Genomic DNA, 57,001 nt, shown 5'->3' on the forward strand with positions numbered 1-57,001 from the left:
TCATTCTGATCTTCTGCATAAAGTAATGGCCCAAGCTTTTCACTCAAACCCCACTGAGTAACCATTTTACGCGCAATATCAGTTGCCCTTTCAATATCGTTACTCGCACCTGTGGTTACTTTATCTTCACCGTAGATAAGTGCTTCTGCAATACGTCCACCATAAAGGCTTGAAATCATTGACTCAAGCAACTCTTTTGAATGACTAACACGGTCTTGCTCTGGTAAGTACATAGTTACACCAAGGGCGCGGCCACGAGGAATAATAGACACTTTATACACAGGGTCATGCTCTGGCACTAACCGACCAACAATTGCGTGGCCCGCTTCATGGTAGGCTGTCATTTCTTTTTCTTGCTCACTCATCACCATGGTCTTGCGCTCAGCACCCATCATGATTTTATCTTTAGCAGCATCAAACTCAGCCATGCTAACTACACGCTTATTACCACGAGCAGCGTATAAAGCAGCTTCGTTGACAAGGTTTGCTAAGTCGGCACCTGAGAAACCTGGCGTGCCGCGGGCAATAACAGCCGCTTCTACGTTGTCGCCTAAAGGCACTTTACGCATATGAACTTTTAATATTTGCTCACGACCACGAATATCAGGTAAACCAACCACAACTTGACGGTCAAAACGACCAGGACGAAGTAATGCTGGATCAAGTACATCAGGGCGGTTCGTTGCGGCGATAACGATAATACCTTCGTTGCCTTCAAAACCATCCATTTCTACTAACATTTGGTTTAGAGTTTGTTCACGCTCATCGTGACCGCCGCCCATACCTGCACCACGCTTACGACCAACTGCATCAATCTCATCGATGAAAATGATACATGGCGCTGCTTTTTTAGCTTGTTCAAACATGTCACGAACACGTGACGCACCAACACCAACAAACATTTCTACAAAGTCAGAACCTGAAATAGTAAAAAACGGTACTTTTGCTTCACCGGCAACCGCTTTGGCAAGCAATGTTTTACCCGTTCCAGGAGGACCTACCATCAGTACCCCTTTAGGAATACTACCACCTAACTTTTGGAACTTAGACGGATCACGTAAGAAATCCACTAATTCGGTCACATCATCTTTCGCTTCGTCACACCCAGCAACATCCGCGAAGGTTGTTTTAACTTGGTCTTCGCTCATCAAGCGTGCTTTGCTCTTACCGAACGACATAGCACCTTTACCGCCACCGCCTTGCATTTGACGCATGAAGAAAATCCACACACCAATGAGGAGCAGCATCGGGAACCATGAAATAAGTATGCTTGCTAAGAACGACTGTTCTTCAGGTTTAACACCTTTAACATTCACATCACTTTTTAATAAGTCATTTAAAATGTCTTTGTCATAAATAGGCATAATGGTTTGAAAGCGCTCACCATTACTTTTAGTCCCAGTGATTGTGCCACTGGTACTCTCAATTGCCACTTCTTGTATAGCGCCATTTCGGGCGTCTTTAACAAATTGACTGTAACTAGTTTGACGATCGATTTGATCGCCACCATTAAAGCTCTGAAAGACTGACATTAGCACAACTGCAATTACCAGCCAGAGTATTAGATTTTTCGCCATATCGCTCAAGGGGTTAACCTCTTGTATCCAATTAATTTAAATTCAACTACACGCCTGACAACTGTACTACAGTTTGTAGCCTGTCGCTACTATATATACTTCACGAGAACGAGCACGCGAGGCGTCGGGTTTGCGTATCTTCACTGTTTTAAAGCTATTACGTACATCTTGTAAATATTGATCAAAACCTTCACCTTGGAAAACTTTAACAATAAATGCACCATTTTTCTTCAACACTTGGTGACACATGTCCAGCGCTAGTTCCACCAGATACATACTGCCTGCTTGGTCAACAGAGCTATTGCCACTCATATTCGGTGCCATGTCGGAAAGCACCACATCTACGTTTTTACCCCCAATACGATTTAATAGCGCATCGAGTACAGCCTCTTCTCGAAAATCTCCTTGTAAAAAATCAACACCTGCCAGTGAATCCATAGGTAATATATCACATGCAACAACTTGGCCTTTAGCGCCAACTTTTTCTGCTAAATACTGGGACCAACTACCGGGTGCTGCACCTAAATCTACCACGGTCATTGCTGGGCGTAGTAATTTATCTTTATTTTGAATTTCATCAAGTTTAAAAATCGCACGAGAGCGCCAACCTTTCTTTTGGGCTTCGTGAACGTAAGGATCATCAAAATGTTCCTTCAACCAACGCTGTGAACTGGCTGAATGTTTTTTATTTGTCATAAATTAACACGCAACTAATTAGTAATATTCTTTAGATGGCGTTAGAATACCCTTAATTCAAGCCATATTCAGCAAAATTTGTAACAACATGAAATTATCGAACAAACAAAAGCAGTTTTTAAAAGGTCAAGCACACTCTCTAAAACCAGTTGTCTTACTTGGTTCAAACGGTTTAACCGAAGGTGTTGTGGTTGAAATACAAAGTGCATTAGAGATTCACGAACTTATTAAAGTTAAAGTACCCACTGACGATCGTGAAACTAAAGCCTTGATATTTGAGGCAATTGTGCGTGAAACTGGTGCAGAAAAACTGCAAACAATCGGCCACACGATTGTACTTTACCGCCAAAGTGAAGAGAAAAAGATTCAGTTGCCGCGCAATTAATTTTTTTAGCTTCCTAAAAAAAACCAGCGAAAGCTGGTTTTTTTATAATTAAATTTTACGGTGAAGAAAAATGTAAAAGAATGTGCAATCGACTAAAAATTCATTCGTAAATCACTAAGATGATAATTTTTCCCTTTGCGCTGTAGTAAGAAGTAACGTGAAAATTCTGATTCAAGCATTTTACTAACCGTTAATTCAGAAATTAAAGCCGCTAGTTCAACACTCGTATTGCTATGACCAATGACTATCACTGTGCCCTGTTGTTGCAAAATCTGCTCTTTAAACGCCACCAAATCTCGCGGATCATAAATATTAATCTCAACAGCAAAGTGCTTAGCTAATTCACTTGCACTCTCAACGGTACGATTATAATTAGTGCTGTATAACGTAACCGTTTCAGTTTGGTGAATTAAAGTAGGTAATTGCAGCGCCCTTTGCTTTCCAGCGGTTGTTAAATGCGGGTTCTTGCCTTCGCTTTTTTCACTATGACGAAATAAGAAAATATTTTCAGGTATAGCATAAACCGCGCCAGTGTAAAAAATAATTAAAAAACTCAGTAAGTACTTCATTAATGATCCTAGCGTTATTTCTGCTGACGTTTATAAGCAAGGACTCGGTCAATAAACTCTGTGGTAAGCTCATTGATCAAACCAGTTTCCGCATTTAAAATCAAACTAAAACCAATGTTTAAATGCGGCATAATAACGATATCACTACGATAGCCTTGCACCCAGCCACTGTGGTAATAAAGAGTTTCATTATCATAATTATAAACCCGCCAACCTAAACCATAATAAGCCTCTTTAAGGTGTTTTTTCCACACCCTACGACGTAGCTCTTTTTTAGTATGCGTATAAGGACGAGTTTGATCTGCTAGTACTTCAGGCGACAACACACTTGGGTAGTAACCCAATTGTGCTTTAAGCCATATAGCCATATCACTGGCACTGGCGTTAACACCCGCAGCGGGAAGCACTTTATAGTAATTTTGTTTTAATCTTGCTGTATGCCAACGCTTACGCCCTCTTACATGAGGGTGAGCATAATTGCTATCGGTTATCATTTTTTCATAACCTAAACTTGCATCATTCATTTGCAAAGGTGCAAAAACAAATTCATTTAGCCAGCGGGAATAGTCCATTTTGGTACTGGTTTTAATCACCTCATCAACCAAACTAAACATCACGTTTTGATAACCATAACACTGACCTGGCTTACAAATGGGTTCAACACTTAAAAGCTTAGCGACAATATCAGGGTAACTCATTCTCGACTCGATTAAGTTGTCATACGCATTGGGCACTAAACCACCTGAATGACTCAATAAGTGATAAACCTTCAAGTTGTTTTTATAACTCGTATTACTGAATTTAGGAATAAATTTACTAACAGGATCTTCGAGAGAAAAGCGCCCTTCATTGGCGAGTTTTGCCGTCAGTGAGCCTGCAAATGTTTTCGATACTGAGGCTAAGCGAAAGCGGGTATGGGTATCAATTTTGCGCCCCTTAACAAACTTTGTAACACCGACTCCTTTTGCAAAAAGATTATCCGGGCCGTTTACTATAGACAGTGCACCACCAGGGATCCCTTTGCTTTTTAATTTTGCAACTAGATGCTTTTCATAATCACTGACAAGTGATTGCCACTGTTTATTAGTTGCGTGACCAAACCAAGAAAAAAACAACAGAGTAAGGAGGAAAAAGGTATAAACCCAGGGCACAAAATACTTCATTTTTTATTATTTTTATCTACATTGAGAATATTCTGAGTCCATAATACCATGAACTTTTATTAAGACTAACGTACAATGTCTAGATTCATGAATTTTTAAAGGGTTTATTGTGATTATTCGTATTCTTATTATTGCTGTTTTTATCTTAACAACTACAGCGTGTGTTACCGCCCCACCGCCAATAGCAGCACCATTAGCAATGCCAGCAAAGCCATCTTTGAAAAGCCAAAGCTACCAAGTTGAATACGCAACTAAACATGCTTCCCCTAAAGTGAAGTCGGTGCAGCTACCAGCCCATAAAGTAAGCCGTAATCAAACTGTTAGAATCGTCGCAGATAAAGCCAGTGTTACAGATACATTATTCAAGCAAATAAGTGATGCAATAACTGCAATTAATTTGCGTGTTGTTGAACAAGGTGTTACTGATTACACTCTCTCAATTCATCAACTGGAGCTTAACTTTATTGACGACAGCAAATATCAAATACAAGTTCCTAGTGAAACAACAACTACATTTGAAAAAGTCGCGATGCTTTACCCCACACAACAATGTGCGACCATCAACGCACAAGTAAGCATGCGCTTAACCCACAGAGCCTCAGGTGATGTTGTGTGGTTTGGAAAATCATCTATTGATAGTGCCAGTTTTCACAGAGAGCCGTTGGTATATAGCTTTGTACAAGAACAATTAATCAGCAATGAATTAGAAATTGCATCTTTTATTCACGAACAAAATACAGAGCAAGCGCGTATGGCTCGCGCAAATCAGGACGTGAGTATTCCAGAGTATAAAACCATTAGCAAAATGAGTAACTTAAGTAAATTACAAGGGCCATGTAATCGCACTGAAATAAGTGCTTTGACTCCAATGATGCAGTATTATTTAACCAGTATTCTGATTGATAAAATTAAAGTGTTATAAAATTAAATACCATTTCATACATTTTTTTACAGATAAAAGGTACTCTTTAACAATATAATACACATACTTACTCTATTTACGCTGCCGGAAAACAGATGCTGCACAATCAATTAACACCATATTTGAAACTTACCCTTCTCAGTATGTGTTTGTGGATCAACACCAGTGCAGCAAGCAATCGCTACTATGCAGATAACACTCTTGAGCCCACTAGCGGGTTTGCGTGGGATTGGAGTGCGGGAGCGGGTTATTATATTGAAGACTCCTTTTTGGTTGGAATGGACTCATACAATGATGGCTTAGAGCTTGACCTAAATCTCGCGCTATCTTACGACCGTTTTTACCTCGATATAGATCACAGTCAGCTCAGTGGTGGCGTCATCGTTGGCTATAGTATAATTGAACAGTTTAATTGGGAACTGGATATAATTGGTGCTAATGTTCAAGCAGGCTTTGATGATACTGGCCTCGACTTTTATAACACCGGTACCATAGAAGAACTTGCCGGTATTAATACTCGAAAATATGACTTTAATACTGGTTTACGCTTAGCCCGTCGTTTTGAAAACTCACAAATATCATTTGAATACCTCCACGATATATCAAACGCCCATAATGGCTGGGTGATGAATTCGTTTTTTAGTCATATTCTACCTTGGCGGAATTGGGAATTTCGCACCGGCGTAGGGATCAGTGCATATTCAGCTGATTTTACTAATTACTACTTTGGTATCGCAGCAGATGAAGCCACGCCAACTAGACCCATATACAGCACAGGCACATCAGGTAGCTTAATCTTTGAATTTCATGCCGAGTATCCACTTAATCAACATTGGGTATTTTTAAGCGGCTGGCTATCAACGTGGTTTTCCGACGAAATAGCTGATAGCCCCATTGTCTCACAAAGCTATCAACATAAAGCCATGGTAGGCGTGCGATATGTATTCTAAAACTCTTACTATAATTTTTTGTTTACTGGGGTCTAAATCGCTTTTAGTCCACGGCGAGCAAGCACAAGAGAATAACCTTCTCGCTGTACCAGATACCTGTGTTGCGCTTCGCGAAGGACGTAACTGCTATGCTGATATTGCACTGAATTGGCAACAGCCTGAGGTTGGCAATTACTGCCTACGCGATGCGACTTCAAAACATATAATGCAATGCTGGTTAAGGCAGCAGTCTGGCCAATTCAATTACGCTTTTGATTCTGTTGAAACAATTGCTTTTGAGCTAATCAATAGTGATAACGGTAAAATAATCGCAACGACTCAAGTACAACTACAATGGGTTTATCAAAACCGCCAAAAGAAACGTCGCTGGCGACTTTTTTAAAGAGAATTCTATGGATAATTACGGCACCATTTTACTAGTAGAAGATGACAGCTCCCTTGCACAATGGGTAGCTGAGTATTTAACTGAGCAAGGTTATACCGCACAGATATGCGCTCGTGGCGATCAAGTTGTTACGCAAGTAAAACAATTAAACCCAGATTTAATTTTACTTGATGTCATGTTGCCTGGCCAAGATGGTATTAGTGTATGCAGAGAACTTCGCCAATTCTATCAACGCCCTATAATTATGCTGACCGCACGCGATGATGAAATGGATGAAGTGATCGGCTTAGAAGTAGGCGCAAGTGACTACATAATGAAACCAGTCAGACCCAGAGCATTACTTGCACGTATAAAAGCTGCGCTGCGTTTAAATAATGATACTTCAGATAACAGGCAAGACGACACTATTATCGAAGTTGGCTCATTAAAAATTGATACTCAAGCTCGAAATGTGTTTATTAATAATGTAGAGCAACCCATTTCGAGTGCGGAATACTTGTTGCTACAATATTTGGCAGCTAATGCAGGGCAAGTTGTTTCGCGCGATGCGGTATTTAAAGCAACCAAAGGACGCGAATATGATGGCCTAGACCGTAGCGTAGATGTGCTTATTTCTGCACTGCGTAAAAAGTTTAATGATGACTCACAACACCCAGAAAAAATAAAAACGATTTGGGGCCGAGGCTACCTACTTGTTGCCAGTGCATGGTAAATGTAAAAACGAGCCGAGGTTATAGCAAGCAATGAAAAAGTTTTATATTTCATTACTAGCCAGTGCCCTACTTTCAATCGTGGTACTGGGTTGGCTTATCGATGCATTTAGCCAGCAAACTTACAGTAGTAAAGATGAGTTTGAATTACAAAGTAAGTTACTTATGGGGTTTAGCCAACAAGTAAGTGCAGTTGCGATGGAGCAAAGAGCCTCTTTTACCCAGCAACTGGCAACCCAGTTTTCTTTACCTTTAACATACAGAGCTACTCAAGCACTCGCTTTACCGACTTCATTAGTCAATGAAATGAATAAACAAGGTGGCCTTATCCTCGAAGATCAACTGGGGTTTTACTTGCTCTACAGTAACAGTCAGCTTGCACCTTTTCATTTAAAGCTACGATTAGAAAAGCGCCAAGAACTTACCCAGCAAAATGATATGTTGCTCACTTTGCTCTTTTATGCGGGTTTATGTGTCTTTATGGGCTTTATTATTGCGCCGCTTGCTAAACGCTTGAGTGTAGTGAATGAAGCTGCTAAACAGTTCGCCAGTGGTAATTTACAAGCACGGATCGGGGTCTCCCATTTTACTTATATTAAAGACGTCGAGATGACATTTAATCGCATGGCTAGCCAGATTGAAAAGCTGCTTGATGAAAACAAACTCATGGCGTCTAGTTTATCACATGATATTCGCACACCAATCGCATGCTTACGCTTTGGTTTAGACGCAGCACTCGATTGTACAGACGAACAAAAAAGAAAAAATTACTTATCAAGAATGGAGTCAGATTTAGATCAAATGGAGTCAATGCTTAAAAGCTACTTAGCATTTGCCACTTTAGAGCAAAAAGCGACACAACTGACTTATACACGAACCCAGTTAAATGCATATTTAACCACTGTAGTACAACAGCTTGAGCCTAAGATTATTAAGCAGCAGCTCGACTTGGAACTAAATTGTAGCGATATTAGTATTTGTGCCGACTTACATTGGCTTGCGAGGGCAATCAGTAACTTACTCAGTAATGCATGTGATTTTGCTAACGAAAAAATTATTCTATCTGCTTACAAGCAAAGCCAAATGGTTGTTTTCACCGTCGAGGATGATGGCCCGGGTATTGATGAAACTAATTGGCGTAAGGTATTTAGCCCCTTTTTCCAAGAACAGAGTCACCGTAACCGTGGTGATCAGAGCTATGGTTTAGGTTTAGCAATTGTTGCCAAAGTTGCTGATTGGCATCATGGTTCAGTTATTGTAGGGCGAAGTAAACGACTACCTGGCGCCTGTTTTACTCTAAAAATACACGACACCACTTAAATGTAACCATTATGTTACAGTTTACATCAAGTGTTTCATTGAAATGTTAAACTATACAATCACTTAGCAACCACCGAAATGTAAACGTACGCTAGCAATGATTCAAAATCAAGCAAACACGCTTATATGAAAAAATAAGTGCTTTTTATTTTTTAGCATTTACAGTAGATTGTCACCGCCGTCACACAATAGAGAAGTAATAATAATGAGCGCAATTAGAGGGGAGTTCAGCTCCCGATTTGGATTCATCATGGCCGCAGCTGGCTCAGCGGTGGGTCTGGGAAATATTTGGGGATTCCCCACCCAAACAGCTAGTAATGGCGGTGCAGCATTTTTGGTTGCCTATCTTATCCTCGCTTTTTGTTTAGCTTATCCTGCATTAATGGCTGAGCTGACAATTGGCCGTCATGGGCAAGCAAATGCAGTTTCCTCTTTACGTAAAATCTCGAATTCTGACGCACAGAAGCGTTTTGCCTTTGTTGTTGGCTTTGGTGGGATAATTTGTGCAGGACTGATTTTAAGTTTTTATGCCATAGTGGCTGGTTGGATGATAAGTGCAACTTTTGCTCCAATAGCAACACTTAGTGGTAGCGACAGTACCGCCAGTTGGTTAAGTGAACAATCACTATCAAGAAACCTACTATTTACTGCAGGCTTCATAGTTTTAACCGTTGCAATCATTAGTCGTGGCGTTGAGAATGGCATTGAAAAATGGTCAAAACGCTTAATGCCTGCACTACTATCTATTTTATTTGCGCTGATTATTTATGTAATGATGCAAGAAGGTGCAATGACAGGGCTTAAAGCATACTTAGTGCCTGATTTTAGCTCAATTCTAAACCCAGAATTATTAGTTAATGCTTTGGGCCAAGCATTCTTTTCATTGTCACTTGGCACCAGTGTGATGATCATTTATGGCTCTTATATCAGTAAAAAAGAAAATCTTGTGTCACTGGGTGCTTATGTAACCCTTATTGATGTATTCATCGCCTTTGTTGCGGGATTACTGATTATCCCGGCCATGTATGTAGCGCAAGCACAAGGCGTTGAGATTTTCAGTGACACTGGTAAATTGCTATCAGAGGACACGCTAGTGTTTCAGGTATTACCGGCGCTATTTGATGGTATGGGTACAATAGGTCTATTTGTAGGTTTTGCTTTTTTTGCTTTAATGAGTATAGCTGCACTCACCTCTTCAATTTCTATGCTTGAAGCTCCTGTATCATATGCTGTTGAGCGCTTTTCACTAGAAAGGGTAAAAGCAACCTGGCTAATCGGTGCAATAATTACCTTGGTAAGTTCAATCATTGTAATTAACTTTGGCGCTTTATTTGGTTTAGTAATCACCATAACCACCAAATTTGGCCAGCCGCTACTGGGCTTGATGTGTTGCCTGTTTGTTGGTTGGATTTGGTATAGAAACTCACTACTGAACGAAATAAAACAAGGCTGCCCAGATGTAGCTCACAGTTTATTTTGGAAAGTATGGCCTTGGTACATAAAGTTTATTTGCCCAATTGCAATCGGACTTGTATTCATTAACTCTATATTTGGTTAATAATTAAATCCATCAGCTAAGCTGATGGATTTTTTAAAATCATATCTTGATGTTCAATACCGTCTTCTAAATAGGGTTGTGCAATGGCTGTAAATCCAAAACCCCGGTAAAAATCGAGTAAGTAGGTTTGCGCACCTATATATACATCTTTGCTAGGCCATTGCTCAACACATACAGCGATAGCCTGCTTCACTAGCTTTTTTGCAAACCCACTACCACGCTGTGATTCATTGATAAGTACACGTCCAATAGCACTGTACTGTTCATTCTTAACATAGCAACGGGCATATGCGCCAAGCTGCTCTTGTTGTGTCAACCAATACACGTGCCGTGTTGCACTGTGACAATCTACTTCATCTAACTCTGGGTATGCACATGCTTGTTCAACTACGAATACATCAACTCGACCTTTTGCAATAATAAATAACTCATTGGTTGTAAGAGCTGAAAATGGCTTCACCGTTAAATTCATAAAAAACCCTGATAAAAAAGCCCAGACGATACTGGGCTGTAATTAATGTGTTCATTTTAACGTTAAGCAAATAAGCGCTCAAGTTGGTCGCACAATTGCGAAAGGTTGACATGATCATGCTCTATAGTAAGGTCAACATAACCGTCACCACGAAATGCCCTGTCTAACTCAATTAAAACATGAGTTTTATGCGCTTCAGGCACAAAAGATAGCTCTACTTCTTGCAGACCAAACAAGCTACGACTGTTAGGCTTATATTCTAGCTCTTGATAACAACCTGACACTGAGCTAAATGTTGAAGCACGTAAGAAACCTTTTTCAACATCCGCTTTAACCAAACTAAAACCCAGTTTATCCATTGCTTGCATAAATGTATTAACAGCGTCGTTTGGATAAATATGTAGGTGATCTTTATCACTTGGGTCAAGCGCTAAATCAATATCTAACCCCGTTTCAAGCCAAACATGGGATTGATTATAGCCAGCGTTAATTTCTGTAATAGGTGTTTCTGAATGCAAGCGTGCTTCAAATGGAATATGCTTTTCTTGGCCTGGCTCTATTGTACCAATGTCTGTAATACGCCATTTGTCGATAACGTGATTAGTAAAATAGCTGCCATCCTCACCCTCTACTTTGACACGAGTCATAAGAGCAAGATCAAGGCCTGAAATTTCTTGGCTAACATCGCCTGCGGTTATGACGATTTGAGCATTAAACTTTTGTCCTGGTTGCAGGTGTTCAGTTTCTAAAATGGTATCAACTTTTGCTGCACCAATACCGACTGATGCAAGAATCTTTTTAAACATCTATTTCTCCTTAAGTACAACTTATCCACGACTAAAATTGCACTTAAAATCCTTTGTTAATGCATCTTAACCACATTTAAAAGCTGATGTCAGTGAAAAAATAGTGATTTCTTTAGATTTTCAGCTAAAAAATGTGAAAGAGAGTATTTTTCATACAAAGCGAACCTGATTTATGTTGTTTTCATCATCTCTTTACATACTATTTAATTTCAAAAATGTGGATCTTTCGATACACTGTAATAACAAATGAAGTCACGTTAAGTATTATGGAACTATTATATTTTGCAGCAGCTTTTGTCTGCGGTTTTGTCGTTTATCAACTTAAGCTCCCGCCATTAGTTGGCTTTTTAGTTGCAGGTTTTGCGTTAAATTTAGCAGGATTTAAAACCACTGAGTTGCTCAATACTATTGCTGATCTCGGTGTAACCTTATTGCTATTTAGCATTGGCTTAAAACTGAGAGTTGCAAACTTAATTAAGCCGCAAGTGTGGGCTCCAGCTTCATTACACATTATTATTAGTAGCTTGCTTTTTTGTGGCTTGATGCTTGTACTTGGATCACTTGCTCTGCCCTTATTTAAAGAACTGAGCTGGCAAAGCGCCTTACTAGTAGGATTTGCCTTTAGCTTTTCTAGTACCGTATTTGCTGTAAAAGTGCTTGAAGAGCGCGGTGAAATGGCCAGTCTACATGGTAAAATTGCTATTGGTATTTTAGTTATGCAAGATATCTTTGCTGTGATTTTTTTAGCCATTAGTACTGGGAAAATACCTAACGGTTGGGCAATTGCATTGTTTGTATTATTGCCTTTGCTACGCCCTGTGATGTTTTGGATATTGAATCGCTCTAAACATGGTGAGCTCTTACCCTTGTTTGGCTTCTTTTTTGCTCTAGTAATTGGCTATCATGCTTTTGAGTTTGCAGGCCTAAAAGGTGACTTAGGAGCGCTCATTATCGGCATGATTTTCGCACCGCACAGAAAAGCCAGTGAGCTTGCTAAATCACTCCTCAACTTAAAAGAAATTCTCTTAGTTGGATTTTTCTTAACCATTGGCTTAGGCGCTGAGCTGACAATTAACTCACTATTTATCGCTTTAGTTATCGTATGTGTATTGCCATTAAAAGTGGTAGTTTATTACATGCTAACCAATGTATTTAAATTACGTGCCCGCACATCTTTATTAAGTGCGTTTACGTTAACAAATTACAGTGAATTTGGTTTAATTGTATGTATGGTTGCAACAACGAGTGGTATGATCACACCAGAGTGGTTGGCGGTTATGGCTATTGCAGTGTCGCTTACATTTGTTATTGCCTCACCACTTAATAAACGATCCAATGAAATTTACGTTAAAATTGAAAAATGGCTACTACGATTTGAAAGCCCAACCCGTTTAGCAGAAGAGTTACCTGTAAATCTAAACAACACTAGAATAGTTATTTTTGGTATGGGCCGTATTGGCACCGGTGCATATGAAACAATCAATGTAACTCACCCTGGTGTTGTTGCTGGTGTAGACATTAAACCTGAAGTTGTTGACAAACATATCAGCCGAGGACGTAAAGCCCTACTCGCGGATGCGACCGATCCTGATTTTTGGCAACGAGTCAATCACTCCCATGTCGAAATGATCATGTTGGCTATGCCAAAGCATATGCAAAATATTTTTGCCCTTGAACAACTCAAAGCTTCTGGTTATCAAGGACAGGTGACTGCTATTGCAAACTACCCCGATCAGCAAAAAGAACTAGAAGAAATGGGTGTTGATTCGACCTACAACTTCTACCTAGAAGCAGGTAGTGGCTTTGCTGAACACGTTAAACAAAAATTATTTTCTTAATGGAAAACACTAAGGAAAAATAGTTATTAGCACCAAACAGGGAACTGATAACTATTTTTATTTAATATTCATTGAGTTATATCTAGTCAGCTAAAACTGCTTATTTTAAGTACCCATTATAAAGTCAAGTGCATTTACAAAGCTTTACATCCAAATTGGCTTTCCCCCCGTAAAACAGAGTAAACTGCGGTCATTGATAATTCGTAAGTATCTATTTTTAACACAGAAATTAATTTTTTATGTGCACATAAACATAGTCAATTATTTTTTAATTTTTGCAATGTTAAAGGTTTTTCTATGAAATATAAGTTGAGTTTACAGTTTTCAGCAGTGGCTGATGATTCCAAAACCTCTAAACTAGTCGAGCTGCAAAATCGCCTAGACGAAATGCAAAATAATGGAATGACAGCGATGACTATGCGTGATGTGCTTTTCCATAAAATGCTTGATGTGTATCAAGTACCAAGTGATCACTTTTTACGGAAAAGTGAAACACCGCAGCGTATTGACGACCCATCAATCATTAATCGCTTAAAGCAATTAGGCTTTGTAAAAAAACCAAGTTATCAAATTCATTAAGTAAACAGCGAGGCCTACTCTCTCGCTTTAAATAGGCTGTTTCTTGCCCGTCACAGCCTATTTTCTTATAATAAGCTAACCGACTAATTATACTTGTCTAAGTTGAAAATGGATCCCGATCTACTTAAAAGTGCCATCAATACAAAAATGCCATTTGGTAAATACGCTGGCCGCCCTTTACTATTACTACCCGAACCCTATTTAGTATGGTTTAAACAACAAGGCTTTCCAGCAGGACAACTTGGTAGCCAATTAGCCATGATGTATGAAGTCAAACTTAATGGCTTGGAAGAAATGTTAATGCCACTTTTAAAAAATAAAAAATATTAATTTTAAAATGAACTTATCAATAAGGTCTTAGTCTATTACTTTGCTACTTGTTGATTTTGGTTTAAACCATGAAAAAGCGCCTAATTGGCGCTTTTTTTATTGCTGCTTATTCAATCGAACTGTTAGTTTCGCGCCACCAAAAGAAGAGTTGCTAACCTCACAGTTCCCTTGGTGCCAAGAAACAATTTTAGCCACAATTGCTAGACCTAAACCAAAGCCACCGGTTTTTTTATCTCGACTTTTATCTAACCGTGCAAAGGGTTTAAATACTTCCTCCCATTGCGATTTTTCTATACCTTGGCCATCATCTTCTACAATAAGTAAAATACTTTGAGGCTCTTCTACAAGACTAATTTTAACTTGGTGCTGTGCATACTTAAGCGCATTGCCTATCAAATTTTGAATGCAACGCGCGATAAAGTGACTATCACACAAATAAACATAATGTTGCGGTAAGTTTGTCACTAATTGTACCTCGGTAGCAAAATCAAGTTTAGTGATCACGCTATGCACTAATTGCACTAAGTCACATTGCTGCATTGTCATATTTGGCTGTTGACTATCAAGGCGAGCATAATCTAACATCTCTTTTACTAAAGACTCCAACTCAATAATGTCTAACTGCATAGTATCAATATAATCGAACGATTTTTCATCGGTTATGCGTTCTTCTAGCATGGCCAGTGCAAACTTTAATCGAGCTAAAGGCGTCCTAAATTCGTGTGAAACTGATGAAGTAAGTTCTTGATGAGCGTTCAATAAGTGCTGAATACGAAGCTGCATCGCGCTTAACGTGTCTGTAATAGGCAAAAAGAACGACTTTGATGATTCACTTAACTCAAAATCTTGTGAGCCATCAACCGCTTCACAAGCTTGTCGCAATTTGGAAAAGTCACGCCACAGTAGGAAGCTCCACAAACCAACTGGGATACCTACTACACACAGTAGTAATAAATAAGGCCATACGGAAGAAAACGCAGGTGCTGAGACGTCTATAGGACCAATTTGCAATAACCGCTCACTATCGAGTGCGACATACCAAATAGCGCGCTGTTGCTGATCAAATAGATAGATATACTGCTTATTTTGTAATGTCTGTTGTTGAACTTCTGGCAGGACTAAATCTTGCTTTGGTACTATATTGCTGCCGAAGTTTGCCGATATATGGGCAACACCTTGTTCTGTTTGAGCTAGTAGCCAAAGGGATTGACCAAACTCATCATCGAGAGATAATTGTTGTTGCGAGTCTTCATAGGGCCAAAGCTGTTCAATAACCCCACTAACTAGAAACAGGGAAACTATAATATACAAATATAAACTTGCGAACAGTTTCCCCATTAACGATTATAAGCCCCACGCATCTGAGACAAATAAGTAACCCTGTCCCCAGACAGTTTTGATACGATAAGGCTTATCGCTATTATCACCTAGCTTTTTGCGAATACGAGATACTCGTACGTCTACGGTGCGGTCTAAACCATCATACTGGCGCCCTATCATGTGCTGATGTACATGCTCACGACTTAACACTTCACCTGCATTTGATGCTAATAACCAAAGTAACTCAAATTCATGAGAAGTCAGTGTAATTTCATTGTTTTTTAAGCGTACAATTCGGCTGGTTTTATCAATATTCAAATCACCAAATTGAAGCTCTTCAGGCACTTTAATTGTTGCTTGACCACGTCTAAGTAAAGCACTAATACGGGCTAACAAAACACGAGGCTCAACAGGCTTAATTACGTAATCATCCGCGCCTAACTCTAACCCTATTACTTGGTCAAAATCCTCACCTTTTGCAGTAAGCATCAAAATAGGCAAACTAAATTTATCTCGCACTTGGCGACACACGCTAAAGCCGTCTTTGCCTGGCAACATAACATCTAGAATCATTAAATCTATTTGGTTGTTTTCAAGGTAGTCAAATACCTCATCACCACGGTCAAGTACCGCAACTTCAAGGCCATTACTTTCTAAGTAATCTCGCGTTAATTGCTGTAATCCTAAATCATCTTCAACGAGTAAAATTTTTGCCATTTGCAGCTCCAGAATTAAAAAAAGCTCCACGGAGAACGTAACCTGCGCCGAGTAGTTTTAGCATGAGTGCTTTGTACTTCAATGCTTGCGGCCGCTATAGGTTTTTCCGTGTGAGAATTGATCAAGGAGTATATGGTTTCAACCTGAACATGCGCTTTATATTCAAAGTGAGTAAATTGCATTTTTTGCCAGCATTTTAACTGTTGCTTTTGCTGATACAAACACACGTCCATTGCCTGCGGCAATGTGATTGTAAACTTTAAATCAAGATCACAAAAATCTTGTTGTTCTGAAACCACACAGACTTTGGGTGATACGCTAAGCTTACCTTTTTTTGCAACTGCATTACTTGGCCAAAAAACCAAAAATACAGTGTACACAGCACAATGTAGATACTTCATATTAAAAAATATGATCAATTCCTATAAAAGCAGTCATTGAATACGTTTGCTCGAACAGCGGACTGTCATCTAAAGCAGAATAATCATAATATGCCAAATGAAAACGCACTGAATTGGCCTCACTTAATGGCCAGCGGGCGTCTATTTTAGCATAAGGCTGCCAGCTACTACCAACAGCAATTGCACCATATGGGCTTTCTTTTTCTGCTAAACCATAAAAATAGTCATTCAGTTTGGCTGATTTATACCAAATACCTAGACTTGGCTTTATTTGTAGTTCACCTAGTTTACGGTGCATCTGCCATTGTAACGCTGTGCGCCACCCTTCATACACGCCAGACACATCAGCCAAAGTCTGTATAGAAAACACATGTTTTTGGTACATATAATGATAGCTTAACCCCGCATCCAATGCCCACTTCCGTTTATTTAATTCATTTATCGCTATTTTTGGCTGTTGTTCTGATTGCTCATTTTGCGCAAAACTTAATGAGTTCGATGTCGATAAAGCGAATATGTTGCTTGGGTGCCAATCAACAAAAAAGCGCGTTTCGGGATTTAATTCAGCAACGAGGTTAAATACATGGGGTGAGTCAGGTTTTAAACTGTAACCAATACGGCCGTTATCAAAAAAGAATTGTTCGGCGTAATAAGCAACTTCAGGGAGCAATACTAAAGGTAAATCATCACCACCTTGCAATGGGTTAGTCATAACACCTAGCCCAGTATTTAAACTGAGGTGCCACTGCCCTGTGGTAATATTCTGGCTAGGATCAACTTCGGATTGTTGTGCAAAAGATGCAGTCACAAGGCCAAAAGAGATACTAACTATCCCCAAAATATAAGTTATCAACTTCATTGTTTTTCTTATATAGATTAGAACTACTGATAACGCCATAATAGCAAGGTATTAATCACTTATCCCTAACTGATTACAATCATTCACACTTTTGATACATATGTACTTAAATCATATTTAGCGAAGTACTATTTATTTCCTTCAACTCTTGCGCAATATCCCACAATGCTGTTAAGGCTGGATCACTGAGCTCTTTTTTTAGTACAGCAAGTCCTACCTCAAAGCCTGCTGGTGCTTCACATTGATCGTTAATTATTTGAACTTTATCTTTTAGTGGGGAGTTGTCTAATACGATCTTTGGCACCATGGCAATGCCCAAGCCCAAGCTCACCATGGAGACCATGGCTTCATGACCAGCCACCTGAGCATAAATTTTTGCGTTAATATTATTTTTACTCCACCAATGTTCTAATCGCTGTCGAGTAAAGCCTTGCTCAGGAACAATAAACTCTAACTGTGACCAGTTGATAGTATTGCTAAAATTGGCCAGTTTTTCAGTAATGCTACATGGGCTTCTAGGCGCTATAAAAACCAATGAAGAATAACCAATACTGGCAAAAGCGATTTGTGCGGGTAGCCTATCTGGTTTGGCAGCAATGGCCATCTCTTCGTGAGAATCTAATACGCGATTAATAGCTAAAGCAGGGTCACCTGTGTTGAGCTTTATTTCAATATGTTGATGCTTCAGCCGCAGCTGCTCTAATATTTGATGTAGAAAGCTATAAGAAGCCGTTACAGAGCAATAGATACTCACTTTACCATAAATTAATTGTTCAGGATCTTGCATATTGGTACGAAAACGTTGCCAATTAGCCAGTGTCGCATTGGCATAATCAATAAATGACTCCCCTTCTCGTGTTAATTTAACACTACGGTTATCTCGACTAAATAAGGCAACACCTACTTCCTCTTCAAGCTGTTTAATATTGCGACTTAATGTCGGCGCACTAATATGGCAAAGCTCACTAGCACGAGCAAAATGTAGCGTTTTAGCTAACACCAAAAAATAATCTAAACGTTTATGATCCATTTTATAAAGCTCTACAACAACATTTCATTTTATGAAACACTTTAATGCAAATATATCATTTTACGCAAGGATGAATTTTACTTATGGTAACTACAAGCAAGACCAAATGAGCTTGCATCTAACAAATATGAATATATAGGATACTAACAATGGCGAATTATTTTAATACTCTACCTTTACGCGAGCAATTAGCTCAATTAGCACAGTGTGAATTTATGGACCCTGCTGAGTTTGCTGATGGTGTACAAGCACTAAAAGGTAAGAAGCTGGTTATTGTTGGCTGTGGTGCACAAGGTTTAAATCAAGGCCTTAACTTACGTGACTCAGGCCTTGATGTTTCTTATACATTACGTGATTCAGCAATCAGTGAGCGCCGCCAATCATTTCTAAACGCCTCTGAAAATGGCTTTACAGTAGGAACTTATGAGGAATTAATTCCTACTGCTGATGTAGTACTTAATTTAACACCAGATAAGCAGCACACAGCAGTTGTCAGTGCAATTATGCCAATGATGAAACAAGGCTCTACGCTTGCTTATTCACATGGTTTCAACATTGTTGAAGAAGGCATGCAAGTCCGTGACGATATTACCGTTATTATGGTTGCCCCGAAATGCCCAGGCTCTGAAGTACGTGAAGAATATAAACGTGGTTTTGGTGTTCCAACACTTATTGCCGTACACCCTGAAAACGACCCTCAAGGCCATGGCTTAGCACAAGCAAAAGCCTATGCGGCAGGCACTGGTGGCCATAGAGCCGGTGTACTGAAATCATCATTCATTGCTGAAGTAAAATCTGACTTAATGGGCGAGCAAACTATCCTATGCGGTATGTTACAAACCGGTTCAATTTTATGTTTCGATAAAATGATCGAAAACGATATTGAGCCAGGCTATGCATCTAAGTTAATTCAATACGGTTGGGAAGTGATCACTGAAGCACTTAAGTATGGTGGCGTAACAAATATGCTTGATCGCTTATCAAACCCAGCAAAAGTAAAAGCGTTTGAATTAAGTGAGCAGCTCAAAGAGATCATGCGCCCACTTTATAATAAACATCAAGATGACATCATCGACGGAACTTTCTCTCGCGTTATGATGGAAGATTGGGCAAATGATGATGCAAACCTATTAAAATGGCGCGCAGAAACAGCTGAAACTAACTTTGAAAAAACCCCAGCTGGTGATGTTGAAATTACAGAGCAAGAATTTTTTGATAACGGTATCTTAATGGTTGCTATGGTTAAAGCAGGCGTTGAGCTTGCCTTTGAAACCATGACTGCTGCGGGCATTATTGAAGAGTCAGCGTATTATGAGTCTCTTCATGAAACGCCATTGATTGCAAATACCATTGCGCGTAAAAAACTATTTGAAATGAACCGTACTATTTCTGATACAGCAGAATACGGTTGTTACTTATATAACCATGCGTGTTTACCATTATTAGCTGATTTTATGAAAGGAATCTCTACAGATGTAATCGGTAAAGGCCTTGGTGAGCAAAGCAACCACGTGGATAACCAAACATTAATCGAGATAAACAAAGTATTACGTGAGCATCCGGTAGAAATCGTAGGTGCAAAACTACGCGGCTATATGTCTGCGATGAAAAAGATTGTTTAATTAACCCTGGACAATAAAAGTTTCGCTTGTTAGAAACCAAGCCCACACGCTTATGCTGTGGGCTTTTTCGTTATCTTTCATACTTTTTACATTTAGCTTTAACTAATTAACCTAATATAAGTTAAAATCATCATTTTCCTCTTTCAAAAACTATCAACATCGTGCTGTTATAATAGTGTGCTAAAATAACTATCCAAAGTAGTAAATAAACACAAAATTATGTTCTTACAACGCACCCCTATTCCGCAAAAGATTACACTTTTAGGTATCTGCATTGCCCTGCTCGTCGCAGCTTTAATTGGACTTACATCCATTTATAGTGCAAAAAAAATCATTGAACAACGTATGATTGGCTCAGAGCTGCCCAGTAAAGTACAGGCTATCAACAACTATATCAGCATAGAAATAAATCTATTAAAAAATGCTGCTCAGCAAATTTCTAGCAATCGATTCATTCTCAATTGGGCCGCTAGCAATGACACTAATGATGAAGTTTTAATCGAAGAATTAAAACGCGTCCAACGTCAATACAACTTAGCCACAGCATCTTGGGCAAACCGTGAAAGTGCACAATATTGGAATCAAGATGGCTTTTTACGAATACTAAATAATCAACAAGATGCATGGTTTTATAACTTTAAGCAGAGTAAACAAGCATTTTCTATCAGCATTTTTCAAGAAAGCGAAAATGACGTAAAAATGTTTATTAACCACCAGCAGCCTAACGGGGTTGGCTTAGCAGGACTTGCAAAAAGTATTTCAGCCATGCAGGCACTACTCAACCAGTTTAAGATAGAACAAACTGGGTTTGTATTTATCACCGATAATGAAGGGTTAGTAAAACTTCATGCCGATGCCGATAAGGTAGCTAAAGCCCGTTTAGATAAACTATACGGCGAAGGTGTTTCAAGAAAATTATTACAAAGCGCTGATTTTAATTTATTAGAAGTTACTCTAAACGATGAAGCTTATTTTCTTGCAGCTAGCCCAATCAAAGGAACCCAATTATTTGTAGTTGCACAAGTTGCTAAAGATGAGGTGTTTGCAGGGATCAGTGAGTTGCAATGGCAAATTATCAGCTTCGCTATTTTAATTGCATTTATCGCCTCGGTAGTTAGCTTCTTACTTGCACGTTCACTGTCGTCCCCTCTTTCAAACATGGCTGAACTATTTACTCGCTTAGGCTCAGGCGATGCTAACTTAGGCTACCGCTTGCCAGAATCAACACAGCCTGAATTAGCAAAGCTAAGTGATGGTTTTAATTTATTTATTGCTAAGATTGAAACAGCCATAGCAAAAGTTGCCAGTGAAAGTCATGAAATACGCCAAAGTTCACAACATGTGTTTGATCAAACACAGCGTAATTCACAAGCGATGGATACGCAAAAAGCTCAAACGATATCAGTAGCCGCTGCGATAAATGAAATGGGTGCAACAGTACAAGAAATAGCAAGCAGTGCAGCAACAGCTGCAAAGTTAACCGAAGATAGCAAAGCGAACACAGAGCAAAGTCATCATCAAGTTACCCAAAGCCAAATAACCATTTCTGCGTTAGCTGATGATATTGATGTGATCACGCAGCAGGTTGAGCAACTGGCACAAAAAACCATAGCGATTGCTACCATAGTCGATTCTATACGTGGGATTTCAGAGCAAACAAATTTATTGGCCTTGAATGCGGCTATTGAATCAGCTCGCGCGGGTGAACACGGTAGAGGTTTTGCAGTGGTCGCTGACGAAGTGCGTGCGCTTGCGAGTCGAACATCACAATCAACCACCGAAATACAAACGATGATAGAGGAGTTAACAACAACCTCAAGCGAAGTTGTTAGTAACATTAGTCTATCGAAAAACAAAGCACAAGATAGTGTATCTGCGATGCAAAATTCAGTGCAATTACTGACAATAATCACTAATACCGCCAATGAAATTAACGATATGGCGACTTTAATTGCTACCGCAACTGAAGAGCAAAGCAGCGTAGTCGCTGATGTAGGGCGAACTATAGAACAAATAAGTGAAATCAGTGATAAAGCAATGCAAGAACAAATCAGTACAGAGCAAGCTATTAGTGATTTAGCTAACAGCGCTCAAACTCTTGATAAACTGGTCGCAACCTTTGACAAGCGCTGAGTAAACACGCTTTGTAACAATTGAATTCTGCTCCGAGCAAAAAACAAACTATACTTGTAAAGTGTAAGATTGATTGGGGCAGAATTATGACAACATCAAACAGATTTACATACCTAGTAATAACGCTATTTATGAGCTTTATTACGGCTTGCCAAGGTACACCGAATCAAGTATTGGACGCCCCACCAAACATTAGCCAAAATCAACCATTTACTTTATTGCCTGTCGAAACTGAAGCTGAGATTTTTGAACTCAATGACGACATAAAACAGCAATTAACTACCACATTTCCAGCGAATAAACGAAACTTGCGTTCAACTCGCAAGCTACTACAATTTTTACTCGATAATGGTGACGCGTCACTGTCATATCAATCAGGTGCAACGCTTATTGCTAATCAGGCTTACAATGATTTAAATGCTAATTGTCTATCTCTGTCTATTTTAGCTTACAGTATGGCCGACTTTTTAGGTATGCACAGTCAATTTCAACAAGTGCATATTCCTGAGTATTGGGCACTAAATAAAGGGTATAATTTACTCACAGGACATATCAACCTGCGCGTGTCACCACCTCGAAATAGTGGTTCAAATATTAGTTACGTTTATACCACTGAAAGTTCATTAGTCGTTGACTTCGACCCTAACTCTCGCTCTGAGAAGTTTAAAACGAGTGCCATCTCAAAAGCACGGATTACAGCTATGTTTTATAACAATAAAGGGGTAACCGCTATGCTAAAGAAACAGCATAATACCGCGTACAGTTACTTTTTAGCAGCGACTAAAGCCGACCCCTTATACTCAGGTGCATGGGGAAACTTGGCTGTTTTTTTAAGAATTCACAACCAATTGAATAATGCAGAGCTTGCTTATAATCACGCGTTGGCAATTAATGAAAATAACAATACTGCGCTGGGGAATTTAGCATTGCTTTACCGAATTACCGAACGGCACGATCAGGCCGATAAAATTTTAACTATGCTTGATAAAAAACGCCAAGCAAACCCTTATTATCATATATCTTTAGGACATACGGCCTATCAGAATAAAGCTTACCAGGACGCAATTAAACATTACAGCAAAGCTAAGCGTCTTGATAATCAAATTCATGATAGCTACTTTGGCTTGGCAAGAACATATTTTCAGTTAGGCGACCTTAAACATGCCAATAAGCAACTACGTTTAGCTAATAAGCATGCTGACTTTGCACATGATAAAAAGCGCTACCAGTTGAAATTAAAAACATTAAGCAATATGACGGCAAAAGTGGATGGTTATTAGAGTAATAATTAAAGCAAAGATACCATTTGTATATTTTGGTATGGGGAATGATGAACACCATCACAAAGCGACTGATACCATAGAAAATATCGATCAAGCACGCTACATTGATACTGTGCTTTATATAGAAAGCTTTATTCGTCAGCTTGATTTAGTTGCGTTTTGATTGCATGCTGGGCACTGTTTACATACTCTCGCTTTTGCGCTTTGGTGAGTCGCTTTACTTTAATTTCTAACTTTGTTGCAGCACTACGACTACCAATTTGTTGTTGAAAAATTAATGTTAGCGGCCCCTTACCGCGTAAATTTTTTGCCCCTGTACCAGCTTGATGTTCAGAAAACCGCCTAGTTACATCAGTTGAAATACCAGTATACCAATGCCCAAACCGAGTTTGCACTACATACAAAGACCACATTCTTTCGTCGTCTGTTTGAGTATTTTCTAAAGCGGTTAAACTTTTAGCAGCCTTTATGGTCAAACTATCACTCCAAACATAGATAGTAAAAATTAACTGCCAAACAATTGTGCAAAAAGGTTTTACCTTAGCTGACTAATCGGTATCATGCAGTTTATAAAAAATAAGGATCCAAACTAACAATGCAGTCGTTAAAATCTCTTTCTCTTTGGTTTATTGTCGCACTTACTTTAAGCGCAACCGCAGGTTGTTCTAGTTGGGTTTACCGTATCAACATTCCTCAAGGTAACTTTTTAGAGCAAACCGATGTTGATAAACTTCGTATAAATATGACACGAGAGCAAGTAGTCTATGTATTAGGTAAACCTGTCGCTGAAGACGCTTTTGATAAAAATACATGGCACTATTTGTATTCATTCAATCTAGGCCGTGAGAATGAACAGCGTAAATCACTCACACTTAATTTTGAAAATGAAAAGCTAGTATCTTTATCTGGCGATTACAAACAACCTGAAGAGTTTAATACACCTTTAGAACAATAAACTAACTTTTATTTATTATAGTAAAAGGTTAGCAGCTGCTAACCTTTTTTGTCTAAAGCTATTTTGCTTTATCAATTGGGCGCCCACCCGTTATTTTATTAGCTCGACCTTCATCTTTGGCTTTTTCTGCACGTTTACGTCTTGCGTCTTTTGGGTCAGCAATTAAAGGTCGGTATATTTCAACTCTATCGCCCTGCTCTAGCACTTGAGTTAATTTGCACGTTCGATTCCAGATACCAAGGGTTAATTTTGATGCATCAATTTCAGGGCACTTTTCTAGTATACCTGACTTAATAACAGCTTCTTCTGCGGTACTGCCAACTGGCACCGATACCTGCAAACTCGTTGCTGTAGTTGGTAGTGCAAAAACGACTTCTACATTAATCATATTCTTGGCCCATAAACATCTTTTGCTCTTTGCGTAAACGCATTGACCATATTTTTGGCAACATCATTAAAAATTTTGCCAAACGCTAACTCGATTAGTTTACTTGAAAATTCAAACTCTAAGCGTAACTCTACTTTGCACGCACTTTCATCTAACGTGCGAAAGTGCCACTGCCCTTGAAGAGATTTAAATGGGCCATCGACTAAACGAAGAGTTACGGTATTCTCGTCAGCAAATGTGTTTTGTGTAGTGAACCACTTTTTTATTCCTGCTTTTGAAATTTCTAAGCTAGCGGTCATGGTGTTAGCTTGCTGGGTAACTATTTTTGCATCAGAACAATGTGGTAAAAATTCAGGATAAGCATCCACATCATTTACTAAGTTAAACATCTCTTTGCTGCTATACATTACTAGCGCACTTTTTTCTATTTGTGGCATACTGGCTCCCAACTGTGTGGGCGAATTTTAGCAAGCTTTGCGTTTTTCCCCAAACTTTCTAGACGCTTTATTTACATCAAATTTTATCTGCAAAATTAAAAAATCGATGTAAAAAGCAGAGCTTTACGTATAATATGGGCACTATGGCTAAGAAAAAATCATCTAAATCGACAACGAATACCATCGCGTTGAATAAAAAAGCGCGTCATGAGTATTTTTTACACGACAAGTTTGAAGCAGGTGTCGAACTGCAGGGCTGGGAAGTAAAAAGCATCCGAGCTGGCAAAGTAAATATCTCTGAAACTTATATTCACCTTAAAAATGGCGAAGCATTTTTACTTGGCAGTCAAATACAGCCTCTTAACAGTGCCTCTACCCATGTTATTTGTGACCCTATGCGTTATCGTAAGCTACTTCTAAGTAGACGAGAGCTAGATCGATTGGTAGGTGCTACCGAGCGAGACGGGTATTCATTAATTGCCACTGCCATGTATTGGAAGAAATGCTGGGTTAAACTTGAGTTTCACCTAGGTAAAGGTAAAAAAATGCATGACAAACGCGAAGACGGTAAAAATAAAGACTGGTCTCGTGAAAAAGAACGATTAATGAAACACAAAGTTTAATTCCAAAAACGCCTAACTCAGTTAGGCGTTTTTGTTTGCCTATTCAAATTCCACTCTGTTGTGATTCAATGCTTCAAAAACCGCCCAGCCAAAACAAACAATTTGATAACAACAAGTTTACATGATACTAATATTACCGGTTATAGAACCAAATATAATTATCATGACAACAAGGACTTAAAGGATGAAGCAATTACTACCATTTACACCTACCCTACTGGCAAGCATAACACTTGCTCTCTCAACTGGTTATTCTGCACATGCAAACGCAGCAGACGAAGCAAAGAAAGTCGAACGCATTGAAGTTACTGGCTCTAGAATTAAACGCACTGATATAGAAGGCCCTTCGCCTGTCCAATCAATTAGCCGCGCAGATATCGATAACATGGGTTATGACAATCTTCAGCAGCTATTAGAGCGAATGCCCGTTGCTGGTAATGGCACTTTTTCTACCCGAGGTAATAATCAAGACTCAACCGCTAATGGCTCCGCCGCAGTGTCATTACGCGGGCTTGGTGCAGATGCAACACTTGTATTAATTAATGGTCGTCGAGTGGCTATCAGTGCATTTGCCGAGAGCATCACCAACTCATTTGTAGATATCAATAGTATCCCGGTTTCTGCTATTGAACGCATTGATATTTTAAAAGACGGTGCCTCTGCGATTTATGGTTCAGACGCTGTGGCTGGTGTGGTTAATATTATTTTGAAAAAAGATATTAATGGTATTGAAGTTAATTTAGGCTACGGTGGCACTGATGGCCCTAATTATGAAGAAACCTCAGCGAGTATTGTTTGGGGTACTTCAAATGAGAAAAGCAGTGCTTCAGTCATCGTTGATTACTTTAAAAACACCTCTTTATCGTCAAGTGAAATGGGCCGATTAGGTACCGCAAATCAAGCCCCATATGGTGGCATGGATTTTCGCTCATCTCGAGGTTTCCCTGGAACATTTGATGTAAATGGCACCCAAACCCCCGACCCGAGTTGCCCTACAGATCAATTAAGTAGCAGCAATAGCTGTGTATTTGATTATGGTCCTTTTGGGTATATTTCTCCAGCTTCAGAGCGTGTTGGTGCTATCTCGCAGTTTGAATATAACTTTGATAATGGCATAACAGCTTTTATGGAACTGGCAGTACAACACAACAGCTCTATCGCAATGGGTGCACCAACGCCACTGGATAAGGATGCAGGCTTAACTGTGCCAGCTAATCACCCTAATAACCCATTTGGTCAACAAGTGGGTATCAACTTCTTTAGAACTGTAGATGCTGGTGCACGCCAATGGGATATTGAGTCTGATACCTTACGCTTTGTGGCTGGTTTAAAAGGCGAAATAAATGACTGGGGTTGGGAAGCCGCTGTACAAAAAGGCCGCAGTAAATCATTGCAAACAGGTGACCGTACTCAAGGCTGGGTAAGAACAGATTTTTTACAACAAGAAATTGACGCAGGAACTTATAACCCTTTTGGTGGCACTTATAACAACCCGGCTGTAATCGATCGTATTACAACCAGCTTAGTTCGTCGTGGCGAATCACATATGACGTCATTTGATGCCAATATAACAGGTGAAGCGTTTAGCTTTGGTGATAGCGCCGTAATGATGGCCGCGGGGATTGAGTATCGTGAAGAAGATGTCAGTGATATCCCCGATGACCAATTTCAACGCGGCTTGATTTTTGGCACCGAATCCGTTTCTGCAGCGGCTGAGCGTGACCAGTACGCAGCTTATGTTGAGTTCTCAATTCCTTTAGCTGATAGCTTAGAATTACAACTAGCTGGGCGTTATGATGATTACAGCGATTTTGGCACCACAACAAACCCTAAAGTAGCATTGCGCTGGGCACCTACGGACGAAATAACGGTTCGTGGCTCTTGGGCGCAAGGATTTAGAGCTCCTTCTTTAGCACAAGTTGGTCTGGGTCCATCAGAAAAAAGTCAATTCTTTGTTGATACCTATCGCTGTCAGGCTACTGGTCTTGACTGTGATGCCCTTGATTACAATATTCAATTTGCAGGTAATCCTGATTTACAAGCCGAAGAGTCTGAGTCATGGAACGTTGGCTTTATTTGGGCTCCTACAGCAGATCTTGGTTTAAGTATCGATGTGTGGAGTATAACTCAAGACAATAAAATTGATGAGCAAGGATTTGGTCCTATCTATGATGCAGAATGTGATAATCAAAACAGTACTATCTGTGTTCGTTTGGCCCCATCTGGAAACGAAACCCTTGGAGTGATACAAAAAATTCACAGTACTTTTGAGAATGTCTCTTCACAAGAAGTATCTGGTATCGACTTCTCGGCAAACTATAATCATTCATTGGATGAGTTAGGGTTACTTAAATTCAATTTAGAATGGGCGTACCAAAATAAATTTGAAAAAGATGGCCGTGATTATACTGGTGAATATGGCTATCCAGAGCACCGTGGGATCTTTTCAACTAATTGGGAATTAGGTGAATTTAACACCAATGTAAATATCAGTTATGTTGAGGAGTTTGAAGATACCCCTGATATTGATTTTGATGGCACGCTCGATTTCGATAGCAACACATCGAGAATGGTTGACTCACAAGTGCTGGTTGATTTACAAACTGCTTATCGCATTACTGAATCAACCAAAGTATCAATTGGGGTTAACAACTTATTTGACGAAGAACCACCGTTTGCTATTGGCGATGGTGATAGCGACTTGTATGGCTACGCATCAGCAGTGCACAATCCTAGAGGACGTTACATTTACACAAAAGTGTCGTTCTCATTCTAAAAGTAAAGATAACAAAAAACCCGCCTAATTGGCGGGTTTTTTATAGTCAAAATAAAGGTCTAAATTATAGATCGCCTTCGTTTTCAGATAGGAATTTTGCAACCCCTGCAGGGCTTGCGTCCATACCTTTTTTACCTTCAGTCCAACCAGCAGGACATACTTCGCCGTGCTCGCTGTGGAACGCTAGTGCGTCAACCATACGTAACATTTCATCGATATTACGGCCAAGCGGTAAATCGTTAACTACTTGGTGACGTACATTACCTTCTTCGTCGATTAGGAATGAACCACGAAATGCAACGCCAGCTTCTGGGTGCTCAACGTCATACGCTTTACAGATTTCGTGTTTAACGTCTGCAACTAGTGCATATTTAACTTCACCGATACCGCCGTCTGCAACAGCTGTCTTACGCCATGCGTTGTGCGAGAATTGTGAATCGATTGAAACACCGATTACTTCAACGCCACGCTTTTGAAACTCTTCATAACGCTTGTCAAAAGCAATTAGTTCAGAAGGACATACGAAAGTGAAATCGAGTGGGTAAAAGAAGATAACTGCTTTTTTACCTTTGATTGTTTCGTGAAGATTGTAGCTATCTACGATCTCGCCGTTACCTAGTACTGCTGCAGCGGTAAAGTCTGGTGCCTGGCGGCCTACTAATACACCCATTTTATTCTCCAAATATTTAGGTTTATTTCTAATTGCTTACGCAATGCTTGCTTTATTATGGGATCTAAAAATTAAATACCAAGGGCTAGCACGCATAATTGTCGAAATATTTTAGGGGTAATCAGAACAAATAGACAATCAGATTTTCAAATCACAGCAATCGAAAATATAGAATACTTAAATACGCAGCAATCACGCAGTAAACACGCACAAAAAAACCTGTAAAAACAGGCTTTTTATTCTTTAATGCTTTGATAGTTAATCCATAATATCTTCTGGCATATCACCGCGAATTTCTTGCCAAATTTCACCTGTCTGGTGACCATATTTACGCATCATAGAAATAGCGCCATCATGCTCTCGGTTTTCAGCTAAAGTCGTCAAGTCTTTATAAAATTGACGTGCTAGCTGGCGAGTGCCGGGATCTGAAAAGTAATGGCAACCAATTTTGGAGTAAAAGCCTTTAAAGCCATTTAAAATTAGTACGTATATACGGTTGTTACCTGCAACCGCTAATTCGTGATGAACTTTATAATCATAATCGGCAAATGCTTGCGCGCTGTCTTCTAACTCATCACTTTGTGAGAGTATTTCAATGACACGCTCTGGCGCTAGTTTAATTGCAGCACGCGTATAGATTGCACTGATATTAGTACGTGCAGAAAGCAGTTGATCAGTAAGCTCTGGCATTTTGTCTTCATCAAGACGAGCGAGTGTTTCAAGAATATTTAAGCCAGATGTTTCCCAAAAATTATTTACTCGTGTGGGTTTACCATGTTGAATTGTTAACCAACCATCACGTGCTAAACGCTGCAGCACTTCACGTAATGTAGTACGCGTAACACCGATTAGCTCTGATAACTCGCGTTCAGCAGGAAGTATAGAGCCTGGAGGGAAATCACCATTCCAGATTGATTCAACAATATACTCTTCTGCAAATCCAGCTGGACTTTTCGCTTTAAAAATTCTCATTCAATTCCCACTCGAGTTATCAATATTACTTCACTTAAACACTATTAACTGACTGATTGTACCAGACGAAGCAAAACTAACAAGTAAAGTAACTCAGAACTCAGCTATTTTTCAGGTTTGTGCAATGCAGATAATAAATAGCCAATGAATTAGAACATAACAAAACCTAGACAAACGCATACACCCACATTTAATAAAGCAAATTTAGTAAACTTTACATGATTTTAAGCACTCCAGTAAGGTTTATCCTTGCACCTTGATTAATGACTAAGCCATAATCTCACTATAAAATAGTTAAACGGAACTCTTATGAATTGGTTAGCAAATTTAGCACACAAACGTACGCCTTGGGTTTTATTAGCATTGACTGCTTTTACATTTGAAGTTATTGCTTTATTTTTCCAATATCAAATGGGCTTAGAGCCTTGTATCATGTGTATATATCAACGCACAGCGATGCTCGGGCTATTAATCGCGGGGATTATTGGAGCGATTAATCCTAGTAACATACTAATACGTATTACTGCATTCACTAGCTGGGCTGGTGCGAGTATTTGGGGATTTTTATTAGCCCGTGAACATATTGATATGCAAACAACAACCGACCCATTCGCATTTAGCTGTGAATTTGAGCCTAACTTTCCCGTGCCATTACATGAATGGATCCCACAATTTTTCGCTGCAACAGGTGATTGCGGTAATATTGATTGGCAATTTTTAGGTTTAAGTATGCCCGCGTGGATGGAAATTATCTTTGGCTTGATCAGCTTAGTTTTAATCGTGGTTGTTTTTTCACGCCTAATGATTAAGAAGAGCGTCTAATGTTTGCGTTTTTTTCAAGCCAAGTTAAGCAATTGCAGCACCTTAAAGTACGTCAACGCCAACACATAATTGCAGTTGCATTATCAATGCTTTCACCACTGCAAAAAATCAGCTTACGTATTGTCAAGTTGCTGTTACTCACACCTGTATTCGCCTCGCTTATTTATATTGAAGGTTGGTTAATGTTAGCTGCTTTATTAGTAGCAGGTTTAAGCTATCCGTTATTAACCACGCCCGTTGAAATTGCATTTGCCAAGCCTTTTATAGCCGATGCATTAAAGCTACAAGAAGGGAAACAAGGCGAATATTAATTCGCCTTATATTCTAAAGTAATTAACCTGTAACTTAGCTATAAGCTTAGATTTTAATTTTGCCGTCTAACTTTGCCAGCAATTTATCACCAATGCCCTTCACGTTCGTTAAATCTGCAACTGATTTAAATTCTCCTTGTTTTGTACGATAGTCAATAATAGCGCGCGCCTTTGACTTACCAATACCAGGTAACTGCATCAGTTGCTCTACACTGGCTTTATTTACATTGATACTCTCAAGCTTTTTTACCGCCTGACTAGCTGGTGCAGACTTAGTATCACTCGCATAACTTGGGCTTATAAAACCTAAACAGACTAGTACAACTACTAAACTTAGTAACTTCATGTTTTCCTCCGTGATATCCATACATGGACTCAATTAATAGTAAATGTTTACGACACCCTTTTAAGCAATATAAAAACCATTAGGTACTAAAAAAGTGTGACTCTATAAATAAAGTAAAGAGCAATTACTTTGTCAACTGTACCTATAATAAAAAATAAAAAAGTTAACTTGCAAATACGCCCGCAAACAATTACTGTATATAAAAACAGTAATCAATATCAGTGCGTTAATTCACACTAAGCAAATTGGCAGGAGAGATCATGGCTGTTGTTGTTAAATATGTTGTAGAAAGAAACGGAGTCGAGCGAATGACGTTTACTACTAAAAAAGAAGCTGATGCGTATGACAAAATGCTCGATATTGCAGAATCACTTGAGGTAATGCTCGAAAAAGTGGATGTACCATTAAGCGAGCAACAAATTGAATCTTTAGCGCTTGAAATCGCAAAAAGCAAAGATGATTTCATCAATGTATTAAAAGGCGCAAAAGAACCTGTAAACAAACCTGCTGCAAAAACAAAGAAAGACACAGCTAATGTAGCCGATTTAAAAAACGCAGAAGATAAAGCGTAATAGAACTTAATTCGGGTAATAAAAAAGGAGCTATTAAGCTCCTTTTTTTATTACCCCAAACCACCTTGGAATGATTAGGGAATAAATCTTACTTTTACAGTGACTTTTCTACATCATCAAATAAAGTAGTAATTTCATTACTTGGAGCAGGTGTCGCTAAGCTTACGACTAAAATGGCAATACTTGAAAGAATAAAGCCAGGTACAATTTCATAAATAAGGCTACTGAGTTTTTCACCATCAATTGTTATAGGCGCATAAATCCAGACCAATACGGTTATAGCACCCACTAGCATACCGGCAAGTGCACCAGCAAAGTTCATTCGTTTCCAGTACAGGCTAAATAATACAAGTGGACCAAATGCGGCACCAAAACCAGCCCATGCATTACTGACTAAGTCTAATATTGAACTATCGCGATCATACGCTAAGTAGATTGCACATAGCGCGACAATGGCAACGCTAATACGCCCTACTGTTACCAGCTCGGTGTCACTTGCCTCTTTACGTAAGAAGGTTTTATAAAAATCTTCAGTCAATGAACTTGAACTAACCAATAACTGAGACGAAATCGTACTCATGATAGCAGCCAAAATTGCTGCTAATAAAAAGCCTGCAATTAATGGATGGAATAGCAGCTCTGACAAAATCAAGAAAATCGTTTCAGGATCGTCAACAACAATATTATTTTCGTAGGTATAAGCTGCACCAAATAAACCAGTGCCTACAGCACCAATGGCGGCGATTATCATCCAGCTCATACCAATGCGACGAGCAGTCGGCATATCTTTTACACTACGTACAGACATAAAACGTACAATAATATGTGGTTGACCAAAATAACCTAAGCCCCACGCCATCGCCGAAATAATTCCCAGAGCTGAGCCTGCACCTATCCAGTTAAGCATATCTGGATTAACACTGTGCAACGTAGACTCTAATGGTTGCTCTAGTAATGAATAAGCGACTGTCGGTACCAATATTAATGCAACAAACATAATACAGCCTTGTACAAAGTCGGTTAAGCTTACTGCTAAGAAACCACCAAACAAGGTGTATAAAACAACCACGCCTGTTGTTATGTAAAGACCCATTTCATAGCTCAAGCCAAACGAGCTTTCGAATAACTTACCGCCAGCAACCACGCCCGAAGAAGTATAGAGTGTAAAGAACACAATGATCACTACCGCTGATACCACACGGAGTAAGTTTGATTTATCGGTGAAACGATTTGAGAAATAGTCTGGAATGGTGATTGAGTCATTTGCTTTCTCAGTGTAAACCCTAAGCCGTGGTGCAACTAAGAAGTAGTTTGCCCAAGCCCCGAGTACTAACCCAATTGCAATCCAAGTGCTACTAAAGCCGGTTACAAACATAGCGCCAGGTAAACCCATTAATATCCAGCCGCTCATATCTGACGCGCCTGCTGAAAGTGCAGCTACTGAAGGTGACAAACTACGCCCACCAAGCATATAACCAGATACATCACTGGTTGACTGTTTATACGCATATAGGCCAATCCCTAACATAACGATAAAATACGCAGCTAAAGAAATAATCATTCCTGTTTCCAAATTTGCCTCCGCTTAAGAAGTTTAAATCTGGCTTTTAATCCTAATAATGACTCATTAATCAATGTAATACAAAAGACATTATTGGTGTAAAAACCAACTTAGAACCTGACTATATCATGGCTGGGGCAAATAACTCCACTCTCTGCGTTAATCAAATAAGTAACTGAGGTTAATAGGTTTTTAACTATTTTTTTTATTTAAGAGGATATAAATGGAAATTTAATATTAATTGCCTTACGATTAAAACAATATATTTATAAAAAATCAGTACTTTAGCAGTAGGTCTGTAAAATATAATTAATGCTATTTTCTATGTTTTGTCTTATATTGCCTTTGTTAATGTTTAAATCAATCGGATCTGTTGTTTATGTATTTTTACGCTGCGCGTCAACCCATTTTAGATCGTGAAAAAAAACTCGTCGGCTATGAGTTACTTTTTAGAGATGGCGTTGATAATGTTTTTCCTGATATTGATGGTGATGAAGCAACTTCTCGTTTAATTGAAGGCAGTCAGTTTAATTTTGGTTTAGAAGATTTAACGGACAATAAACCCGCCTATATTAATTTTACTTTAAAAACATTGCAAAAAGGCTACCCAACTTTACTTGGTAAAGAGCAAATAGTTGTTGAAATTTTAGAGACTATACAACCTGGTAAGCGCTTACTCGCGCTGGTTAAAGATCTTAAAGAAAAAGGTTATACCCTAGCGCTAGATGATTACATACACCAACCTGTATGGCGTCACTTTTACCCATATATTGATATTATAAAAATCGACTTTTTAAGCTGCGACACTCAAACTATTAAGCAGATCATCGAAGAAATAAAGCCCCACAAGCACATAAAATTACTGGCAGAAAAAGTAGAAACCTACGAGAAATATCAACTTGCATTAGATTTGGGGTTTAGTTATTTTCAAGGTTTCTTTTTCTCAAAGCCTGAAATGGTACAAAGCAAATCGCTACCTCCTTCACAAATAGCGCTCGCTGAGTTACTTTATGAAACCTCATCAGTTGAGCTTAATTTAAAAAAAATCACAAGCGTATTCGAACGAGATGTCACACTTTCCTATAAATTACTTCGCTATAGTAATTCAGCTGCGTTCAAACGCCGAGCTGAAATCAGTACTATAAAACAGGCGCTGATAGTACTTGGTGCAGAAGAAATTAAAAAATTATTATCCTTGTTATTTGCCTCCCAAGTTGCCGCAAATAAACCCGCAGAGTTGATCCGTTTATCGTTAACCCGTGCTCGTTTTACTGAGCTTTTAGCCATCAATCACAATCAACTTAAAGATACTGGCATGGCTTTTTTAACCGGTATGATGTCATTAATGGATGCAATTTTAGATGAGACGATGGAAGGTGTGATGAATAAATTACCACTTTCTAATGATATCAAGGTAGCCCTTGTTGATGACCAAGGCATACTCGCGCAGTATTTGCGTTTAGTTAAGTTATACGAGCAAGCGAATTGGGAAGGGGCAAACGCCATAAAAAATGAATTAGGTTTAGCAGCAGATAAAGTGCCTGACTCCTATCATGAAGCGCTTAGCTGGGCTAATGAACAAATGATAATATTAGGCGAATAGTCCTGTTATCTTCAATTATATAAAAGTAAAAAGCCAGCAGTTTTGCTGGCTTTTTTCTAACTTCGCGTCAGATAAATTATAGGCTTTCTAAAAAGTCTTCATCAAAGTCATCAGGCTCTTCTTCGATTGGTGGGTTGCCATCGTGCAATTCATAGAGCTGACGTTGGAAGTAAATATCTTTCATAAAGATATAAGGATCCAACGACTCATTAAGTAGGCTCTCTTGCGGAATTAACGACGCTCTTGCCTCTACTGCTTTCAGTGCGAATACAAGTACCGTTTGCGGCGTTGTTAAAGCAATTTCCGGTAATACAAAGCTATCAACAACATCACCAGTCAGGTTACGTGCAGTAGAAGGTCCCATGCCTGGTAGCATTAAGTAAGCGCCATCGCCAATGCCCCATACACCCAGCGTTTGCCCAAAGTCCTCATCTATGATTTCAAGGCCTAATGAACTTGCAACATCAAATAGCCCTAACAAACCTACCGTTGAGTTAACTAAAAATCGGGCAACACTAACGCCTGCATTACCTGCTTTACCTTGTAAAGTTGCATTAATAACATCCGTTGGCGCACTAATATTATCGGTGAAATTCACTAAGCTTCGACGCACTGGAGTTGGGGTAATAGCAACATAGCCGACAGCTGCTGGGCGCAAAATATAAGCGTCCAACACATCCATATTAAAATCATACATGGGCCGATTAAATGACTGTAGCGGATCTCGCTCATCCGCTTTTTCTTCAGGAACTTGTGCACAACCGGCACTGATCAATAACCCTAGAATTATTAAACTTTGTTTGAACATCTTTTATCCTTAAGGCAGAATCTCATCAATGAGTAATGTATGTTGCGTGATATTTTCACGCTCTAATATTGGCGAACGACCTTCTAACTCACCTGTTGAAGGCATCACAGAGGCATCTTTCGAAATTCGTGCCGTGATCACAACTTCTTTAGATGATGATAGCGTGAGCCCATCTACCATTGAGTTACTATCACTTAACTGCACTTTAAGAGGAAAACTAAACTGGGTCAACTTTACTACTGCAAGCGGCATCGGTGGGCCATTCGCAGCTTTTGCAAAAACAAATAAAGTGCCATTGTCTGGCAAGTTATCGACTAATGTTGGTGCTAACTCCACAGTGACCATAATAGCACTTGAATCTGTAGCTACATCTGAATTTGATTGAGTTGCAGCATTCGCCACAGGGGTTAGACTGTTTTGTTGCTCAGCAATTTTTTGTTCAATGTCAACTATTCGCTGCTCAACCATTGCGTAGCGGCTATCGTTTGGCTCCATTGAACTGAGTAATACTTCAAATGCTGATTTTGCTTGCGCCCAGTCATGGCGCTCATAAGCAATTAATGCAAGCAAGGAAATGGCATCAATGTTAGTTGGTTCATCTTTTAATACGCGCGATAACATACCTGCTGCACGCGTCATATTTGCTTCACTGCCTTCAAGTAACAACACTTGGCTGTAACTCACTAACACGCCTAGATGATCCGGGTTAATTTGCAATACCTTATCAAACGACTGCTGCGCCATATCAAATTCATTCAGTGACATAGCGACGCGACCGAGTAGCATCCAAGCAACTTGGTCATCGCCATTTTTTGCCAACTTTGTACGTAAACCTAAAGCAAAAGCTTGCAGCTCATTCTGACTAAGAGGCTCACCCGTTTGCATCACAGCACGTTCACCATACTCAGGTAAATTTTCCATCGCTGTATACCAGCTTTCAAGTTGCTGTTGAGACCCCGTTGCAGAATAAAAAACCAAGCTAAGCACAACTAAAAAAGCACTTCCCGTCAAAGCAAAAATCACATTGTTGCCACGGCTATAAAGCGATTTTTCTGGCGAAAGCTCGTTTAATAAGCGACGCTTTAATTCAATAACAGATTCATTATAACTTTGCTGCTCAATACGTTGTTCTTGTAAATCGTTTGCAAGTTCTTCCGAGCGCTGCTGATAAATTGCGATCAGATCTGAATTAGCATTATGCGTCACACTTTGCACACGCTCTTTTTTTAAAAAAGGTAAAGCCACAAACCCCACTGCTACTAAAGTTAGTAGCGCAAAAGAAGCCCACATTAAAATCATTTAGCTTTGCTCCTGACGTTGATTCTGAGCAATTAATTTTGCTAATAACGCTTCGTCTTGTTCGTCCCAAGTTTGCTTAACAGCAGCTTTGCGTTGACGAATAACTATAAAACCCAAGCCAAAAATAACAATCAGCACAGGAAATACCCACAACACTAAAGTAGCGGGTGTAACAGGTGGGTCGTAATGTACAAAGTAGCCATATCGGTCAATCATGTAGTCAATGACTTCATCTTTTGATTTACCCTCTTGTACTAAGGTAAGTACCTTATCTCGTAAATCTTTTGCAACTACTGCATCCGAATCAGCAATATTTTGATTCTGACATTTAGGACAACGTAGCTCTTTTGTTAACTCACCAAAACGCTGTGCCTGTTCATCATTAGCAAATTCGTACCTGTCTTGCTCAGCTGATACAGCAAAACTGATAAGTAAAACCAAGCTGATTAAAAAATACTTCATGGCTGTAACTCCTGCATGATTGGTGCAAATTTCGCACGCCAAACTCGTGGGTTAATATCGCCGGTATGATGCAACAAAATAGTACCTTTACGATCGACCAAAAATGTCTCCGGTGCACCTGAGACGCCTAAATCAAGCGCTAATGTTCGCTCTAAGTCAAGAATATTAAATTGATACGGGTCGCCTGCTCGGCTTAACATACTACTTACTTCTTCTCGCAGTGCTGCCATATCAAACGCACCATCAAAATCAGCATCGTAGCTTTGCACATAATAAAGGCCGACAATTTTTACGCCTTGCTCGCGCAGCTTAGTTAAGTAACCAAGCTCGGCTAAACACGTTGGGCACCACGTGCCCCACACATTGAGTATATACACTTCGCCTTCGAGATCCGCTTGCTGCCAGCGTTTATTATCTTGCATAAGATCTGGCAAGTTAAAAGCCGGCATTGTATGGCCAATCCTTCCTGTTTGTAATTCACGAGGATTGGCAAATAACCCTTGATATAAAAACACACAGACCAAAATGAATGCCAAAAGTGGTAATAACGCTAAAAATTTACGATTCATGCTAGCTCCTGCTCACGTTTTTTATTATTACGATAGCGTTTATCGCCTAAAATCATAAACCCGGCTAAAGAAATAAGTAAGCCGCCTAGCCACATCCAACGCACAAATGGTTTATGATAAATCCGCAATGACCAGCCACCATTACTAAGCTGCTCGCCTAGGGCAAGGTATAAATCACGAGAAAAACCAGCATCAATGGCCGCTTCAGTCATAAACTGCATGCCGATATCATACTGGCGTTTCTCAGCATGCAATTTGGTAACTACATTGTTATTTTTAAGCACAGTTACTACCCCTGCATGGCCACTGTAATTAGGCCCTCGGATGCTTTTAACGCCCTCAAAACGGTAGTCATATTGATTCAGCGAAACTACATCTAATGGCTTCATTGAAACATCGCGCTCAACCGAATAGGCTGATGTCAAAGTAACCCCAGCAATTACAAATGCAATTCCAACGTGACCAAGTACCATAGCCCAGTAACTTAAGCTTAAACGCTTCAAGCCGTTTGTTAAACTGCCATGTACACGGGTTTTATCAAAGACATCAAGGCCTGTTGTAAATACAATCCAAATTGCTAATGTTGTTGCTAACAGCGTTAGAGGAGCGACAACATCGTAGCTTAAAAACAACCAAACTGACGTAACAACAATACTCGCGATAGCACTAAGCAGCATTTTATTTTGTAAAAATGTCCACTTATTTTGTTTCCAACGCAATAAGGGCCCAATCCCCATTAAGATTGCAAATGGCACTAATAAAATTGCAAACATTTTATTAAAAAACGGTTCGCCTATTGAAATACTGCCTAAGCCCATCTCCTTATGAACCATTGGAAGTAAAGTGCCCAGCAATACAATAAACGTCGCAACAACTAAAAATATATTATTAAGCCAAAGTGCCACTTCACGGGAAATCAGTTTATAACGCCCTTCACTTTTCACTTGTGATACGCGAAGTGCATAAAGTGTAAGACCGCCACCCACAACAATAGCTAAAAAGGCAAGAATAAATAAGCCACGATCAGGGTCTGTAGCAAACGCATGAACAGAAACAATAATCCCTGAACGAACAATAAAAGTACCTAGAAGACTCAACGAAAAAGCAGCGATGGCCAGCAATACAGTCCAGGATTTAAATACGCCACGCTTTTCTGTCACTGACAATGAGTGTAATAACGCAGTCGCAACCAGCCAAGGCATTAAGGAGGCATTTTCTACCGGATCCCAAAACCACCAACCGCCCCAGCCAAGCTCGGAATAAGCCCACCAGCTACCAATAGTGATACCGAGTGTTAAAAAGCCCCATGCAGTCATTGTCCACGGGCGTGACCATTTCGCCCATGAGTTATCAAGCTTACCTGTCAATAAAGCTGCAATCGCAAATGAAAACGACACAGATAACCCAACATAGCCCATATACAATAATGGCGGGTGAATAATCATGCCTGGGTCTTGTAATAGTGGGTTTAAATCTCGCCCCTCTACAGGGTAGTAAGGTAATAACAGCTCAAATGGGCTCGACATTAACAAGGTATAAAGCATAAAGCCGACACCTAAGAAGCCAAGTACACCCAGAACTCGCGCTCGTAATATCCAAGGCAGTGAACGTGAACGCACCGCAACAACAGCAGTCCAGCCAGCTTGCATAACTAACCACAGTAAGATGGCCCCTTCATGGCCTCCCCATGTCGAGGTTATTTTGTAATACCATGGCAAGGTACTACTTGAATGATAGGCTACATAAGCGACAGTAAAATCATCCGTCAAACTTGCATAAATAAGTGCTGCAAACGAAATTAGAACAAAAGCAAACTGGCCGACAGCTAACGAGGGGGCTGCACGCATTAAACGCAAATTACCAGTATGCGCGCCCCACAAAGGAAAAATACATAATAAAACACTTAGCACCATGGCCAGTGTTAAAGAAAAATAACCAATTTCAGGGATCATATTAATTGCCACTATCTAAGTTATATTTAGGTTTTTCGTGTTTAATCCCTTTAACCGCTTCGGCAACTTCTGCTGGCATGTATTCTTCATCATGCTTTGCTAATACCTCAAATGCCTCAATAACATCAGGTTCAACTAACACACCTTGCGCAACGATGCCTTGCCCTTCACGAAATAAATCAGGCAAAATACCCTGATAACGAATTGTCACTAGTGGGCCAGTGTCTATTAATTTAAAGCTCACTTGTAAACTGCTTTCATCACGTACCACTGAGCCTGGGACAACCATGCCGCCAATACGTAACTTTTGACCTATATGAGGCTTCTCGAGATTTGGCCCCTTGCCGTCAATTAACTCACTTGGGGTATAAAAAAGATTTATATTCTCTTGTAAGGCATATAAAACCAAACCTATCACTGCACCAATACCAAACACGATCGCAGTCACTGCTAATAGCCGTTTTTTACGTCTTGGATTCATATTTGCTGCTCCTGTTTAGCTTGCTTAATACGCTGTTCGCGAGCTGCTTGCTCCTGAACAGAAGTTAAAATACGCTTGGTATCGTTCAAAGAACTAAATAAGATACCTAATAAAATCAGCGCGCACGTGCCAAAAGACAACCATACATAAAAGCCATATCCACCCATGGCTATAAAATCAGAAAAAGAATCAAACTGCATAACTAGCCCCTATTTAACAACTGACGAACCCAAGGACGGTGTTTTTCGCGTTGTAAAATTTCATTTTTAAGACGTATCAATGTCACTGTGCCAACAAATGCAGCAAACGCCACAATGTTAACCATCAGCGGCCAAAACATACTTGGATCAATCGCCTTAGTATCGAACTTAGTAATGGTCGCCCCTTGGTGAAGGGTGTTCCACCACTCAACAGAGAAGTGAATAATTGGTAAGTTAATCACCCCTACAATAGCAAGGATAGAAGCAGCTCGACCCGCTGCTTTTTTATCCTCAAAGGCGTGATACAAAGACAGCACCCCTAAATATAAAAATAATAAAATAAGCTCAGAAGTAAGACGTGCATCCCACACCCACCAAGCGCCCCACATAGGCTTACCCCATGCAGCACCGGTGATAAGCGCAATTGCAGTAACACAGGCGCCCACGGGGGCAATAGCGATAACAGCAAGTTCTGCATTTCGCAGCTGCCAAACCAAGGCGGCCACCGCCGCGATAGCCATTGATGAATAAGCGCCCATTGATAAAATAGCTGAAGGAACATGAATAAAAATAATGCGATAGCTGTCTTTTTGTTGGTAGTCTGCAGGCGCATAAGCCAGCCCCCAAATCCAACCAACAACCATGCATACAACCGTTATTACGGCAAAATATGGCAGTAACGTATTACATAATTGATATGCACGATCTGCTTTAGCGTAGGGATGTAACCACTTCCACATATTAACTTACACTCACTTTTAATGCTGACGATATGGCAATTGGTGCGCTTAAAATAGCAACGACAAGCATTGCACCAAGGATGGCAAGCTGTCCACTATAATCCAGTGACATAGTACTGGTATCAATAGCAGACGTTGCAAAAATTAACACAGGGATATACAAAGGCAGAACTAGCAGACTCATCAATATTCCGCCTTTTTGTAACCCCACAGTGAGACCCGCACCAATCGCGCCGATAAAACTCAATAATGGAGTCCCTAATAATAAAGTAATAACTGTCGCAACAAGCGCTTGGCTATCTAAGTTAAGCAGTAGCGCAAAAACCGGTGTCATTAACACCAAAGGCAACCCAGTAATAACCCAATGAGCAAGCACTTTCGCCAGTACAGTTAACGGCAATGGATACGATGATGCAATTAATTGCTCTAGGCTGCCGTCATGAAAATCATCACGAAAAATTTTATCAAGACCAAGCATGGTCGATAAAAGCGCCGCAACCCAAATAATACCTGGAGCCATACGAGCAAGTAGACCGGGCTCTGGACCAATAGCTAACGGAAATAAGGTAATAACAATTAAGAAAAATAATAATGGATTAACAATTTCTGCTCGCTGGCGAAACGCTAACTGTAAATCTTTTTTACATACGGCACTAAATAGCTGTAAATAAGAGTGTTGTCGTTGCATCAGTGACGGTACTCCAAGGTAACTGTTTGCAAATCATTAAAGTGCGTTGTTAAATCTTGGTGAGTCGTTAATAAAATAGCACCACCGGTTTCTAAATGGCTAACAAAGCGCGCCTGTAAGAATGCCACTCCCGCTTTATCCAAAGCAGTAAATGGCTCATCGAGGATCCAAAGCTTGGCATCATTAAGCCATAATCGAAGTAATGCAACACGGCGTTGTTGTCCTGCGGATAAAGTGCGTACTGGCACATCTTCAAGACCCACCAAGCCTATTTTAGCCAATAAAGCATACAAGTCTTGATTATCATCATACCCTTGGATCTGTAACCAAAAGCGTACATTTTCCAGCGCAGTAAGCTGAGCATTTACACCGGTTTTATGGCCAATGAATAATAGCTCACGGGCAAACTCGTCATAGTTTTTGGCTATTGATGTATCGTGCCAAAAGATATCGCCTTCATCAGGAGCAGCAAAACCTGCAATAATGCGCAATAATGATGTCTTACCAGCCCCATTAGGGCCTGCTAATTGCATAATTTGTCCCGATTTCAAACTGAAATTAAGATCCTCAAACAAACAGCGCTCTTGTTTGATGCAAGTGACGGACTTAATGTGTAGCAAGATGACGATTCTCTATACCCAAAATTAGGCGTTAGTCTACCATAATGATAGGGTAATACGAATAACGCAATGAAACCGATTAGTGAAAACTTGATTTAAAATAATGAATGAACCTACACAGATTTCTTTAGCTAACTCATTGACGGTTAAACAGTCAACGAGTAATGCTGGGCAACAAAGTGTGAACCTAAATGGGGAAACACTTAACGCTAAAAACATCACATTTGCCAAAGGCTCTGTGCAAATGGATATATTAGTTAATGATCATTGGCAAACATTGCGTTTAGCGACCAGCCAATCACCAAGCAACATGCAAAAAATTCCTGCCGCTGAAATACAGTTAAGCACTGATGGCAAACAACTGACTATTTTGCCAACACAAACATCATTAGCGCTTAATCAAGCAAAGCAATTACAGAGTTTACTTAATTTCATTCATTCCGGCAGCCAACTGAGCAATCAACCTTTCGCTGTTACTGTAGCCACTAAACCGACACCTAAAATACAAATAGCGCAGTTGAATGCGAGCTTACCGATAAATACAGAAGTGGCACAACTTCTACAAAGTGAGCAACCTTTAAAAGCAATCATCAATATGGAGCAAAAGGGGCTATTAAAGCTTGTGGTTATTAACCGTTTTGCTGATAACCTGCACCAACAACCCATCACAAAGGCTAAATTGGCAACATGGCTAGCAAAGCTCGCCCCGCAAGGTCAGCTACAAAGGACGAATAACGCAGCGCAATTAACAATCCCGCAGCAAAAAAGCGCTTTTAATATTCCTATTAAGCATACACAGGCGCAACAGCTAAGTGCAGAGCCTCAAGCTGTCAAAATAATAGCAACGAAAGACCAACTTACATTGAAAACCCTCACCAATGAGGTTGCTGTTGTACTTAAAAATTCGTTGACTCAAACCTTTCATAATTTAGTGAAAGCACAACAAAGTACCGCAATAACAAAAATAACAACCGACGGCGTAAAACCTGTTCAAAGCCCCTTAATAAATGCCAGCAGCCCAATAAAGTCGTGGTTACAAGCCAGTTTTGCCGATTTAAAAACTCGGGTGAACGATGCTGTTCGTTACTTTGAAAATAAACCATTTAATCAATTAACTGACAAAAATGACAATCCACTTAAAGCACCTATTTCCTCAACAAGTAACGAAAAAGCGCCGCAACAATTAAGTTTGCTCCCAAAATCAGTGTCGCAAATAAACTTAGCAGCTTTAGCTAGTGAGAATGTAGCCCCACTTTTGGCAGATATAAGTAAAGGCACAGCGTTACCTAAGCACTTCCATAGCGCTCCACCGCTAGTACAACTATTTCAACAAGTTAAAGCGACTTTGGCTAGTATCACTACACCAACAGCCGCTCCTGTTGTAAGTAATAACAACCTATCAATCAGTAGCGGCAAAGCATCAATAACTCAGGCTGAAATAGCGGCTAAAGCTGATACAGCTAAAACGCCCGCTGTCGACAAACAAATATCTTTTTCAACCACAGAGAAAGAGACAGCAAAAACACACAGTACAATAAACAAAGACATAACAAACACAAATACAGCAAAAGTGGATAGCCAATTCACCAACCAAAAAAACAGCTCAACGATTAACTCCCCTCTAATTGCTAAAAATAGCAATGCGCCATTAATTGAAGTTAAAAATCCTAATACGGTGAGTCAATCAGTTAGTGAAACAGCAAACAAGTTAAAACAAGTATCGAAAATCAATAAAGAGCTAGCAAGCAACCATAGTCTTATAAAGGATACAGATAAAGTAAGCATTCACTTTAGCAGCGTAGATGAAACGAGCAAAACTCAAAAACTAGCTTCGATACCACCTACACTTATGGTGCAAACTCAAAAGGAAAACATCAAAGCACCTTTAACAGCTACACCAGTGCGCAGCCAAGTTTCCCTCCCGATAGAGGCTAAACTAATGGCTCCATTACTAAACATAGCAAAGCCACAATTGCAGTCCTCATCGAATGCAGCTACTGGCAGTCAAAGTAATTCAACAAAAGTAGATTTAAGCCAAAAAATAGAACAGCTAGCGCAGGGGAAAGTAAGCGATAATGTGGATCTAAATCGACTTGTTAACCAGGCATTTAATCGGATGATAAACAGCCAATCCGCTCACCCTTCAATTGTACAACGAGAAATATTGAGCCTTATTTCACCGAATAGTCTCTCAACAAGCGCGATGCAACAAAGCTTTAGCCAAGCAATCGAAAATTTGAGTGTAGCAATTTTGGCAGCCCCGGCACTGAATAATATTAGTGCATTGAACTTTACTGGCCAAAGCTCAGTTGATGCTTTACTACAAGTGTTAGTGCCGAATTTTAAAGCTGTGAACAGCGAAAAACTTCAAGAGCAATTACAACAAGCCAGCAGCCAAACTTTGGCAGCAGAGCTTGGGCAAATTAAAAGTAATATTAGCCAAGTTGCCAGCACAGCTGTTAATCAACAAACGGATAGTAATGCGCTTGTGCAATTTTTTTTACCTATGCGACTTCCGCCGGACGCTGCGCAAACTGAAATATCACTTGGCCAATATAAAAAACCAAGTAAAGATAAACCCGAAGGAAAAGACGTTTGGTTTGTGCGTTTAAATTTTGATTATGCAGCTCTTGGCCAGCTACAAATCACCGCCGAGCTGATGGATAAAGCCTTAGATTGTAAACTGCTCGCCTCAAGCCAAGAGGTAACAGCAATAGCCCATCCACATTTAGAAAGCTTGCGTCATAAATTGTCAGCGCATGGCTTACAAGTGGGCGAATTAAATTTAAGCCAAGGTGCGCCACAACACCAAGCTTTTTATCAATCCCATGCAATTATCAATATTAAGGTTTGATCATGAGTGATTCACAACATAAGTCAGCCATAGGTTTATTATATGAAGCAGGTAGAGCGCCTACCGTCTCCAGTAAAGGGTTTGGTGAGTTAGCACAACAGATAATCAAAACAGCGAAAGAAAAGGGCATATTAATTCATCAAGATGAAGCACTTGCTAAAACGCTTTCGCATTTAGAACTTGGCGAAGAGATACCTAAAGAACTCTACTACGTAATTGCTGAGCTTATTGCATTTTCATATGTACTTCGGGGTAAGTTTCCACCTGGCTGGGAAGATTTTCAAGGTAAGTTAAATATTAAAGCTTAAACGCAGTAAGTAAAAATTGAAATAGCAAAAAGGCGCTATTTAGCGCCCTTTTTGATTATGTAACGACATAAGTAATTCAGCCTCTGCACGAGGTAATTCGCATTCACGAATTATCTCTTCAATATCAGCGCCTAACTCCACCATTTTCACAGCCCGAGAATAGATTTTAGCATCAGGATCATCGTATTTCTGTGCATCTTGCTGTTGCGCTAGCTCTTGATTTCTCTGTTCAACAGCGACTAACCTTTTACCAATACTCAGCATGCCCGCACGCATTTCAGCAACTTCACTGCGTAAAATACTGTTCTGTTGCAGCGTATCTGTAAGCTGTTTTTGGCTTTTAGCCTCACCATGGGATATTTTTGTATTCAAACTATATAAAATAACAAAGCACACTAGTATTAAACCAAGTGCGCTTATAACTAAAGAGAGTAACAGCATAGTTTATCCGTCAGCATTAAATATTGCTTAACTCGTCCCACTCTTCATCGTTTAATAATTTATTTAAATCAACCAAGATCAATAGTTCACCATCACGGTTACTCACACCTTGGATAAACTTAGCACTCTCCTCTGTACCAATATTAGGCGCACTATCAATTTCCGAGCTACGTAAATAAACAACTTCAGCCACACTATCAGCCAAAATACCAATTACTTGCTCTTCAGCTTCAATAATTAATACTCTTGAGTTATCTGTAGTTTCAGCAGACATTAAACCAAAACGAGCACGAGTGTCGATCACGGTAACCACATTACCACGTAAGTTGATAATACCAAGTACATAGCTTGGCGCACCTGGTACAGGGGCTATTTCGGTATAACGCAAAATCTCTTGAACTTGCATCACATTGACGCCGTATGTTTCTGATTCCAGTTTAAATGTTACCCATTGCAATACTTCATCATTGCTATCGGCATTTTTACTGTTTGATACTAGTCTTTCTTCACTCATGCTATTACTCCGAATATCGTTACTGCTCACGGCTATCTAAGCCCTGCTCCAGTAATTGATTTAAATTTTCCACATCAATTAGGGCACACATTTTTTCTTTAATGACGCCAGCCAACCAAGGACGTTTACCAGTTTTAGCTCGCCATTTAACATCTTCTGTACGCAGGGTTATATTATTAACAAGCTTCTCAGCTAATAACCCCCACTGACTATCACCAAGAGTAATTAAATATTGATAGTTTAGTTTCTCTTCTAATTCTTGAGTGTATTTCTCTGGCATTACCCAACGAGCGGTATCAACCACATTGAGGTTTTCATCACGGTTAAGCATAACCCCTTTGAACCACTTGGGCTTACCAAACAATTGGTTCACATCGCCCAATTGATGAATGCCACCCAATGACTTAAGGGGCACAGCTAATGTGAGCCCTGCCACTTCGAAAAATAACGCCTGGAATTCACCGTCAAAATAATCCTGCTGTCGCTCAATCGGTGTTTTAGCATGTTTAGCTAGAGCATCACAGGCAATATTATCTATATCTTTGATTTTAGCTTGAACTTGCGGTTTCTCAAGCGCTGTTTTGGTATCTTGTGGTATTTCTTGGGGTTCTTCAAGGGCGTGCTCTTGAACAATTACCTGCTTAGCAGCTTTTGCTGGCATCTGAGCCTGCTTTTGAACTGGCCCAACTTGTTCAAGTAATTTTGCGACAGGTTCTAAGTTTGTATTCTCATCTTCCTCGCACAGCAGAGCGCCCAAGTACTGGGTCATCACTTTTTCATTAGCAAACAATTGTTTACTCATTAATTAACCTTGCTCAATCAAATAATCTAATAACGCACGATAGGCAAATACACCACGTGAACGAGGGCAAAATTGAATTGGCACTTGTTGTGCTAAGCTTGCATCTCGAAATTTGGTATCGACAGGTATAACACCTGGCCAAACTTTATCATTATACGTTTTTTGCAACGTTTTATATGCTTCTAACGACGCATTTGTGCGCTTATCGTACATTGTTGGGATGATGGTATATTGATACTGCTTTGATTGCGAGCTTTGCATCAATTCCATTGTACGCATCATACGATCTAAACCCTTTAAGGCTAAAAATTCAGTTTGTACTGGCACTAAAATACGTTCACTCGCTGCCAGTGCATTAACCATTAACACCCCTAAAACAGGTGGGCAATCCAAGATTGCATAGTCATAATGCTCACTGATTTTGGCTAACGCTTTTTTTAAAATAAGCCCCATACCAGTTTTATTGCCCATACTGCGATCAAGGGTAGCAATGGCCATTGCCGCAGGCATTATATCTAAATTAGCAATATTTGACGGACACAGTGATTGCAGTATTTCTTCACTTTGCATGGTATTGCCGCGAGCGAATATATCATAAACACTGACTTCTAAATCTTCAGAATCGATACCAAAATAGTAAGTCAAAGAGGCATGCGGATCAGTGTCTATCAATAACACACGCTTTCCCTGCAATGCTAATGTACCAGCAAGGCTTACCGCAGTTGTTGTTTTACCTACGCCACCTTTTTGATTCGCCACCGTCCAAATTTTCACATCACACCTTATTATTGTTCATTGCGCGTTGTAATTCGTATACCGCCATGTGGTAATTGAATTACTTTAATCGTGTTATCGTCCGAAGGCAATTCAATTACTTCAGGTTCAGCTTTTTCTTCTTCAAGATCCCCTTCTCGGGGCGTTTCTTGCTCTGGTAAGCCATACTTAGATAATGCAACCACTACTTTTCTATTCTCAGCGCGGCCTTGCTCTGTACTATTATCTGCAAATGGCGAATATTGCCCGTAGCCTTCAATAGCCATTCTAGCTGGGTTAATTCCCAGAGATTCAAGTTCAACTAAAATTGAGGTTGCCCGCGCAACAGAAAGCTCCCAGTTAGAGCGAAATATTTCGTTTCGAATTGTTTCGTTATCTGTGTACCCACGCACTCTGACATAATTATCAACCGGTGCGATAATATCGTTAACCATACCAATCACGGTTTTAGCGCGACTATGTGCAACCGCACTGCCGCTTGAAAATAACATGCCTGAGCTCAGCTCTATGATCAGCCAGTCTTGGTGCAGCTCTAGGCTCGCCTCACCATCGCGAATTTCGTCAATCAGCGCTGATTGTAATTTGGTTAATAAGCTATCTAAAGGCTTGCCTAAATGCTTTTGTTTGATATTACTGGTATCGCTTTGCCCATCAAGTAGCTCTGGACCTGCTTCTTGCTTTTGGATACTTTCACCATATAGCAACTCTTTTTCTGGGCTAACTCTATCAGTTAATAAACCTGTCCCCGTCACACCGGTGCCCTCTTGACTATGCTGACGCGCAGATTGATCGAATACTTGCTCTAATGAGTCTGATAAAATTTGAAAGCTTTCTTCTTTATTAATAGCAATTGCATACATCACCACAAAAAACGCAAACATAATAGTCATGTAATCTGCATAGGAGACTAACCAACGCTCTGTGTGCTGATTGTTGCTAGGTTGATGACGAAGTCGGCGACGGATCATAAATTAATTGGCTAATAGATTAGGTCGTTCAACTCGGTAAGCTTCTAGTTTTAGCTCAATATTAGCAGGGCTATCGCCTTGGCTGATGGCTATAATTCCTTCCGCGAGTAGCTCATGAAACAACATTTTTTGCTCAACTTGTTGCTTTAATTTATTTGCCATAGGTAAAAACAATAAGTTTGCTAAACCAACACCATAAATTGTCGCTATAAACGCAGTAGCCACCCCGGCGCCTAGCTTTTGCGGCTCGGTAATGAATGACATAGCCTGAATAAGTCCAAGTACTGCACCTAAAATACCAATTGTTGGGCTATAACCGCCTAAAGCTTCATAAACACGGCTTGCTTCAAGTAGTCGCTCGCGCTCTAGCAACAAATCAATTTCAAGCGTATCACGCAGCTTTTTCTCACTCACACCATCGATAAGTAAGCTGAGGCCTTTTGCTGCATAACTATCAGGGTGAGTCAGCGCCGTATCTTCAAGGGCTAAGTACCCTTCTTGGCGTGCTTTGTGGGACCAACTTTTAACCTCTTCAATGGCTGCGTCAATATCATGACGAGGGGGGAAGAAAACCCAGTAACTAATTTTTAAGGCTTTGATAAACGTGCTAACCGGAGACTGTAACATCACAGCCCCCAAGGTGCCGCCTAGTACAATGATCAGTGCAGGGCCGTTAAATAAAGCAGCAACAGCACCGCCTTCTAATGTATAGCCAAGAGCTATTGCACCTAACGCAATTACTAGCCCTAAGATTGATAGCTTATCCACAACCAATCTCACGTACTAATCGAGTAGCCACATCATTTAATGCAATACTAGCACTAGAAAGCCCTGCAGCAGCAACAGCTTGTGGCATACCATAAACCACACTGGTGCTCTCATCTTGTGCCCAAATCGTTGCACCGACTTGTTTGAGCATTCGCGCACCATCACGGCCATCTGCGCCCATTCCAGTGAGAACAACCGCCAAAACATCTCCTTGAAAAGCTTTTGCAGTACTAGCAAATGTCACATCAACACTGGGTTTATATGTGATACGCGCACTGTCATCTTCAAATACTCTTAACGTCCGATTACCACCACGCCCTTCAATTAGCATTTGTTGGCCACCAGGAGCTAAGTAAGCCGTACCTGGCATTAACTTATCACCTTGTTGCGCTTCTTTAACTTGAATTTTACACAGACCATTTAATCGTGCTGCGAATGCTGGGGTAAACGCGGCTGGCATATGTTGAATGAGTAAGATGGGGTGCGGAAAACTCGCTGGTAATCGAGTCAAAATAGTTTGTAATGCGACAGGCCCACCGGTTGACGTACCTATCGCTACAATTTGATATTTTTTACCCGAGGCACGTACTGACGCAACGCTCGTATCAGCAGGTACAGCTGATCGACTAAAACTGCGATCTGGCTGCCTAATACTCGCCCTTGGAGCTGTTTCTTTATTAACTGATGGCTTATTTATACTCGTAGTTGGGCGGCCAAATCTTGATAAACGTCTACGCCCGATTTCTTTTACTTTGTTTTGTAAAAGTTTAATCGCATCTTCGTTATTACGCGCAATATCTTCAAACTTCTTCGGTAAGAAATCTAAGGCGCCAGCATCAAGCGCGTCCAGCGTCGCGGTTGCTCCATCACGAGTCAACGACGAAAACATTAAAATAGGAGTCGGGTTTGCAGCCATGATTTCTTTCACGGCACTAATTCCATCAAGCACCGGCATCTCGACATCCATCGTGATGACATCAGGACGAAGTTGGCGCGCTTTATCGACTGCTTCACGGCCATTAACCGCAAAACCAATTACATCAATGTCCTTATCTTGTTCTAGAATTTCGCTCACCCTGCGGCGAAAAAAACTCGAATCATCAACAACTAATACTTTAACTGCCATTGGCGTACTCTTGTTAAATTTTATCTACAGGAGCCAGTGGCCCCCATAAAAAGATAAAGATTACTCTAACCTGCGTAGTATTTTAGCAAGCTTGGGACATCCAAAATCAAGGCGATACCGCCATCTGAAGTAATTGTCGCACCTGCCATACCAGGCGTCCCTTGTAAAAGAGCATCCAGTGGTTTTATAACAACTTCTTCTTGGCCGATTAATGAATCCACAACAAAGCCAACCTGCTGAGTACCGATTTGTACGATAACAACATGCCCTTGAGCTTTCCGCTGCGAGGTATCGGCGCCTTTTACAAGCCAATGTTCTAAATAGAATAATGGTATTGCTTTTTTACGCACTATGATAGTTAGTTGCCCATCAACTACATTTGTACGAGTCAGATCTAGATGGAAAATCTCATTTACCCCGGCTAACGGTAACGCAAACGTTTGCTGACCAACGACAACCATCAAGGTTGGTAGTATAGCTAATGTCAGTGGTACTTTGATTTCTAATATAGTGCCAACACCTAACTCAGATTGAATACTTACTGAGCCATTCAATTGGGTTATTTTAGTTTTTACTACATCCATGCCAACGCCACGGCCGGAAATATCTGAAATCTGTTCTTTGGTTGAAAAGCCTGGCGCAAAAATTAGATTATATGCTTCAGTATCTGACAAACGACTCGCTTGGTCATGATCAAGCACACCTTTGCTAATGGCTATTTTTTTCAGCTTCTCAGCATCCATACCTGCACCATCATCTCGAATAGTCAACAAAATATGGTCGCCTTCTTGCGAAGCCGATAAAGTAACCGTACCTGTTCTTGGTTTACCCGCGGCCTCACGTACGTCAGGCATTTCAATTCCGTGGTCGACCGAGTTTCGCACTAAGTGAACAAGAGGATCTGCAAGCGCTTCAACTAAGTTTTTATCTAAATCTGTTTCTTCACCCACTAACAATAAGTTAATATCTTTTTTTAAGCTACGCGCTAAATCACGGACTACGCGTGGAAAACGACCAAACACTTTTTTGATTGGTTGCATGCGGGTTTTCATTACCGCACCTTGTAAATCGGCAGTCACAACATCTAAATTAGAGATTGCTTTGCCCATCACTTCATTATTTGTGTTAGTCGCTAAACTTACTAATCGATTACGCACTAATACAAGTTCACCAACCATATTCATGATTTGATCTAAGCGCTTCGTATCAACCCTCACGGTTGTTTCAGCTTGAGGTGGAGCATGTTTTTTAGCTGTACCTGCTGCTGGCGCAGGTGCCTTATTTTCAACGGGTTTTGATGCTGCTGGTTGAGGCTTGCTTACTTGTGCAGGTTTTTCAACCTTTGCTTCAGGTTTTTTCGCTTCTGTAGCAGGCTTCGGTGCATCATCTTCTACACTACTCGCAGTAAGCGCTTTAGGAGCAGTACCTTTGCCATGTAATTCATCTAGTAGTGCTTCAAATTCGTCATCGCTGATTTCATCGTCTGATGCTGAGCTTGCCGCTACACTTTTCACTTCAGCTGTTGTAGCTGCTTCAATAGGTTCTTCTTGCGCTGGAGCAGGATTTACCGCACCAAAGTTACCTACCCCATGTAGTTCATCGAGTAAACTGTCAAATTCATCATCGGTAATATCGCTGCTACTGGCATTATCTTGAGGCGCAGCGCTTGTATTCGCTATCGGACTCTGACCTTTACCGTGGAGTTCATCTAATAAGCTTTCAAACTCATCTTCGGTGATCTCATCAATTTGTGCTTCTTCTGGCTTGTCGTCAACTTGGCCATTGAACAACATATCAAAAGCAAAAGGGTCATCTTCATCGATTGCTGAATCAGCATCTTCGACGAGCGCTTCAGACTCTTGCGCTGGCGCGCTTGACGCTTGCTCTTCATCGGCACTAGGCGGTTGACTTAACTTATGTAATATAGCGAGTAATTCAGGATCGGCGGGTTCTGGTTGTTCGCGATTTTGTATTGTCGCAAACATTTCATTAATTGTATCGAGCGCTTGTAATATTACATCCATGAGCTCTGAGTTAACTTTTCGAACGCCCTGACGCAGTAAATCAAATACGTTCTCTGCACCATGACAGGCATCTACCAGCTCTGTCATACTTAAGAAACCCGCACCACCTTTTACGGTATGAAAACCACGGAAAATAGCATTTAGTAACTCGGTATCATCTGGATTATTTTCAAGTTCTACTAGCTGTTCTGATAAAAGCTCAAGAATTTCTCCAGCTTCAACTAGGAAATCTTGTAAAATATCTTCATCGACTTCAAAGCTCATGCAGTGCTCTCCTCTTAGAAGCCCAAACTTGACAGTAAATCGTCAACATCATCTTGCCCATTGACAACATCATCTCGCGACTCTTTATCAATAATTGGCCCTTCTGGACCTGCTAATGTCGTTTTTGCAGGCGGTATTTCTTCTATAGCTGCTATTCTAGTTTTAGCTTCGTCAATTTCATGACTACCAAATGCAGTCAATAAATGTATTAAACTATCTTCAACTTCTCTAACTAAATCAATTACGCGGCGGATCACTTGCCCTGTTAAGTCTTGATAATCTTGCGCCATTAACACATTAGTCATTAGACCTTGCAGTTCGTCGGTCTTAGTGTGGGAGTGGTTCATGAATTTATCTAAACTATGACACAGTGACTTAAATTCACCGAGCTCAATTTCACGACTCATTAAACGGTCCCAAGTCGGCTTTATCTGGGCGATTTCATCAGCCAACTCTTGTGCTATTGGCAAGCTAGCTTCAACTGCATCCATGGTTTTATTAGCAGCATTTTCTGTCATTTCCATAACATAATTTAAACGCTGCTTTGCGTCAGGAATTGCATCAGTTGTTAAGTCTGAGAGCCGCGTATCGAGTTCAAAATTCTTTAGCGCGTCATGAAGTTGGCGGGTTAATTTACCAACTTCAGCAAAAAGTTCTGATTGCTCTTTTGTCGCCGCATCAAGGATGAGCTGATCAGCTTTGTCTTGCTCACCGTTTTCAAGGTGAACAACAAGCTGACGGGCTTGTTCTAAAGTGATCTGAGGCGCAGCAGGTGCTGACATAAGCCTCTCCTATTAATTAGCCTAGGCGCTCAAACACTTTTTCCAATTTGGTTTTAAGTGTTGCAGCAGTAAAAGGTTTTACGATGTAGCCATTAACGCCGGCTTGAGCAGCAGCAACAATTTGTTCTTTTTTAGCTTCTGCCGTTACCATCAGCACAGGGATATGTTTAAGCGTGTCATCAGCTCTGATTGCACGTAATAAATCAATACCTTGCATACCTGGCATATTCCAATCAGTCACTACGAAATCAAATTCTTGATTTTGTAGCATTGGTAAAGCTGTTGAACCATCATCAGCTTCTTGCACATTAGTAAAACCTAAATCTCTTAACAGATTTTTGATAATACGTCTCATCGTCGAAAAATCATCAACAACAAGAATTTTCATGTTTTTATCCAAAACATCCTCCGGTGAGGTCTGAACCTATATTTACTTACTTCTAATTTATCCAGTCATTGATTTTTGCTTTTAGCTTAATCATCGCCTGACCATGTATCTGGCTCACACGCGACTCGCTAACATCGAGTATGTGCCCAATTTCTTTTAAATTCATTTCATCGTTGTAATAGAGCGAAAGAACAAGGCCGTCACGCTCTGGTAGCGACTTAATTGCTGCTAACAAGGATTCATTAAAACGTTCATTCTTAACGTTATTAAAGGGCTTGTCCAGTGCTAAGTCTTGCCCAACTGGGGTTATAACATCTTCATCAACCCCTAAGTCTTCGATACCCAGAACTTTGCTTGAGTTTACATCACTTAGAATATGATGGTACTCATCTAGCGTAATATCAAGTTTTTCAGCAACTTCACTATCTTTAGGCTCACGATTATATTTACTTTCTAGTTCTGTAATTGCTTCTGCAACCATACGGCTATTGCGATGTACTGAACGAGGGGCCCAATCACCACGGCGCATTTCATCAAGCATTGCACCACGAATGCGAATACCTGCAAAGGTCTCAAAACTGGCACCTTTTGCAGCATCAAAGTTTTTCGACGCTTCAATTAAACCTATCATGCCTGATTGAATTAAATCATCTAGCTGTACACTCGGTGGGAAACGTGCAATTAGATGACACGCCACTTTCTTCACCAGCGACGCGTGCTTTTCAACTATTGCATTTAAATTTGCTGTGGATTGATAGCCCATCGCTTTGCTCACCGATGCTGTCATAGTTAGCCGTTTACTAATTTTTCTATGAAAAACTCTAAATGGCCTGATGGTTGATTAGGTATTGGCCATTTAACTGCTTTTGTCGCCAAAGTTTTAAAAGCAACTGCCGCTGGAGAATTTGGAAATAATTCAACAATTACTTTTTGGCGGCGGGTAGATTTACGCATGTTTTCATCGTAAGGAACGGTAGCAACCAACTCCATAGAGACATCTAAAAATCGGTCAGTTACTTTAGATAATTTAGCAAATAGTTCATGGCCTTCACGCATGCTACGCACCATATTAGCAACTATTTTAAATTTATAAACACCATGCTCACGACTAAGGACCTTTATGAGGGCATAAGCATCGGTGATTGAGGTGGGTTCGTCGCATACAACAACCATAACATCTTGTGCTGCACGGGAAAAACTCAACACCATATCAGAAATACCAGCAGCGGTATCAACAATTAAAATATCAAATTCAGTGTTTAACTCGCTAAAAGCACGGATAAGACCAGCATGCTCAGATGGCGATAATTCCACCATGCTTTGTGAGCCGGACGTTGCGGGAACTATTTTTATCCCTGCGGGGCCTTCGACTAAAATTTCATCTAACTCGCATTCACCCGATAAAACATGGGATAAGTTACGCTCAACACGTAAACCTAGCATCACATCACAATTTGCTAAACCTAAATCGGCATCCAGTACTAAAACTCTATTGCCTAGCTGGCCAA

63 protein-coding genes (2 of these 63 cut by a window edge) are annotated in these 57,001 nt (G+C 40.1%); 23 read left to right on the forward strand and 40 right to left on the reverse strand.

All coding sequences use genetic code 11. From position 1 onward, the window contains the following. Together ftsH and rlmE are read right to left on the reverse strand one after the other, a co-directional pair. Window positions 1–1,577, reverse strand: partial view of an ATP-dependent zinc metalloprotease FtsH gene (gene ftsH, locus QMA12_RS06785; RefSeq protein WP_290209648.1) — the 5' portion only. 364 nt of this gene lie to the left of the window's left edge; 1,577 of the gene's 1,941 nt are visible here — the first part of the coding sequence; the start codon lies at window positions 1,575–1,577; its stop codon lies off the left edge, out of view. Between the two features lie 66 nt (window positions 1,578–1,643). Further along, window positions 1,644–2,273, reverse strand: coding sequence for a 23S rRNA (uridine(2552)-2'-O)-methyltransferase RlmE (rlmE, locus tag QMA12_RS06790; protein WP_087530813.1), 630 nt, complete (start codon window positions 2,271–2,273; stop codon window positions 1,644–1,646). Window positions 2,274–2,361: 88 nt separating this feature from the next. Here rlmE and yhbY point away from each other — a divergent pair, with 88 nt between their 5' ends. Further along, entirely contained in the window at window positions 2,362–2,658 is a 297-nt protein-coding gene (gene yhbY / locus QMA12_RS06795; RefSeq protein WP_058559834.1) for a ribosome assembly RNA-binding protein YhbY, read from the forward strand. Between the two features lie 92 nt (window positions 2,659–2,750). Here the strand turns inward: yhbY and QMA12_RS06800 are convergent, their stop codons facing one another. Together QMA12_RS06800 and QMA12_RS06805 are read right to left on the reverse strand one after the other, a co-directional pair. After that, window positions 2,751–3,227: a histidine phosphatase family protein gene (locus tag QMA12_RS06800; protein WP_290209649.1), complete on the reverse strand. Its 477-nt coding sequence runs from the start codon at window positions 3,225–3,227 to the stop codon at window positions 2,751–2,753. Between the two features lie 14 nt (window positions 3,228–3,241). Continuing rightward, window positions 3,242–4,390 carry a serine hydrolase domain-containing protein gene (locus QMA12_RS06805; RefSeq protein WP_290209650.1) on the reverse strand — a complete coding sequence of 383 codons (1,149 nt, stop codon included), beginning with the start codon at window positions 4,388–4,390 and terminating at the stop codon, window positions 3,242–3,244. 115 nt (window positions 4,391–4,505) lie between these two features. Here QMA12_RS06805 and QMA12_RS06810 point away from each other — a divergent pair, with 115 nt between their 5' ends. The 6 genes from QMA12_RS06810 to QMA12_RS06835 all read left to right on the forward strand — a co-directional run bounded on the left by QMA12_RS06810 (window position 4,506) and on the right by QMA12_RS06835 (window position 10,235). Further along, on the forward strand, window positions 4,506–5,312 hold the full coding sequence (locus QMA12_RS06810; RefSeq protein ID WP_290209685.1) for a hypothetical protein: 807 nt from the start codon (window positions 4,506–4,508) through the stop codon (window positions 5,310–5,312). A gap of 143 nt (window positions 5,313–5,455) precedes the next feature. Continuing rightward, on the forward strand, window positions 5,456–6,262 hold the full coding sequence (locus QMA12_RS06815; RefSeq protein WP_254911130.1) for a MipA/OmpV family protein: 807 nt from the start codon (window positions 5,456–5,458) through the stop codon (window positions 6,260–6,262). Further along, window positions 6,252–6,644: a DUF3019 domain-containing protein gene (locus QMA12_RS06820; protein ID WP_087530817.1), complete on the forward strand. Its 393-nt coding sequence runs from the start codon at window positions 6,252–6,254 to the stop codon at window positions 6,642–6,644. Before QMA12_RS06815 ends, QMA12_RS06820 begins: the two co-directional genes overlap by 11 nt. A 10-nt stretch (window positions 6,645–6,654) precedes the next feature. Further along, window positions 6,655–7,359, forward strand: coding sequence for a response regulator transcription factor (locus QMA12_RS06825; protein ID WP_087530818.1), 705 nt, complete (start codon window positions 6,655–6,657; stop codon window positions 7,357–7,359). A 31-nt stretch (window positions 7,360–7,390) separates the two neighbouring features. Continuing rightward, window positions 7,391–8,677, forward strand: a complete 1,287-nt coding sequence (locus tag QMA12_RS06830) for a HAMP domain-containing sensor histidine kinase (protein ID WP_087530819.1) — start codon at window positions 7,391–7,393, stop codon at window positions 8,675–8,677. A gap of 205 nt (window positions 8,678–8,882) precedes the next feature. Beyond that, window positions 8,883–10,235: a sodium-dependent transporter gene (locus tag QMA12_RS06835; RefSeq protein WP_087530820.1), complete on the forward strand. Its 1,353-nt coding sequence runs from the start codon at window positions 8,883–8,885 to the stop codon at window positions 10,233–10,235. 16 nt (window positions 10,236–10,251) lie between these two features. On the opposite strand, the gene QMA12_RS06840 is transcribed toward QMA12_RS06835, so the two are convergent. Further along, complete coding sequence (locus tag QMA12_RS06840; RefSeq protein ID WP_087530821.1) at window positions 10,252–10,707, reverse strand: GNAT family N-acetyltransferase; 456 nt, start codon at window positions 10,705–10,707, stop codon at window positions 10,252–10,254. 62 nt (window positions 10,708–10,769) lie between these two features. Next, on the reverse strand, window positions 10,770–11,513 hold the full coding sequence (locus tag QMA12_RS06845) for a sporulation protein (RefSeq protein WP_087530822.1): 744 nt from the start codon (window positions 11,511–11,513) through the stop codon (window positions 10,770–10,772). A 266-nt stretch (window positions 11,514–11,779) separates the two neighbouring features. Here QMA12_RS06845 and QMA12_RS06850 point away from each other — a divergent pair, with 266 nt between their 5' ends. The 3 genes from QMA12_RS06850 (at window position 11,780) to QMA12_RS06860 (ending at window position 14,260) form a co-directional block, all read left to right on the forward strand. Next, complete coding sequence (locus QMA12_RS06850) at window positions 11,780–13,351, forward strand: cation:proton antiporter family protein (RefSeq protein WP_087530823.1); 1,572 nt, start codon at window positions 11,780–11,782, stop codon at window positions 13,349–13,351. Window positions 13,352–13,648: 297 nt separating this feature from the next. Continuing rightward, entirely contained in the window at window positions 13,649–13,930 is a 282-nt protein-coding gene (locus QMA12_RS06855) for a hypothetical protein (protein ID WP_087530824.1), read from the forward strand. 108 nt (window positions 13,931–14,038) lie between these two features. Further along, window positions 14,039–14,260, forward strand: coding sequence for a DUF3820 family protein (locus QMA12_RS06860; protein WP_087530825.1), 222 nt, complete (start codon window positions 14,039–14,041; stop codon window positions 14,258–14,260). A gap of 96 nt (window positions 14,261–14,356) precedes the next feature. Here QMA12_RS06860 and QMA12_RS06865 read toward each other — a convergent pair whose 3' ends face one another. The 5 genes from QMA12_RS06865 to ilvY form a co-directional block, all read right to left on the reverse strand. Beyond that, on the reverse strand, window positions 14,357–15,598 hold the full coding sequence (locus QMA12_RS06865; protein WP_087530826.1) for an ATP-binding protein: 1,242 nt from the start codon (window positions 15,596–15,598) through the stop codon (window positions 14,357–14,359). A 6-nt stretch (window positions 15,599–15,604) separates the two neighbouring features. Then, the gene (locus QMA12_RS06870; protein WP_087530940.1) at window positions 15,605–16,297 is read right to left on the reverse strand and encodes a response regulator; all 693 of its coding nucleotides are present in this window, start codon (window positions 16,295–16,297) and stop codon (window positions 15,605–15,607) included. A 14-nt stretch (window positions 16,298–16,311) separates the two neighbouring features. After that, complete coding sequence (locus QMA12_RS06875) at window positions 16,312–16,698, reverse strand: DUF3019 domain-containing protein (protein WP_087530827.1); 387 nt, start codon at window positions 16,696–16,698, stop codon at window positions 16,312–16,314. Between the two features lies 1 nt (window position 16,699). Continuing rightward, on the reverse strand, window positions 16,700–17,557 hold the full coding sequence (locus QMA12_RS06880) for a MipA/OmpV family protein (protein WP_290209653.1): 858 nt from the start codon (window positions 17,555–17,557) through the stop codon (window positions 16,700–16,702). Between the two features lie 106 nt (window positions 17,558–17,663). Then, window positions 17,664–18,587, reverse strand: coding sequence for an HTH-type transcriptional activator IlvY (ilvY, locus tag QMA12_RS06885; protein ID WP_290209654.1), 924 nt, complete (start codon window positions 18,585–18,587; stop codon window positions 17,664–17,666). 149 nt (window positions 18,588–18,736) lie between these two features. On the opposite strand from ilvY, the gene ilvC reads away from it, so the two are divergent. The 4 genes from ilvC (at window position 18,737) to QMA12_RS06905 (ending at window position 23,788) form a co-directional block, all read left to right on the forward strand. After that, complete coding sequence (gene ilvC, locus QMA12_RS06890) at window positions 18,737–20,209, forward strand: ketol-acid reductoisomerase (protein ID WP_087530830.1); 1,473 nt, start codon at window positions 18,737–18,739, stop codon at window positions 20,207–20,209. A 219-nt stretch (window positions 20,210–20,428) separates the two neighbouring features. Continuing rightward, window positions 20,429–22,342, forward strand: coding sequence for a methyl-accepting chemotaxis protein (locus QMA12_RS06895; protein ID WP_290209655.1), 1,914 nt, complete (start codon window positions 20,429–20,431; stop codon window positions 22,340–22,342). Between the two features lie 86 nt (window positions 22,343–22,428). After that, on the forward strand, window positions 22,429–23,622 hold the full coding sequence (locus tag QMA12_RS06900) for a hypothetical protein (protein ID WP_290209656.1): 1,194 nt from the start codon (window positions 22,429–22,431) through the stop codon (window positions 23,620–23,622). After that, window positions 23,612–23,788 carry a hypothetical protein gene (locus tag QMA12_RS06905; RefSeq protein ID WP_290209658.1) on the forward strand — a complete coding sequence of 59 codons (177 nt, stop codon included), beginning with the start codon at window positions 23,612–23,614 and terminating at the stop codon, window positions 23,786–23,788. Before QMA12_RS06900 ends, QMA12_RS06905 begins: the two co-directional genes overlap by 11 nt. Here QMA12_RS06905 and QMA12_RS06910 read toward each other — a convergent pair. Next, the gene (locus tag QMA12_RS06910) at window positions 23,757–24,038 is read right to left on the reverse strand and encodes a GIY-YIG nuclease family protein (RefSeq protein ID WP_087530941.1); all 282 of its coding nucleotides are present in this window, start codon (window positions 24,036–24,038) and stop codon (window positions 23,757–23,759) included. The two genes, QMA12_RS06905 and QMA12_RS06910, sit on opposite strands and share 32 nt — an antisense overlap. Before the next feature lie 182 nt (window positions 24,039–24,220). On the opposite strand from QMA12_RS06910, the gene bamE reads away from it, so the two are divergent. Continuing rightward, a complete protein-coding gene (gene bamE / locus QMA12_RS06915; protein WP_087530833.1) occupies window positions 24,221–24,580 on the forward strand; it encodes an outer membrane protein assembly factor BamE in 360 nt (119 codons plus the stop codon). A gap of 58 nt (window positions 24,581–24,638) precedes the next feature. Here bamE and QMA12_RS06920 read toward each other — a convergent pair whose 3' ends face one another. Together QMA12_RS06920 and QMA12_RS06925 are read right to left on the reverse strand one after the other, a co-directional pair. After that, on the reverse strand, window positions 24,639–24,968 hold the full coding sequence (locus QMA12_RS06920; protein ID WP_087530834.1) for an RnfH family protein: 330 nt from the start codon (window positions 24,966–24,968) through the stop codon (window positions 24,639–24,641). After that, the gene (locus tag QMA12_RS06925) at window positions 24,965–25,405 is read right to left on the reverse strand and encodes a type II toxin-antitoxin system RatA family toxin (RefSeq protein WP_087530835.1); all 441 of its coding nucleotides are present in this window, start codon (window positions 25,403–25,405) and stop codon (window positions 24,965–24,967) included. The genes QMA12_RS06920 and QMA12_RS06925 overlap by 4 nt, the downstream gene beginning before the upstream one ends. Window positions 25,406–25,548: 143 nt before the next feature. Here QMA12_RS06925 and smpB point away from each other — a divergent pair, with 143 nt between their 5' ends. Then, on the forward strand, window positions 25,549–26,028 hold the full coding sequence (gene smpB, locus QMA12_RS06930; RefSeq protein ID WP_087530942.1) for an SsrA-binding protein SmpB: 480 nt from the start codon (window positions 25,549–25,551) through the stop codon (window positions 26,026–26,028). A 184-nt stretch (window positions 26,029–26,212) separates the two neighbouring features. Beyond that, window positions 26,213–28,804, forward strand: coding sequence for a TonB-dependent receptor (locus tag QMA12_RS06935; RefSeq protein WP_290209660.1), 2,592 nt, complete (start codon window positions 26,213–26,215; stop codon window positions 28,802–28,804). Between the two features lie 64 nt (window positions 28,805–28,868). Here the strand turns inward: QMA12_RS06935 and QMA12_RS06940 are convergent, their stop codons facing one another. After that, a complete protein-coding gene (locus QMA12_RS06940) occupies window positions 28,869–29,474 on the reverse strand; it encodes a peroxiredoxin C (protein ID WP_058559809.1) in 606 nt (201 codons plus the stop codon). 258 nt (window positions 29,475–29,732) lie between these two features. Next, window positions 29,733–30,446 carry a fatty acid metabolism transcriptional regulator FadR gene (fadR, locus tag QMA12_RS06945; protein WP_087530838.1) on the reverse strand — a complete coding sequence of 238 codons (714 nt, stop codon included), beginning with the start codon at window positions 30,444–30,446 and terminating at the stop codon, window positions 29,733–29,735. A 309-nt stretch (window positions 30,447–30,755) separates the two neighbouring features. Here fadR and dsbB point away from each other — a divergent pair, with 309 nt between their 5' ends. Both dsbB and QMA12_RS06955 read left to right on the forward strand, forming a co-directional pair. Then, entirely contained in the window at window positions 30,756–31,268 is a 513-nt protein-coding gene (gene dsbB / locus QMA12_RS06950; protein WP_290209662.1) for a disulfide bond formation protein DsbB, read from the forward strand. Further along, window positions 31,268–31,579: a hypothetical protein gene (locus QMA12_RS06955; RefSeq protein WP_290209663.1), complete on the forward strand. Its 312-nt coding sequence runs from the start codon at window positions 31,268–31,270 to the stop codon at window positions 31,577–31,579. The genes dsbB and QMA12_RS06955 overlap by 1 nt, the downstream gene beginning before the upstream one ends. Window positions 31,580–31,625: 46 nt before the next feature. On the opposite strand, the gene QMA12_RS06960 is transcribed toward QMA12_RS06955, so the two are convergent. Then, window positions 31,626–31,925 carry a ComEA family DNA-binding protein gene (locus tag QMA12_RS06960; RefSeq protein WP_087530841.1) on the reverse strand — a complete coding sequence of 100 codons (300 nt, stop codon included), beginning with the start codon at window positions 31,923–31,925 and terminating at the stop codon, window positions 31,626–31,628. A gap of 260 nt (window positions 31,926–32,185) precedes the next feature. Between QMA12_RS06960 and QMA12_RS06965 the strand changes: the two genes are divergently transcribed. Beyond that, the gene (locus QMA12_RS06965) at window positions 32,186–32,497 is read left to right on the forward strand and encodes a YebG family protein (protein WP_290209664.1); all 312 of its coding nucleotides are present in this window, start codon (window positions 32,186–32,188) and stop codon (window positions 32,495–32,497) included. Between the two features lie 94 nt (window positions 32,498–32,591). Here QMA12_RS06965 and putP read toward each other — a convergent pair whose 3' ends face one another. Then, entirely contained in the window at window positions 32,592–34,070 is a 1,479-nt protein-coding gene (putP, locus tag QMA12_RS06970) for a sodium/proline symporter PutP (protein WP_087530843.1), read from the reverse strand. Window positions 34,071–34,437: 367 nt separating this feature from the next. Here putP and QMA12_RS06975 point away from each other — a divergent pair, with 367 nt between their 5' ends. Continuing rightward, complete coding sequence (locus tag QMA12_RS06975) at window positions 34,438–35,661, forward strand: HDOD domain-containing protein (protein WP_087530844.1); 1,224 nt, start codon at window positions 34,438–34,440, stop codon at window positions 35,659–35,661. A gap of 76 nt (window positions 35,662–35,737) precedes the next feature. On the opposite strand, the gene QMA12_RS06980 is transcribed toward QMA12_RS06975, so the two are convergent. From QMA12_RS06980 to ccmA, 10 genes are read right to left on the reverse strand one after another with little or no spacing between them, the layout of a single operon-like run. Further along, window positions 35,738–36,469 (reverse strand): VacJ family lipoprotein, encoded by a 732-nt coding sequence (locus QMA12_RS06980; protein ID WP_087530845.1) that lies wholly within the window; start codon window positions 36,467–36,469, stop codon window positions 35,738–35,740. A gap of 9 nt (window positions 36,470–36,478) precedes the next feature. Then, on the reverse strand, window positions 36,479–37,768 hold the full coding sequence (gene ccmI / locus QMA12_RS06985) for a c-type cytochrome biogenesis protein CcmI (RefSeq protein ID WP_087530846.1): 1,290 nt from the start codon (window positions 37,766–37,768) through the stop codon (window positions 36,479–36,481). Beyond that, entirely contained in the window at window positions 37,769–38,230 is a 462-nt protein-coding gene (locus QMA12_RS06990; RefSeq protein ID WP_087530847.1) for a cytochrome c-type biogenesis protein, read from the reverse strand. It lies immediately after the preceding gene. After that, window positions 38,227–38,799 (reverse strand): redoxin family protein, encoded by a 573-nt coding sequence (locus QMA12_RS06995; protein ID WP_087530848.1) that lies wholly within the window; start codon window positions 38,797–38,799, stop codon window positions 38,227–38,229. The genes QMA12_RS06990 and QMA12_RS06995 overlap by 4 nt, the downstream gene beginning before the upstream one ends. Continuing rightward, window positions 38,796–40,751, reverse strand: coding sequence for a heme lyase CcmF/NrfE family subunit (locus QMA12_RS07000; RefSeq protein WP_290209666.1), 1,956 nt, complete (start codon window positions 40,749–40,751; stop codon window positions 38,796–38,798). The genes QMA12_RS06995 and QMA12_RS07000 overlap by 4 nt, the downstream gene beginning before the upstream one ends. Window position 40,752: 1 nt before the next feature. Beyond that, window positions 40,753–41,232: a cytochrome c maturation protein CcmE gene (ccmE, locus tag QMA12_RS07005; RefSeq protein WP_087530850.1), complete on the reverse strand. Its 480-nt coding sequence runs from the start codon at window positions 41,230–41,232 to the stop codon at window positions 40,753–40,755. Then, window positions 41,229–41,432 carry a heme exporter protein CcmD gene (gene ccmD / locus QMA12_RS07010; protein ID WP_087530851.1) on the reverse strand — a complete coding sequence of 68 codons (204 nt, stop codon included), beginning with the start codon at window positions 41,430–41,432 and terminating at the stop codon, window positions 41,229–41,231. Before ccmD ends, ccmE begins: the two co-directional genes overlap by 4 nt. Before the next feature lie 2 nt (window positions 41,433–41,434). Next, complete coding sequence (locus QMA12_RS07015) at window positions 41,435–42,172, reverse strand: heme ABC transporter permease (protein WP_290209668.1); 738 nt, start codon at window positions 42,170–42,172, stop codon at window positions 41,435–41,437. Between the two features lies 1 nt (window position 42,173). Beyond that, window positions 42,174–42,860, reverse strand: a complete 687-nt coding sequence (gene ccmB, locus QMA12_RS07020; protein ID WP_087530853.1) for a heme exporter protein CcmB — start codon at window positions 42,858–42,860, stop codon at window positions 42,174–42,176. Further along, window positions 42,860–43,480 (reverse strand): cytochrome c biogenesis heme-transporting ATPase CcmA, encoded by a 621-nt coding sequence (gene ccmA / locus QMA12_RS07025; RefSeq protein ID WP_087530854.1) that lies wholly within the window; start codon window positions 43,478–43,480, stop codon window positions 42,860–42,862. Before ccmA ends, ccmB begins: the two co-directional genes overlap by 1 nt. 103 nt (window positions 43,481–43,583) lie before the next feature. Between ccmA and QMA12_RS07030 the strand changes: the two genes are divergently transcribed. Together QMA12_RS07030 and QMA12_RS07035 are read left to right on the forward strand one after the other, a co-directional pair. After that, window positions 43,584–46,334: a flagellar hook-length control protein FliK gene (locus QMA12_RS07030; protein WP_290209669.1), complete on the forward strand. Its 2,751-nt coding sequence runs from the start codon at window positions 43,584–43,586 to the stop codon at window positions 46,332–46,334. Window positions 46,335–46,336: 2 nt separating this feature from the next. After that, window positions 46,337–46,642, forward strand: a complete 306-nt coding sequence (locus QMA12_RS07035) for an EscU/YscU/HrcU family type III secretion system export apparatus switch protein (protein WP_087530856.1) — start codon at window positions 46,337–46,339, stop codon at window positions 46,640–46,642. A gap of 39 nt (window positions 46,643–46,681) precedes the next feature. Here QMA12_RS07035 and QMA12_RS07040 read toward each other — a convergent pair whose 3' ends face one another. The 12 genes from QMA12_RS07040 to QMA12_RS07095 all read right to left on the reverse strand — a co-directional run. Continuing rightward, on the reverse strand, window positions 46,682–47,083 hold the full coding sequence (locus QMA12_RS07040) for a DUF2802 domain-containing protein (protein ID WP_290209670.1): 402 nt from the start codon (window positions 47,081–47,083) through the stop codon (window positions 46,682–46,684). Window positions 47,084–47,099: 16 nt separating this feature from the next. Further along, entirely contained in the window at window positions 47,100–47,597 is a 498-nt protein-coding gene (locus tag QMA12_RS07045) for a chemotaxis protein CheW (protein WP_290209672.1), read from the reverse strand. Between the two features lie 19 nt (window positions 47,598–47,616). Beyond that, window positions 47,617–48,399: a CheW domain-containing protein gene (locus QMA12_RS07050; protein ID WP_290209673.1), complete on the reverse strand. Its 783-nt coding sequence runs from the start codon at window positions 48,397–48,399 to the stop codon at window positions 47,617–47,619. Window positions 48,400–48,402: 3 nt separating this feature from the next. After that, a complete protein-coding gene (locus QMA12_RS07055) occupies window positions 48,403–49,173 on the reverse strand; it encodes a ParA family protein (RefSeq protein WP_290209675.1) in 771 nt (256 codons plus the stop codon). Between the two features lie 11 nt (window positions 49,174–49,184). Continuing rightward, complete coding sequence (locus QMA12_RS07060; RefSeq protein WP_087530861.1) at window positions 49,185–50,141, reverse strand: flagellar motor protein MotB; 957 nt, start codon at window positions 50,139–50,141, stop codon at window positions 49,185–49,187. Between the two features lie 3 nt (window positions 50,142–50,144). After that, window positions 50,145–50,909 carry a flagellar motor protein gene (locus QMA12_RS07065; RefSeq protein WP_290209677.1) on the reverse strand — a complete coding sequence of 255 codons (765 nt, stop codon included), beginning with the start codon at window positions 50,907–50,909 and terminating at the stop codon, window positions 50,145–50,147. Next, the gene (locus QMA12_RS07070) at window positions 50,902–52,035 is read right to left on the reverse strand and encodes a chemotaxis response regulator protein-glutamate methylesterase (protein WP_290209679.1); all 1,134 of its coding nucleotides are present in this window, start codon (window positions 52,033–52,035) and stop codon (window positions 50,902–50,904) included. The genes QMA12_RS07065 and QMA12_RS07070 overlap by 8 nt, the downstream gene beginning before the upstream one ends. Before the next feature lie 65 nt (window positions 52,036–52,100). Then, window positions 52,101–54,323: a chemotaxis protein CheA gene (locus tag QMA12_RS07075; RefSeq protein WP_087530864.1), complete on the reverse strand. Its 2,223-nt coding sequence runs from the start codon at window positions 54,321–54,323 to the stop codon at window positions 52,101–52,103. 14 nt (window positions 54,324–54,337) lie between these two features. Continuing rightward, window positions 54,338–55,105, reverse strand: coding sequence for a protein phosphatase CheZ (locus QMA12_RS07080; RefSeq protein WP_290210847.1), 768 nt, complete (start codon window positions 55,103–55,105; stop codon window positions 54,338–54,340). A gap of 16 nt (window positions 55,106–55,121) precedes the next feature. Further along, window positions 55,122–55,505 (reverse strand): chemotaxis response regulator CheY, encoded by a 384-nt coding sequence (cheY, locus tag QMA12_RS07085; protein ID WP_054203298.1) that lies wholly within the window; start codon window positions 55,503–55,505, stop codon window positions 55,122–55,124. A 40-nt stretch (window positions 55,506–55,545) separates the two neighbouring features. Continuing rightward, window positions 55,546–56,256 (reverse strand): RNA polymerase sigma factor FliA, encoded by a 711-nt coding sequence (locus QMA12_RS07090; RefSeq protein ID WP_087530943.1) that lies wholly within the window; start codon window positions 56,254–56,256, stop codon window positions 55,546–55,548. 26 nt (window positions 56,257–56,282) lie between these two features. After that, window positions 56,283–57,001, reverse strand: the 3' portion of a protein-coding gene (locus QMA12_RS07095; RefSeq protein ID WP_087530867.1) for a MinD/ParA family protein. The gene runs 142 nt beyond the window's last position; the window shows 719 of its 861 coding nt (coding positions 143–861); the start codon falls outside the window, past its right edge; it ends in the stop codon at window positions 56,283–56,285.

The sequence above is a fragment of the Pseudoalteromonas sp. APC 3893 genome (assembly GCF_030408095.1).
Classification (GTDB): domain Bacteria; phylum Pseudomonadota; class Gammaproteobacteria; order Enterobacterales; family Alteromonadaceae; genus Pseudoalteromonas.

What these genes read in the sequence shown, in the direction of transcription:
- rlmE (WP_087530813.1), bottom strand. Translation starts at nt 2,273, where the DNA reads ATGACAAATAAAAAACATTCAGCCAGTTCACAGCGTTGGTTGAAGGAA.
- yhbY (WP_058559834.1), top strand. Translation starts at nt 2,362, where the DNA reads ATGAAATTATCGAACAAACAAAAGCAGTTTTTAAAAGGTCAAGCACAC.
- QMA12_RS06800 (WP_290209649.1), bottom strand. Translation starts at nt 3,227, where the DNA reads ATGAAGTACTTACTGAGTTTTTTAATTATTTTTTACACTGGCGCGGTT.
- QMA12_RS06805 (WP_290209650.1), bottom strand. Translation starts at nt 4,390, where the DNA reads ATGAAGTATTTTGTGCCCTGGGTTTATACCTTTTTCCTCCTTACTCTG.
- QMA12_RS06815 (WP_254911130.1), top strand. Translation starts at nt 5,456, where the DNA reads ATGTGTTTGTGGATCAACACCAGTGCAGCAAGCAATCGCTACTATGCA.
- QMA12_RS06820 (WP_087530817.1), top strand. Translation starts at nt 6,252, where the DNA reads ATGTATTCTAAAACTCTTACTATAATTTTTTGTTTACTGGGGTCTAAA.
- QMA12_RS06825 (WP_087530818.1), top strand. Translation starts at nt 6,655, where the DNA reads ATGGATAATTACGGCACCATTTTACTAGTAGAAGATGACAGCTCCCTT.
- QMA12_RS06830 (WP_087530819.1), top strand. Translation starts at nt 7,391, where the DNA reads ATGAAAAAGTTTTATATTTCATTACTAGCCAGTGCCCTACTTTCAATC.
- QMA12_RS06835 (WP_087530820.1), top strand. Translation starts at nt 8,883, where the DNA reads ATGAGCGCAATTAGAGGGGAGTTCAGCTCCCGATTTGGATTCATCATG.
- QMA12_RS06840 (WP_087530821.1), bottom strand. Translation starts at nt 10,707, where the DNA reads ATGAATTTAACGGTGAAGCCATTTTCAGCTCTTACAACCAATGAGTTA.
- QMA12_RS06845 (WP_087530822.1), bottom strand. Translation starts at nt 11,513, where the DNA reads ATGTTTAAAAAGATTCTTGCATCAGTCGGTATTGGTGCAGCAAAAGTT.
- QMA12_RS06850 (WP_087530823.1), top strand. Translation starts at nt 11,780, where the DNA reads ATGGAACTATTATATTTTGCAGCAGCTTTTGTCTGCGGTTTTGTCGTT.
- QMA12_RS06855 (WP_087530824.1), top strand. Translation starts at nt 13,649, where the DNA reads ATGAAATATAAGTTGAGTTTACAGTTTTCAGCAGTGGCTGATGATTCC.
- QMA12_RS06860 (WP_087530825.1), top strand. Translation starts at nt 14,039, where the DNA reads ATGGATCCCGATCTACTTAAAAGTGCCATCAATACAAAAATGCCATTT.
- QMA12_RS06865 (WP_087530826.1), bottom strand. Translation starts at nt 15,598, where the DNA reads ATGGGGAAACTGTTCGCAAGTTTATATTTGTATATTATAGTTTCCCTG.
- QMA12_RS06870 (WP_087530940.1), bottom strand. Translation starts at nt 16,297, where the DNA reads ATGGCAAAAATTTTACTCGTTGAAGATGATTTAGGATTACAGCAATTA.
- QMA12_RS06875 (WP_087530827.1), bottom strand. Translation starts at nt 16,698, where the DNA reads ATGAAGTATCTACATTGTGCTGTGTACACTGTATTTTTGGTTTTTTGG.
- QMA12_RS06880 (WP_290209653.1), bottom strand. Translation starts at nt 17,557, where the DNA reads ATGAAGTTGATAACTTATATTTTGGGGATAGTTAGTATCTCTTTTGGC.
- ilvY (WP_290209654.1), bottom strand. Translation starts at nt 18,587, where the DNA reads ATGGATCATAAACGTTTAGATTATTTTTTGGTGTTAGCTAAAACGCTA.
- ilvC (WP_087530830.1), top strand. Translation starts at nt 18,737, where the DNA reads ATGGCGAATTATTTTAATACTCTACCTTTACGCGAGCAATTAGCTCAA.
- QMA12_RS06895 (WP_290209655.1), top strand. Translation starts at nt 20,429, where the DNA reads ATGTTCTTACAACGCACCCCTATTCCGCAAAAGATTACACTTTTAGGT.
- QMA12_RS06900 (WP_290209656.1), top strand. Translation starts at nt 22,429, where the DNA reads ATGACAACATCAAACAGATTTACATACCTAGTAATAACGCTATTTATG.
- QMA12_RS06905 (WP_290209658.1), top strand. Translation starts at nt 23,612, where the DNA reads ATGGTTATTAGAGTAATAATTAAAGCAAAGATACCATTTGTATATTTT.
- QMA12_RS06910 (WP_087530941.1), bottom strand. Translation starts at nt 24,038, where the DNA reads ATGTGGTCTTTGTATGTAGTGCAAACTCGGTTTGGGCATTGGTATACT.
- bamE (WP_087530833.1), top strand. Translation starts at nt 24,221, where the DNA reads ATGCAGTCGTTAAAATCTCTTTCTCTTTGGTTTATTGTCGCACTTACT.
- QMA12_RS06920 (WP_087530834.1), bottom strand. Translation starts at nt 24,968, where the DNA reads ATGATTAATGTAGAAGTCGTTTTTGCACTACCAACTACAGCAACGAGT.
- QMA12_RS06925 (WP_087530835.1), bottom strand. Translation starts at nt 25,405, where the DNA reads ATGCCACAAATAGAAAAAAGTGCGCTAGTAATGTATAGCAGCAAAGAG.
- smpB (WP_087530942.1), top strand. Translation starts at nt 25,549, where the DNA reads ATGGCTAAGAAAAAATCATCTAAATCGACAACGAATACCATCGCGTTG.
- QMA12_RS06935 (WP_290209660.1), top strand. Translation starts at nt 26,213, where the DNA reads ATGAAGCAATTACTACCATTTACACCTACCCTACTGGCAAGCATAACA.
- QMA12_RS06940 (WP_058559809.1), bottom strand. Translation starts at nt 29,474, where the DNA reads ATGGGTGTATTAGTAGGCCGCCAGGCACCAGACTTTACCGCTGCAGCA.
- fadR (WP_087530838.1), bottom strand. Translation starts at nt 30,446, where the DNA reads ATGAGAATTTTTAAAGCGAAAAGTCCAGCTGGATTTGCAGAAGAGTAT.
- dsbB (WP_290209662.1), top strand. Translation starts at nt 30,756, where the DNA reads ATGAATTGGTTAGCAAATTTAGCACACAAACGTACGCCTTGGGTTTTA.
- QMA12_RS06955 (WP_290209663.1), top strand. Translation starts at nt 31,268, where the DNA reads ATGTTTGCGTTTTTTTCAAGCCAAGTTAAGCAATTGCAGCACCTTAAA.
- QMA12_RS06960 (WP_087530841.1), bottom strand. Translation starts at nt 31,925, where the DNA reads ATGAAGTTACTAAGTTTAGTAGTTGTACTAGTCTGTTTAGGTTTTATA.
- QMA12_RS06965 (WP_290209664.1), top strand. Translation starts at nt 32,186, where the DNA reads ATGGCTGTTGTTGTTAAATATGTTGTAGAAAGAAACGGAGTCGAGCGA.
- QMA12_RS06975 (WP_087530844.1), top strand. Translation starts at nt 34,438, where the DNA reads ATGTATTTTTACGCTGCGCGTCAACCCATTTTAGATCGTGAAAAAAAA.
- QMA12_RS06980 (WP_087530845.1), bottom strand. Translation starts at nt 36,469, where the DNA reads ATGTTCAAACAAAGTTTAATAATTCTAGGGTTATTGATCAGTGCCGGT.
- ccmI (WP_087530846.1), bottom strand. Translation starts at nt 37,768, where the DNA reads ATGATTTTAATGTGGGCTTCTTTTGCGCTACTAACTTTAGTAGCAGTG.
- QMA12_RS06990 (WP_087530847.1), bottom strand. Translation starts at nt 38,230, where the DNA reads ATGAAGTATTTTTTAATCAGCTTGGTTTTACTTATCAGTTTTGCTGTA.
- QMA12_RS06995 (WP_087530848.1), bottom strand. Translation starts at nt 38,799, where the DNA reads ATGAATCGTAAATTTTTAGCGTTATTACCACTTTTGGCATTCATTTTG.
- QMA12_RS07000 (WP_290209666.1), bottom strand. Translation starts at nt 40,751, where the DNA reads ATGATCCCTGAAATTGGTTATTTTTCTTTAACACTGGCCATGGTGCTA.
- ccmE (WP_087530850.1), bottom strand. Translation starts at nt 41,232, where the DNA reads ATGAATCCAAGACGTAAAAAACGGCTATTAGCAGTGACTGCGATCGTG.
- ccmD (WP_087530851.1), bottom strand. Translation starts at nt 41,432, where the DNA reads ATGCAGTTTGATTCTTTTTCTGATTTTATAGCCATGGGTGGATATGGC.
- QMA12_RS07015 (WP_290209668.1), bottom strand. Translation starts at nt 42,172, where the DNA reads ATGTGGAAGTGGTTACATCCCTACGCTAAAGCAGATCGTGCATATCAA.
- ccmB (WP_087530853.1), bottom strand. Translation starts at nt 42,860, where the DNA reads ATGCAACGACAACACTCTTATTTACAGCTATTTAGTGCCGTATGTAAA.
- QMA12_RS07030 (WP_290209669.1), top strand. Translation starts at nt 43,584, where the DNA reads ATGAATGAACCTACACAGATTTCTTTAGCTAACTCATTGACGGTTAAA.
- QMA12_RS07035 (WP_087530856.1), top strand. Translation starts at nt 46,337, where the DNA reads ATGAGTGATTCACAACATAAGTCAGCCATAGGTTTATTATATGAAGCA.
- QMA12_RS07040 (WP_290209670.1), bottom strand. Translation starts at nt 47,083, where the DNA reads ATGCTGTTACTCTCTTTAGTTATAAGCGCACTTGGTTTAATACTAGTG.
- QMA12_RS07045 (WP_290209672.1), bottom strand. Translation starts at nt 47,597, where the DNA reads ATGAGTGAAGAAAGACTAGTATCAAACAGTAAAAATGCCGATAGCAAT.
- QMA12_RS07050 (WP_290209673.1), bottom strand. Translation starts at nt 48,399, where the DNA reads ATGAGTAAACAATTGTTTGCTAATGAAAAAGTGATGACCCAGTACTTG.
- QMA12_RS07060 (WP_087530861.1), bottom strand. Translation starts at nt 50,141, where the DNA reads ATGATCCGTCGCCGACTTCGTCATCAACCTAGCAACAATCAGCACACA.
- QMA12_RS07070 (WP_290209679.1), bottom strand. Translation starts at nt 52,035, where the DNA reads ATGGCAGTTAAAGTATTAGTTGTTGATGATTCGAGTTTTTTTCGCCGC.
- QMA12_RS07075 (WP_087530864.1), bottom strand. Translation starts at nt 54,323, where the DNA reads ATGAGCTTTGAAGTCGATGAAGATATTTTACAAGATTTCCTAGTTGAA.
- QMA12_RS07080 (WP_290210847.1), bottom strand. Translation starts at nt 55,105, where the DNA reads ATGTCAGCACCTGCTGCGCCTCAGATCACTTTAGAACAAGCCCGTCAG.
- QMA12_RS07090 (WP_087530943.1), bottom strand. Translation starts at nt 56,256, where the DNA reads ATGGGCTATCAATCCACAGCAAATTTAAATGCAATAGTTGAAAAGCAC.